The sequence below is a fragment of the Xenorhabdus aichiensis genome (assembly GCF_028598775.1).
GTDB classification, from domain to species: domain Bacteria; phylum Pseudomonadota; class Gammaproteobacteria; order Enterobacterales; family Enterobacteriaceae; genus Xenorhabdus; species Xenorhabdus bovienii.
Window position 1 is genome coordinate 115,344 of sequence record NZ_JAQRFO010000001.1, and the last position, 57,671, is coordinate 173,014.

Here is a 57,671-nt window from a genome sequence, read left to right on the forward strand (position 1 = left end):
AGAAAGTAACACGATCGCCAGTAACAATATGAGTTCATCCCTTAATCCCAGACGTTTCACTATTCCGACGGACAAATTACCCAAACCAAGACCGATTCCGAATGTAGAAATTGAGATACCAATCGTTCCTGTTCTTAGCTCATAGTGTTGTCGTAACACCTCTCCAGCCAATATCAAAGCAGACACCGCCGTACCATTCCAAAATCCTTTTGCGATAAGAGGAATCATTAGATTTTTCTGGCACACCCACTGAAACATTGATTTAAATGTAACCACCTGGTGTTTTGTTCTCTCAACAGGCGCTTGAATTGGAATACATTTCCTACCTAAGACAAAAACCAGCAAACACCCAGCAGCATTGACCAAAAATGGCGCCCGCCAATCAAATAATTCTGTTAAAACCCCCGCAAATATTGGGCCACCAGCAATACCCGCTGTCATGCCAAGCATAACCAGACCCATGGCTGACGCTTGCTTTTGGCGTGGAAAAAATTCTGCAATCAAAGCAAACGTTGTTGGGATTAATGCCGCTGAAGCTATGCCACCAAAAATACGCAATCCAACAGCAGTACTCAAATTTGGGGCAAATGTTAACGCCAACCCATCAAACATAAGAAACAACAGGGATGTCAGTAACAATCTGCGTCGATTTACCCGATCAGAAAGCCAGCCGAAAAAAGGGGCTGCAAGAGCATAGGAAAGAGCATAACCGGATACAAGCCAAGCAACATTATCAAGCGTCGTTCTAAATGCACTGGTCAATGGTTTGAGCATGGGAGACAACATAAATTCCGTCGTACCAATGAAAAATACAACGAGTGCCAATACAGGCAGAATAAAACGTGGCGGCATATTCTGGCCTCCTTTTATGAGAATAGGGATAAAATTTCTAGCCTTGGTGAAATAAATCTGGTGGCTACCACTGTGTTAGATAGCTGGGCAGGGGATGGATATCACGAGTTAACAGAAGAAATGATTTTTATTGTTAGGAACATATAAAGTTAAGTAAAAATGCAAAACATTGTCAAATGCACACACAAAAATCTAATTGATTGGTTGAATTTACGAAAGGTACTATGGCCAAAAAGTTCGGAGACAAAACATCTTAAAGAAATCTCTGAAATTATCGCATCACACATCACGCTGCTTTTATGTTTAAAGTAAGAGAAGGAGAACAGGGATGAATGTACTCAGGGATGAAAAAAAACTCACTGCTGGCAAGCTGGCAGTGAGTTTTTTTATTGAGAATATACGTAGGCAATTTTTACCGATCAGAATCGCCAATTAGCATTCAGGAACACGCCGTTATCTTTATGGCTGCCTGATAAAACGCCATTATATCCCAGTGCCAGTGTGGTATTTTTGCCGATATCTAATTCAGTACCTGCTTTAATCACTGCTGCATCACGCCCCGCTGAAACACTGTTGACGGTAAACATCGTATTACTATTACTGAAACCTAACTTAGTGCCACGATTGATGTTACCAAACCGATGTTGCCAGCCCAGTTCACCATATACACCCACATGCAATTCTCTTTGGGATTCGCGTTCGATTTTCCATTTTTGGTCGGCACGCAAACCCAGTGTAGAGAAGGTAGCATTCTGTGATTTTTTGTCGCCGTGCAGTGCAGCGGCTCCGCCTTGTTCATTAATGCTATTGTTGTGGAAGTTAACGTGAGCTAAGTTGGCAAATGGCTCCAAATTCAGCCAAGAGGTTTTGATACCGTAACCCGCTTCGGTAAATAATTGTCCAGTACGTGCACCGTATTTAGCCTTCAGCTCATCGGACTGATCACCAAAAGCGACTGAGCGCTCGGTGTCAAAACGATGCCAACTGTAGGCCACACCAGCACGTAATGCCAGAGCATCAATCTGTTTGCTGCCGTATAAAGCCAAGTGATAGTTATCACTGCGTGCTGATGCGCTATCGCCCCCATGCAGAGAAGAGCGAGTGTAGCCGGTAGCCACGCCAAGCCGCCAGTCGCTGGACAAGTCTTTATCTACACCCAACAATACGCCGTAGTTGGACATCCGATAACCGCTGACTTCATTGTTGCCGCTGGCACGCTGCCAGTTACCCATTATCTGTACCCAAGCACCATCTGTATCCGCTTTGATTTCCTGAGAAGTGGTTCCGCCATTAGCCTGACGCAAACGGGTATTCAGTGTATCGCGCAGATAGCGGCTGCTATTGATCTGTGCAGCAGCAATATCAGCATGAACCTGTCCTGAAAGTTGGCTGAATGCCTGACTAGCCTGTTCGGCTGAATTTACCATCAGAATACTTTCATGAACTGGATGGTCTGAATTCAGCATATCAGCCGCTTTGGCAACTGAACGCCCATTAGCCGTTGTGGCCAGACTGGCAAACTCGGTTGTGTTGCGTTTTATATCCAGCAACGCTCGATCAAATTGATAGTTGAGCGGGATATCAAGGAACAGATGCCCCTGTGATACGGTGTCAAACTGACCATAGATACCATTGCTCGCTTGCAAGATATTGTATTGCTGACCAAGCAGACTGCGTACCTTTTGCTGCGACAGCAAGTTACCCCGGTTTTCCAAAGTCATTTGCACTTCACCCCCTTCCAGCCCTGCCATACCATTACTCAAGATACGATCACTCTTACCATCCGGCGTTAATGTCACCTGATAGCGAGAGCCTGTTTTAAAAATGACTTCGCGATCAACATTCAGAGCAGCGTCAGTATTACCCGGTGCGATGTTAGCGCCGTTGTAAGCAGTGAGTGAGCCAATCGTGCCTTTTCCGCTCAAGGTTGCATCGCTTTGTACTGTCACGTCAGAGGTTATCGAACCGTTCACCAATAACAGCCCTTGATTCACCCAGGTTGGACCAGAATAAGTACTGGCTCCGGTAAGTAGGAGCGCACCACTGCCAGTTTTAGTCAGGCCACCATGACCACTGATATCATTGCTCCAATAGTCGTAGGCGCACTCAATACTGTTACACACTCGTTGTACGGTGGTGCCTGGCTCAACCAGACTGCCGATGCCGTCAATCTTGGCGATAAACTGTGTTTCAGTATACGACCCCTCAATGTAATATTTAGCAGGAATATCCTGCTTAGTAATAAACATTTTGGGGCCATTAATGGCATCTTTCAGGTTCAGTTTTCCCCAACCATATAAGTCATCAAGACCCGGCGTTCCTAAATCAGTCGCGGTGGTTTTGATAACATCGGCAATTTGCGCCGCAGTCATATAAGGGAAACGTTGCATCAGAACTGCAGCGGCTCCTGCCACATGCGGCGCAGCCATTGACGTACCTGTGTAAGAATCATAGGTGGGATCAATCTCCAGCTCGCCTTTCTTTAAAGCGTCCTCGTTAATTTCGCCACCATTTTTCGAGACAAAATCGCCAGTGCTACTGTAAACCTTGGTGCCTGGTGCAGCCAAGCACCAACTGGCGGTATATCCACAGCTAGTTGACGATGGTGCAATCACATCGTTTTCTTTTAGATTGGTGATACTAAGATAGTTTTTCAGTGCGTCCGGGAAGAAATAAGGCATCCCTGCGTGTAACCAAGTCACGTTATAATTATTCGCGTTACCCGCAGCGAAAACCATTAGTTTTCCTTGGCGAGCAGCACGTAACATGCCGGCATCACTGGCTAACGGATCCCCTACCACAGGGAGCGGGGAACGGCTTAACTCGTTTAGTCTTTCTTTAATTGGCGAGACATAATTAATTAGCTGTTCCAGTGTCACTTGCACGTAATCGACAGTCCCATCCGGCCGCCTAATCGGTCTACCGTCGCTACCAACATAATAACGCGGACGAACTCCCCAACTGTTATTAATGATGCGAGCATCGCTTTGAATCATAGCTTCTGTGCGGTTGTAATCATTTTGCAGAAACTTTGCGGTGACTAAACCAGCATCAAATGCTACTCCGTGCATTTCTTTGCCATCTCTGTTCGCCGCAATGGTTCCTGACACATGATTGCCATGGGCGCCAAAGCTGATCAGATCGCTGTAGGGGTCATAACTATAGTTCCAAATGTCGGATGGAGCGATTATCTTTAGTTTGTCAGCAAATTCAGGATGGTTGGTAACCGCCTCATCTAATACACCGACATTAATGCCCTTACCCGTATAACCTCTGGCATAGGCATAATGGGCACCGATAGAGGCCAACCCCCATTGATTCTTAAATTCATCTGACAACCAACTATCAGGTATACCTTTTTTACCCTGTTCGTGATATTCAGTGGCAGCAATTAACGAACCAGTAGGTAATAGCCCAAATAACAATGTCATCCCTAAAAAAATCGGCCGTGCCGGATTGTTTTTTTTCATAAAATTGAGTCCATTTTTCGAAAAGTAATGACTTTCAGTTAGCTGTCTTTCATACCGCTCCCCAGAAAGTCTTTATAAGAAAGGTGAGATAAATTTATAGAGCAGACGGTGCCAATTTCTCTTGCACTCTGTAAGGATCATTTTGACTAAGATGCCGCTGGCCATCCCCAGCAATATCTATCCTTCGTCCGCACTCGCTATAGCATAATAATTAGATCCGAAATGCAAGAAAGTGATTAACTTTTTTATAACAGTTTCGTTACAAAAATAACATAGTCATACTTTAGAATTTTATTTATAGTAGTAAGTGTGATAATTGCGTATCTTATTAATAATACTTGGGGTGAATTTATGAGTCAGTGGAAAGAAAAAGACATATTTAAATTATTTTCACAGTACGATAATATCCTTGAGGAGCAATATGGATTTACTGCTATTTCTAATTTCATTAAACAACATAATTCAATAAACAAAGTATTAGATCTCGGTTGTGGTTCAGGCGAATTAATTCCTTTTCTTACATCTATCTCTTCCCAGGTGGTTGGCGCTGATATTTCAGAACACGCTTTAGAAAATGCAAGAGAAAAGCATAAAAATAGCGGGGCTACGTTTATTTACGCAAGCGAACTACCTAATTATATTAATAATAATAGTAAGTTCGATGCTGTCATAAGTTCTTTTTTGCTTTGTACTCTAAATACCGAATATTCAATTAAATTACTGTTACGCCAAGTCAATGATGCTCTTATTGAACATGGTTACTATATCGTTCTTAATTTTAACTTGAATGCGATGGGAGTAGATTTCGGGACATTCAAAACAGGAGAAGAGGGTAAAATTTACCATGATGGAGAGGCACTACCTATCAGCATGCGAACAAAATATGGGGAACAGTTTATTTTTAATGATACATTTTGGTCTTTTGGAAAATTAATGACTCTTTCAGAAGAAATGGGATTTTCCCTTTACCAACAATCAACTCTAACCATCCCACAATTTACTATTTCTCCTTTTACGATATTTGTTTTAAAAAAACAAAATGGAGTTTAAATAAAAGTTAATTTTATTATTATTTATAGAAATAATTTTAAAAAATTTATTTTATGGTACCGTTCAGAATATTCGGTAATTCTGTACCTTACATATCACTATGGATGCTATTTTTTTCTAGGTGAGGGGGAGTCCCCCTCAGATTTCTGCATAAACAATTAAACACAGATGCTTTTCTAAATCAATAACCATTGACGTATATTCAAAAGAAATGTTTTCCCCATTTACATTCAGTTGCCGCACTCCATTACAGGGTTCATAAATTTCATGCTTATTCCACATATCATAAAAATCGGGTGATGTTTTAAGTAGTTTATTAACGAGATTTTGAATATAGCCGTCTTCAGCTGCAAGGGCATAATCACGTCTGAAACTGGCTAACAACCGATAAGCATCCTGATTCCAATGGCACAATAATTCACGATAATAATCATTAGTGAACAATAACCATAAAAGGTTACGTTGTTCGCCTTTAACCTGACTGAAATGAAAATATTCATCTGCTGGCTGATTAAAGGCCAAAACATCCCAGTGTAAATTCAACACATAAGTTAAGTGGGGAGATAAATCATTCATAATCCGTTTGATTAGAGGGGAAACAACGCACCACGTTTGCCCAGTTTCGACAGGTTCACGCATATGAGCCAATAGATATAAATGCCTCCGTTCAGCCGCATTAGTTTAGGATGTTTATTGGTCTTGTTTGTGTATTCCACTGCTAGCTCATTTTTTCTTGTTTTTGCGTTATTTTTACAAAACGGACTCGGTTTTACTCCACTTGATTCCGGACTCATCTTTGCTCCAGCAAGCGTAGGGTTTGTTTTATCTTCATTAAATGCGTTTTACTGGGTTAAGCGTTTTGGTAGTCAAGCTATCGTTATGGGCGCTTTACTTTATTCTGTTTCTTTTATTGCGCTGATTGTTGCGGTTGCTACGCTCCCCGTTGCAACCAATTTATTACTGATCGTGCCAATCCTGATACTTCTGGGGTATGGTCAGGGTTTTGTGATGACACCTTTACTCAATATCGTTTTGGCTTTTATTCATGTGCGATTTGCTGGTATGGCCGCAGGTATCATTGCTACTTTGCAGCAAATCGGTGCAGCTTTGGGAGTCGCAATCGTCAGCGTATTAGTTCAATGGCAATTGAATAATACGGATGCGCTCTCTTTTATCACATACCGAAATGCCTTCGTCAGCAGTATGCTCTACAATGTAGTAGCCACTTTTATTGCATTTTATTTGTTGAAAAAATTACATCAAAAATAAGCAAACCCGAAATAACTCAGTAAGAGGAATGTTAAGGGGTAGCAAAAGCCAGCATCTATTTAAATGCTGGCTTTTTGATATTTATGGCTATTTTTAAATCCAATTGGGTCTGATTTTTGAACAAAAATGCCAAAAATACGATACACTATGTTTTTATACAGTCATCATGTTTTTCGGCATCAAAAACATGAAGGAAGAGAGACAAATGTCATGGTATACGGATGAACTTTTGATGTCAGCAACATCAAAAACTCTAAAATACATCAAAGCGGATGCCCAGTTACGGCAATTTGCTTATTTAATTCCTCATCTCAATGATTATGCTTGGTATGCTCCAAATCATCAGCACAATTTACCGTCTGGAGGCCTAATCGTTATTCGTCCAGTATGTGGTAAAAGAAATTTTAACCAATATCGGCAAGCGTTTTTAAATTACGATGAACTGACTGTTCTTGAATCAAAAGCTTCGTTTTTAACGGAAACAGAATGGCGGGTTGTTCCAGAAGCACCAGAAATTAAAAAATCATTTCGCGAATTTTTGGTTGCTTTATCTCAAGAGATTGATACTCCTGTCCTTTATTACACTGCTTCCAGTTGGGGTGGAACATTCGATTACGAATTAAGCTTCTTATATCAACCAGAAGAAATCCTATATACGTCACCTACACATTTTGAAGATGTTAAATCCGATGAAAAACAGAATGCGTTAGTAAAAGGGTTGGCAGGTATTGGAGTGACTACTCTTGGCTTTTTTGTGCCTCATGCCCGTGAATTTGAATGGGATAAATATAAAGTGGATTAATCGAGCAATCTTTCAATTCAGTCTTATTCTCGGCTCAGAGGGTTGAGCCGAGGCTTGTCCATCAGTGCAGATTGTTGTTTCTATCTGTTTTACATGCCATAAGGGTAATTTTTGCTTTCTTCTCCAACAACTTCGCGTACTTGCTTCAAGGCTTCAGCATAAGCCTTCAATAGTTTCAGCGTGTATTTCGCACGTGCTTCAAATTCAACATTACTACAAGCCAAATCTGTTGAAATCAAACCTTCACTTTGGCGGAAAATTAAATGATCAGGCAGAAAACAAACGTGATTGTTCTTAAAACCTGTCATGCGTAATTCACTAAGAGGATAAACACCGTTCATGCTGGCGGAGACACTGGCCAATAGCGCAGGTTTATGACCCAATTCTGTCACTGAGCAATACAACAGGAAATTTTTCAGTGCCGGCGTTGCCATACCGTGCCATTCTGGAGTAATAAAAATAAATGCGTCACTCTCTCTCAGATTCGGAGCGAGAGCCTGCCAAGGGTGCGATTCTGCTGATATGTCCGTTGTGTAACCATCGTGAAATGGAAGTTCTACATTAGACAGTTCAAGGAGATGTATATCAGTAAATCCATATTCACGACTTAATTCTTGCAAGTACAATGCAACACGTTGACTACGGGAATCTGGACGTTGACTGCCAGAGATAAGAGTAAGTTTCATTGATGTTTCTTTCATCCTTTTTACTATTTTATTAGATTGTAGAGTTATTGGATTTTTGTGTCTGATTCCGAGGAATGGAAAGCCAGACAGAAACAATGATGGTGCAGGCTCCGAAAAATTGTAGCAAGGAAAATGTTTGTTTCAGAAAAACAAACCCCAGAACACAGGCTGATACCGCACTCAGAAATCCCAAGAATGAGATACTTACAACGGGAAGTTTTTCAATGCCACGAAACCAAATGATGAATGAGAAAACAGAACCAATCAGACACAAATAACCATAACCGAGTATATTAGTTGGCGTGAGCTGTTGTGGCATACCTTCTGTGTAAAGTGCGATTGGCAGTAACATCAATCCACCCAGTGTTAACTGCCAGCCCGTAAAACTCAGTAATGATAGATTGGCAGGGCGGTTCCAATACTTGGTCAGAACAACCCCCAATGCCATGCAGCTACAACCAGCAAACCCTGCGATAACTCCTTGCCAGTTCAGGCTGGTAGCTGAGTTCATCACTAGTAATGCAATCCCAGTAATACCCAGCATCGCCGAAAAAAAATGTTTTCTTGTCAGCGATGTTCTTAACAAATAAGCACTTAAGAATATAACAATCACGGGCTGACAAGACATGATTAGCGACGCCGTACCTCCGGGAAGATACCCCGCTGCAACGAAAAGGAAATAGAAAAAAGCACCAATGTTAAGTAGCCCCAGCACGGTGAGACGTAGCCACCACACTCCTTTTGGTACTGTGCGGCAAATTAACAATAATAATATGCCAGCAGGCAAAGCCCTGACGGTAGATGCCAGCAAAGGCATGTTGGGCGGCAATATTTCAGTGGCGACAATATAGGTGCTGCCCCATACGATGGGCGCTAATGCGGTAAGCAAAATATTACTGAGTATTCTCGTTTCCTGCATAATGATTTCCTTTGCTGAGGATTTTAACTCAATATAAAGTATCTTTATTTAAAGATAAATTAAAATAATAGCCTAAACGATTTTTATCAAGTATCTTTTTGTTGAAATAAATGAATAGGAAAAAAGAATGAAGTACGATCACGTTGACCGTTTGCTAATACAGTGGGAACAGCAGCGTCCAGACCTCGATCCTTCCCCGATGGGTGTGATTGGAAGGTTAGTCCGTGTAAACAAAATCATTGAGCAACGTCTGCAACATGTCTTTAAAGCACATGGACTGAGTGCCATTGAGTTTGATATTCTCGCTACACTTCGCCGTTATAACACACCAATTACACCAACCGAAATGTATCAGTCAGTTATGCTGACTTCCGGTGCAATGAGTACCCGCATTGAGCATATGGTACAGCGAGGGTTAATTGAGCGTATCGCCAATGAAGAAGACCGACGTAGCTGCAAAGTCTTTCTGACTCCTGAAGGAAAAACACTTATAGACAATGTTGTCGAGAGCCATTTGGAGAACGAAAGAGCTATTCTCCAGCCATTGACGGAAGAACAACAGGAACAAATTGCCATACTGTTACGCCATTGGCTGCTCACCAATGAATCTGCTACTTGAAATGTTTTCGAGAAATAAAGAGAGGAAAAAGTATCTTATTTTAAAGATATAAAAATAGATTCAATAAAACATATCTTTAATGAAAGACACTTAATAAAGACGGAAAATTCGCCCTGACACATTAGTCAGGGCGAAAAGTAGGTTTAGAATTTAACGTTCACTCTAGCCCAATAAGTACGGCCCGGCTCGTTTACTGGCGTATTGCCTGAATAACCAAAACTGTTACTTCCGGCTAAGTTAAGGTGCTCGCTGTAAGTTCTGTCAAAAATGTTGTCAATACCGGCGCTAACCTGAACATTTTTAGTCACTTTATAGGCGGTGTTTGCAGACAGGATAGCAAATCCAGCACTGCGATCAAAATCCTTACCGACAACGTTACCTTCATTGATTGACACTCGGTTTTGACTGCTAACGACACGAAGCAAACCACCACTTGTCCAGTCGCCATATTCCCAAGTCAGTCCAAATCGCGCTTCTAATGGTGGAGTTTGTGGCAATGGACGATGATCGGAAGTATTCTTCGCCCAAGAATAAGCCAGACTTGCATCAGTTTTCCAATGGTCACTCAACTGATAGCTGGCGCCCATTTCTCCACCCATAATAGTGGCATCGACATTATTCGCCTGACTTTTTGTTCTGTCAGTTGGGGAATAGCGGAACAGGATAAAGTCATTAACCTTACCTACGTAAGCAGATACCCAACCACTAAAATATTGACCGTTATATTGCGCCCCGATATCCAACTGAGTGGTTTTCTCGGTTTTCAAATCTCTGAAGGCTTTACTCTCTGGTTTGGACGAGATCAGTTCCCAATAATCAAACAGTTCCCAGTAATCAGGAAAACGTTCGGTATAACCCACGCCAGCATAAAACATCAACGGTACTTCCGTCAGATTATGTTCGAGCCGAATGAAGCCAGAAGGTAGAGTCGCTGTCCGTTCTGCTGCCTTAATGTAATTATCTACGAGTACTCTATCCAGACGAGCACCACCGATAACTTTACTCTGTTCAGTGGCGTCCCAAGTTAACTCACTGAAAATACCATAATTACGGTAACGAGCATCTTTCACCCAAACAGTGTCATATTTGTTTCGATGGGTATTGGACTGAGTATCTACACCGCTCTGTAACTTGAAATCTTCCCAAATCCAAGTCCCCATCATACGGCCGCCCATAGTACGGCGATCCAGTTCCATGGCACCCATCCCATGTCCACCATGTTTTCCGCCACCATGACCGCCATGTCCTCCCATACTCATTGGGATAGGAGTACGCAGAGAATAGTTGTCCATAATATGGTTGGTGTAATTGTAATAAAAATTGGTTTCAAATTTGTCGAACACGTCACTGATGTTGGACTTTTCAAAACGCACACCAAAACTTTCTCGTTTGAACTTGGAGCCATCCATACTACGTCCAGCGTAACGTGCTTTACCATCACCCTGGCCAGCCGTTAATTCCAGCAAAGTATCATTATCCGGCGTCCAGCCGATTGCGATGTCGGTATTCCATTTATCCCAGCGAGAAGGTACGCGATTACCATCACCATCTTTATAATCGTTAGAGCGTGATTTATTGCCGCTCAAACGCACATAGCCGAGTTCATTACCAAAACTAAGGTCAGCATTACCATCCCAACGCCCATTGGAAGCCACTACCGTACTGATATTACCTTGAGCACTCAGTTTGTCGAACTGAGGACGGGTACGTTCAAAGCGAACCGTTCCTGCTGAGTTTCCTGCACCCCAAAGTACAGTTTGAGGCCCTTTAACCAGACTCAGAACATCATAACTTTCAGGTGAAATGTAGGAGCTTGGGGCATCCATACGTGACGGACAAGAACCCAATATTTCACCATCATCAATCAACATACGCAGGCGTGAGCCAAACATGCCACGAAATACTGGGTCACCATTAGTACCACCGTTACGAATTTGGGAAAAGCCGGGAATAGTTTTCAAGTAATCCGAGCCATCGCTAGCGGGTACAGGCTGACGAGGTGTTTTGGGTGAGGTAACTATAGTGAGTGGTGAAATCGCCGGAGCGGTCACAATTATCACAGATTCTCTATCATTAACTGTCTGTGTGTCTTTTATCTCTTTGTCGTTGTTATTTTCACCTGTTGCAGCCAAGCTACTGGCAGGCATAAAGAGAATGACAGCTAAAGCGGCTGTCAGAGGTGATACACGAAATAATTGTGTAGTAGACATAAAAAATATCCCTTAATTAAAAACAAATTCTGTTTTTAAATTTGCTTGAAAAAATATTGACTTGCCTTACAAACAGCGTATAGCAAGAAAAATAAATGAATTATTTCAATTAAATAGATTAATTAAGGGGTGGGGCGCGCGGTTGCGATTCGCCATAAAATAGCTGAATGGCAGAACCCAAAAAAATCCGGACTGGTGGGGTGCGGGAGATAGTCAGTGACAGCCAGATAAAAGGAACAAACACCCACGTCAACAATGGCAGGTTAATCAGAAGCTGACAATAACCACAGGCAATATCATCCATCAACCCCGTATGGATATGGGAAGCGCCATGATGCATGTCATGACCATGTGCCGGTGATGTGTAATGATGATTATTGCTATTTTGCATGCCAGACATTGGCATGTTGTGGTGGGCTTCGCTTTTTATGCTGTCACGCCGATGCTCCAGGGTTTTTGATACCACTGGTCCAACGAACAACATCAAAATCGCCAGTGAGGCGATCAAGGCAGGTATTCGGCGTTGTGATAGACGAAAAAGCGATAACAAGCTAATGATCCAGATCAATTCCCACGATTTGGCGCCAATCTTACTGCATTTCTTCTGGTTTTGTTAAAACATTTTTATAGGTTAGTGGTGTTGTGTGAACTGGATACGCATTGGTTGGTGGTTAACGGTCTTATTCAGTAACATTTGGCTTTACGTAAGTAAACTCATAACTAATGATTCGATAATTGAGATTTAACTTGAATGTTGTTCTATTGCAAACTCTTTGTTACAACTTAATATGAGGAGTGTAAAAATGTCAGATCTCAATTCTTTTCAATCACTGAACCTGAATGCGCATTGGATGCCGCTCAGTGCCAATCGTCATTTTCAACAAGATCCACGTTTAATTGTCTCCGCAGATGGAAACTGGCTGGTCGATAATCAGGGTCGTCGAATTTACGACAGTTTGTCGGGATTATGGACTTGTGGAGCGGGTCATTCACGAACCGAAATCCGTCAGGCTGTTTCTGAACAACTGGGAACATTGGATTATTCCCCTGGTTTCCAATATGGCCACCCTTGGTCATTCAAATTGGCAGACAAGATTGCCAATCTTATGCCTGGTGATTTAAACCATGTGTTTTTTACTGGTTCTGGTTCGGAAACTGCTGATACCGCAGTAAAAATGGCACGTGCTTACTGGCGCATTAAAGGAAAATCTACCAAAACTAAATTTATCGGACGTGCACGTGGCTATCATGGCGTCAATATCGCCGGTACAAGTCTCGGTGGTATTGGTGGTAATCGTAAGATGTTTGGTCAGTTTATGGATGTGGATCACTTGTCACATACCTTGCAACCCGGCATGGCCTTTACTAAAGGAATGCCAACTGCTGGTGGCCCTGAACTTGCTGATGAACTTCTGAAACTGATTGAGTTACATGATGCAAGTAATATTGCCGCTGTTATTGTGGAACCCGTTTGTGGCTCGGCCGGCGCCATTGTTCCACCACAAGGCTACTTACAACGTTTGCGGGAAATCTGTACCCAGCACGATATTTTATTGATCTTTGACGAAGTGATTACAGGTTTTGGGCGTTTGGGACGTTGGACAGGGGCTGATTATTTCGGTGTCACACCCGATATTCTCAATTTTGCCAAACAAATTACCAACGGTGCTATTCCTCTGGGCGGGGTGGTGGCATCCAGCGAGATCTATAATGCATTTATGGCACAGCCGCTGCCTGAGCATATGATTGAATTTAGCCACGGTTACACCTATTCAGCCCATCCCGTTGCCTGTGCTGCTGGCTTGGCAACACTCGAATTGTTGGAAAAAGAAAATCTGATCGAACAATCTGCTGAATTAGCTCAGTATTTCGAACAAGCATTACATGGGCTTAACCACTGTCCGAATGTCGTTGACATTCGTAACTGCGGGCTGGTGGGCGCAATTCAAATTGCACCACGCGATGGAGACGAAGCTGTCCGTCCTTTCGAGGCGGGTATTGCATTATGGAAAGCTGGATTTTATGTGCGGTTTAGTGGCGATACTCTGCAATTTGGCCCGATGTTCAATGCTAAAACAGACGATCTTGATCGCGTTTTCAATGCGGTTGGCGATATTCTGTACCAGATTGAATAAATGAAATAAGCGTCATGAATTCCTTGACTGAGCGGTGTTTTTTACCGCTCATATTTTTCTCTACTTAGAATAAGGGGGAAGATCATAGATTTGGTTAGAAGTGATGGTTAACAGCAGTATTGTCATGTTAATAAATTGGGTTATTCACGAACCCATAATGCTCAATAGATAATATGAAAATTCATGAACTCATGGAAATAATTGAAAATAAATATCCTGCTGCTGAAAGTTGGGTATTTGGTGACTCAATTGAAATGTATGACAAACTTTCAGCATTAGTTGCCGAAGGCACTAAAACAGCAACAAGTTGTTCATATCATGCTTATAAACAGGTTGATGAAGAGATCGAAATTGGCAATGAGTATATTGTCTTAAATGGTAAAAACCTTCCGGTTTGTGTTGTTAGAGTAACTGCTGTTCATTTAACCCAATTTTCAGCAATGACAACCGAACTGGCTTGGAAGGAAGGCGAGGGTGATAGAAGTTTACATCGTTGGCGGATGGAGCATAAGTGTTTTTTTGAGCGAGAAGGAACGTTTTCTCCAGATATGGAAATTGTTGTTATCGAGTTTGAGGTAATTGAGGTGCTATAACTGATGGAAATAACCGTGTTTTGCCCTGAACATATTGAGGCACTGAGAATTCTTTACTTGGAATCGAGAAAAGCCACTTTTACTTGGCTGAACACGGATAACTATCAACTTACCGATTTCGATAAAGATACTGAAGGTGAGATGATTTATATCGCTGTAGAAAACGGTATGGTTCTAGGTTTTGTCTCTGTTTGGGCACCGAATCATTTTATCCATCATCTTTATGTTTCTACCGAATCTCATCGGTGTGGCATAGGCACTCAACTACTGGATTTCGTCAAATCCAAATACCCACACCAATTAAGTCTAAAATGTTTGGTTAAAAACCATAAAGCGGTTAATTTCTACGAATTCAACGGTTTTATCAAAAAAGCTAAACACGCAGATGAGCTAGCAGGGGATTACTATCTCATGGTTTTTTCTGATCAAAAGAGTTAGAAAGAAGAGTCAAAACATCCACAGCTAGATGGAGCAAACGTTTGGAAGATGAGCGATTCGACCATGCAATTCGTCGCTGAATTCGAAATGTGTCATATTTGGGTTGTCATATACACACAGCGGTACGGAAAGGTTGCGGGTTACGGTTTCATATAGACCAAATACTTCATCAGCAGATAGCCTTTGGTACGATATCGGAGCTAACAGCACTGCGCTCGCTCCTGCTGTCTGTGCACCTTCGGCTAAGTCCAATACATCCCGTGTACGCAAAGCGCCGATTCCAATAATCACCGGAGTGTTCCCGGCATGTTGCACCGCCAGCTGTGTGACTCGCAAACGTTCAGCAAGTGTGAAATAAGCATAGTTACCAGTCGAACCGAGGGCTCCAATAGAGTCGACATTAAATGCAGTAAGAAGCGGGAATCCAACAACGACGCCCATAGCGACGATCGCCAAAGAAACAAGTTGCCCACGCATAGGGCGTTTCTCTTTAAAGGCTAATAGCATAACGAATGCTAATAAACCAGCAATAGAAGCACGGGCTACAGTCAGAAAAACGGGCTCAAAATCCATGACGGCTACTTTTGTTGCCGGTAATGAACCGCTGAAGATTAATACACCAATAAAACCGTTAAACCACCCACTCGCTGTATTATTTTTAATTTTTGGCTGCACAGTTATTACTCCTAAATTGGTGTATTTACTTTATTAGGGAAATCGAATTGTCCAATTATTGATCTATTGCTAATAGGCATAATATGGCTCAAAATCATGACAATCAAATTATTGTCATGGATACATTTTCATATGACTCGCTTACGATACAAAACCTTGGTTGATAAATTCGCTGCTGATATACGTGCTGGCCACCTCTCTCCAGGTACACGGCTGCCAACTCACCGACAATTAGCATCGGATGCTGGTATGTCATTAGTGACGGCTACCCGGGTTTATGCTGAACTTGAAGCGATGGGGTTAGTGAGTGGAGAAGCTGGGCGCGGAACATTTGTACGTGAAATTTCTCTGCCTCCAAATCTAGGTATAGAACAGTATGCCGCAGCCGATATGGTCGACCTTAACTTCAATTACCCATCATTTTCGTCTCAAACAGAACTGCTGAGAAGTGCTCTTCGTCAGTTAGCAACCTCCGGTGAACTGGAAGCTTTATTACGCTACCAGCCACATGGGGGACGTCAGCATGAACGTGTCATAGTGGCACAACATCTCAAGGAGAGAGGATTAAATGTAAATGCAGACAACGTACTGATCGTCAGTGGTGCTCAACATGGTTTAGCCACAACCGTCATGGCTTTGCTAAAACCTGGAGATGTAGTCGCAGTAGATGCCTTAACCTATCCGGGGTTTAAAATTCTAGCGGAAACATATCACCTTGAGCTGGTGGCAATTCCTGCGGCTGGCGAAGGCCCTGATCTGGCGGTTCTTGAGAAACGGTGCAAACAGCGTCGTATCCGTGCTTTGTATACGATGCCAACATTACATAACCCATTAGGCTGGGTGATGAGTGAACATCAGCGAAAGAACCTGATTGAACTTGCTCGCAAATATGGGCTATTCATCATTGAGGATGCAGCCTATGCTTTCCTCGCAAAAAATTCACCCCCACCACTGGCGATGATGGCGCCTGAAATAACAATCTATGTTTCAGGTTTTTCCAAAAGTATAGCCACCGGACTACGTGTTGGGTTTATTGCGGCTCCGGTAGAAAAGATCCCAGCACTTGAACGGGCAATCAGAGCGACAACCTGGAATACACCGACTGTAATGACTGCCATCACCTGTGAATGGATTGCGGACGGTACAATCTCCCGATTGGAGGAGGAAAAGCGACAAGATGCACAAACGCGTCAGTTAATAGCAAAGGAAGTATTCGCAGGAATGCGATATGTGAGTCATCCATCATCTTACTTTCTCTGGCTTCCTTTGACAGAGGAGGCTAGGGCAGACCAAGTTGCGATGGCGCTTATGCGGGAACAAATTTCGGTATCAACCTCCGAATCATTTGCAACGTCTGTGCACGTACCTCATGCGATTCGTCTGGCTCTCGGGTCGATAGAACTGACACTTCTGCGGACAGCGCTGGAAAAAGTGAGATACATTGTTGAAATGTACTCGTGTTTGTAGACTGACAGCAATTCAAATGAAAGTTAGCCCGAACATCGGAACGATAACTGGGCTAACTGACAACTTTTTTTCTACAAACAGTAGACAAAAGTAGGCTTCTCTTTTGAAATCAATTTTGTCATCATCTGCGAACTCTCTTACTGCATAAGACATTATTTTTAATTCTTTATTAGTACGGATCTTATTGTAGATAATATTTCATTAATCACGACAGTTTTTCTATCGTGCGGATACGATCATGACAAATAAATCATTTTTCTTATTAATGACTTTAACGATTGCCGTTTTTGGAGTTATTACAACGGAAGTTTCTGTTATAGGGTTACTTCCACAATTAGAGATTCAGTTAAATATAACCCCCACTCAAGTCGGTTATTTAGTGAGTGTATATGCGATTATCGTTGCTATTGCCGGGCCTGTTATTACTTTATTCTTATTAAAATACAATAGAAAGTATATTTTATTATGCATTCTATTTATCTTCATTGCATCTAATATTATTTATGCCACGGCAAATATATTTAATATAATGCTGGTTTTTCGGATCTTACCTGCATTAACTCATGCCCTATTTTTTGCAATAGCGCTGGTTATAGCAGCAAATTCAGTACCTAAAGAGAAGAGTGCTGATGCAGTAGCGACTGTGTTTTCCGGGGTTGCACTTGGGATGGTACTAGGAATGCCTTTAAGTTCTTTTATTGCTGAATATGTTTCACTCAGTGCGGCCTTTTATTTTGGTTCTTTGACATGTTTAATTGCATTTATAGGTGTTGTTTATTTTATTCCGTCATTACCTGTTAGCCAAAAAATCAATATATTGGAACAAGTAATTGTATTGAAAAAACCAAATTTATGGTTAAGCATTGCAACTGTTACTTTGATTTTTTCAGCTATGTTTTCTAGTTTTAGCTATATTTCTGATTATCTTACAAAAATAACCCATCTCAGTAATAATATGATTGCCATTTTTCTTATTTTATTTGGTGCTAGTGGTTATATGGGTAATTTTATCTTTAGCCGTCTATTACAAAAAAACACAGTTAGAACCACTTATGCTTATACATTTTTATTTATTTTGGTCTATTGCTTAGTGTGGCTATTGGGTTTTTCACCTTTTGTAATGGTGCTATTAATTATATTTTTGGGTATATTTCATTCATCGGGGTTAATCGTCAGTCAAACATGGTTAATGCATGAAGCAAGTGAAGCGCCTGAGTTTGCCAACAGCCTATATATCGCTTTTTCTAATTTAGGAATAACCCTAGGCGCAATGGCTGGTGGATTTGTTATATCACACTACGGAGTACATTCGATTGTACTGATGGGAATTCTGTTTTTAATACTTTCTTTCTTTAGTATTTACATAAAAAATCGCGCTACGGTAGCCAATCAAACCTCAGATAAAACGATTATTTAACAATTCATTGTTACTCATCCAATAAACCGTTTTCTGCTGCTGCAACAAGGATATCGACAACATAACGTATCTTCGGCAGCAGTTGACGACTTTTGGGCCAAAGGGCGCTAATTGGTACTTCAAACCCCGAATATTCAGGTAAAACTGTTTTTAATTCGCCACTTTTCAGGTATCGATTCACCATCCATAATGGCAATTGTGCCAATCCGCAACCCGCTAACACCGCAGCAAGCATTGCATCACCATCCGCCAATTCGTAAGTAGGTGGAGGCGTGATAATTTTGTTGTTACCATTCGTTGTTCTTAAACACCAATGGAAGGGCTGATGACGCCGAAATCCGACAATACAATGATGTTGATTTAGTTCATCAGAACTTGTAGGTATTCCTCGACGTTGTAAATAGCCTGGAGCAGCGCAAATTACTAATTTTTGAGTCGTGAGGCGTCTAGCAACCAAACCACTACTATCTGCTAACTCACCAATACGGATCACTAAATCGATACCGTCCTCAATCACATCAACAAACCGCTCACTAAAAGAGACTGATAACGTGAGTTCAGGATATTCCTTAGTGATATTTAACAAGATAGGAAGAATGCGTTGGCGTCCAAAAGCAGCAGGGAGATCAATACGTAATCGACCTATTGGTGAAGTGATATGAGAAGCTATCCCCGCTTCGGCTTGTTCTAAAATCGCTATCGCATTTTGGCAACTTTGCAGAAAAGCATCACCTTCAGGGGTTAAACTCAAGCTTCTTGTCGAACGCTGAAAAAGCTTAAGCCCCAACCGTTCTTCAAGGCGATTTACACTTTTTCCAACTGCAGATTTCGTCAGCCCGAGTCGTTCAGCCGCAGCAGTAAAACTGCCTAATTGTGCTGTCGCCACAAAGGCAACAATTCCACTAAAATGATCGCTTTTACGCATATTTCAGTAAATCCAGTCATCAGCTCAGGTTTGAGCTCGTACATTTAATGAGGAGGAAACTATCCTTATTCATCTGTGGTATATTCCCTATCGCAGACTTTAACATTTTTTTAGGATTTTTCGTAATGCCATGGACATTTTCACATCCAGCAGCCGTTTTTCCTTTGAAGAATCTTTCGGGGGGGAGGTTGTTGAATTTGCCTGCTCTAATTACTGGTAGTTTATCCCCTGATTTTTTTTACTCTATTGGGTTATATGATGTTGCAACGACTGCGCATCACTTACTCGGATGGTTTTATACCGCGTTTCCTTTATGTCTATTGATATTTTTGATTGTACGTCTATTGTCATATCCTTTATCCGTCCTTTTCCCAATATCCTTTGCTCGTTATGAAAAACCAGACTATAAGGACAGAGTTGTTTTTGTGTTGTCGTTATTTATAGGAGCTGTAACCCATATTGGCTGGGATGCATTCACACACGATAACGGTTTTTTTGTCGAGCTAATTCCTCTACTACAGTCCCGCGTTTTTCATTCCATTACCAACGGGCAGGGGATAAGTATATATAAAATTCTACAGCATCTCAGTTCATTGTCAGGATTATTGTACCTCACCATGAAGTACTGGCAATATCAGAAAAAATTGGATCCTATTATTCAAAAAACGAACAAAAGAAAACTTTACCATCTGATTGTTATTGGGTTTATTTCAGGTTTTTTGACATGTCCTGTAGCATTGTTTTTATCCTGGGAGGTCTCAGGGATAAATATAAGCAGGTTTATTTTTAAGGAACTTACTCTATCGGTACCAGTTTTTTGTATTATCTTGGTATTTATTGCATTACGGATAAGGTATTACTCTTCAAAGACTAAACCTATTCAATTAAAATCTATTGGCATTCAGATAGACAACACATAGTAATTGATTATGTACAGTCTCAATATTACCGAACTACAGATGATCAGTAAAATGGTCATCTGTAGTGGATATGAAATACCACTAGTAAATACTATAGGATTCGTTCGGTAGTTGCTGTGTCGTACCAATCTTTAAAATCTTTCAATAACAGGTCGTATAGTTTATCTTCTTTCACGGTTGCAAAATTGTCGATAGCGAAAAAATGGGTGTTATCCAGACGACGATCGGTAAAGTTATCGAGATCTTCCAATACGCCGTAATTCGAACCTCCCAAGCCAACAAATTTCCAAAAAATAGGATAATTTGCTGAACGTCGAATGGCATCCTTAATCTGACGAGTTTTACTGATGCCACCGTCGGTGATAAACACGACATAGACAGGTAGGTTACTGTCTTTAAAGAAATCGATAACCTCTTCCATGACTGGTGGTTCATTATTTGTACCGCCGAGACCTGGGAATATTTCCCACATAGAACGTTTTATGGCGCTCTGTATTGCATGAATATAGCCATCAAGATTATCAAGGGCTACATCCTGATATTTTTTGTGTTTTGAGGCAAAGCCCCAGACATCCATTGAGCCGTCATCGTCAAATTGCACGGCCAGTACCGCAATACGATCCAGAACAGCCTGCACATGTCCTTTCTTGAATTGAGCGTTCATCGATCCTGATGCATCAAGAACAAATGCGACCCGAGCCTTTATCGATTGCAGTTTGTGTTTATTCAGGCTGACAATTGCATTCTTGGCAAGGCTTACGAGGCGGGGCGCTTTATCCTGTAGCTTTTTCTCAAGACTGATGGTTGGTGGTGGATTTGAAGGTGCAGGTTGCTCCACATCCACACCAAAATTTACAGCCAGAGGTTCCAGCCCACCATTGAAGCCTTGTCCGAGTGCGCGGAGTTTCCAGTTGCCTGAATGCCGATAAATCTCAGCAACAATCATTGCTTTTTCAGTTCTGTTCTCCGTTGAGATAGTGAAAGTAGCAACATCTTGGGCTTCAAATTTCAGTTGTTGAAGGTTGGCAACTGAATCCGGGCCATCTATCACCAGCGTGATAGCAATTTTGCTCACATCGGCATCTATTTTTTTCAGATCCACAGTGATAATGCTGTTTTGATGAAACGTTTCCAAAACCAGGCTGTTATCTGTGGCGGCGGGATTGTTGAAAAAGTAGAAATCACTATCTCCCTTGACTTTCCCACTGGAGTTTAACAAAAAAATTGAAGCATCCACTTCACTGCAAAAAGAAGAAGTTGCTGGGTAAGATAGTATTAGTCGAAGAGAAGTCGTAGATAAAACGATATTCTGTCCTGCTTGAAGTTCCATACATGATGTCCTTGTAAGTACTTAGTGATCCTTACCATGTTAATGATTTTTGTTTCGTTTATGAAATTTACTTATCGATGATATTAAAAATCGCCCTGTACCATCGCAACAATAAACGAACGTATCAGGGGAATACTCATCTATTACATCATTTTAGCTAGGAAATTGATTGGCTGTATATCCGGCTCCTGCAAGGGTAAACATAGCAAGGGCATGAAAAAAATAACCAACCAACATAACGTACTGCAACAAGAAGATAGGGAACAGAGTAAGTGTATGATTGTTCGTGATCTGCGGAGGCTTATGAACTGAGTGGTCGATAAACCTAATTTAACATAATATAGATTGTGCGAATCGATGTTGTAGCGCCACTAACCATTAATTTTTTTAAATTCAATAAATTGCTCACTTTCTATGGCTTTTGATCACAATAAATTTTCTTTTCATCGTGTCGCTCTACTCATTTCTTTTTGCTTCGATTGTCAAACTTGGTTCCCAATCCACCTCATAAATTTTTCGCTTTGCAATCAGTTCAATTGGAGTCTCAATACATCTTACATCTGTCAGTTCCCATGCTAACCAACCTGATTCAAAATAAGATGCACATGCAGCCTCAATATCTTGTTCTTCAAATGGCCGAATGTTTCTGATTTTAACGATCGCAACGGATGTTCCTATTTCTTCGTCTCCGTCTTTTAACAGATAATGCTGATTTTCGATGATCAACAAATCTTCATTATCTGAGAGATCTGGATACCATTTTCTGATTTCTAATGTTTTCTTGCCAGATGCAATGTTTTGTCCTGCTGGTGCAACTATTGAAATCGCTTTCATAAATTTAATTTTCCATACTCGGATTAAACAAGTCACTTCTTTACATCGGGCTTGTATTGTACAGATTATACGCTAACCTATCTTGAAAAAGTGACACTTCTATTTTGGAGGACTAGGTGACATTTTAATAGTTGTAATGTCCGCTCTGGGCTAAGTTAAGATGTCCGTCACGTAGACTTACTCTAGTAGTATTTACTTATAAAAGGATTATCTTATCTATGTTTAAATACCAAAAAGCTATATCTACTGAAGAGGAATCTTTTCAAGTTCTTTTTCAAAAACAAAATATAAAAAGTTTTGTGATGGCTGTTATATATACAAAAAAAGATGATCGAATACCTACTGAAGGTTATGCAAGCCACAAAGAAGACGAATATCAGTATGTTGCAGATGGTAATATAGATTTTTATTTTAAAAATGGAGAGAAAGTCTGTGCTAGTGAAGGTGACAGTATTGTTATTCCAGCAGAAGAACCTCATTATACTATAACTTTATCTGACGAATGCCGTCTTATTGGCGTTTTGATAGGTACAGATGAGAAGTAATATTTTTTATTATTAGGGCTTATTGAATATCATAGCCCAAAAATAGTGAGTGTTAAAATTTAACCCCCAACAAAATTTAAAACAACTTGCTATGATACAATGCCATCTGATGAGCTTTGGTAGAATCTAAAGCTCATTTTCCTTGATAATTAGGAATCTATAGTCACTCTTTTTTTGTATTTCTAACCGACCTACGTCACTACTGAAACGAGGCTCGATATAATGATGTTGTTGCCGTAATATACAACTGGTCACCATTAATGCCGCCAAAAGTACAATTGAATGTTCGTTCAGGCACTGCAATTTTATGTATTTTCTTGCCAAATTTGTTAAAAATTAAAATTCCATCTAAACAACTGCAATAGATATTGCCAAATTTATCAACACAAAATCCGTCTGGAAATCCAGGAGATACAGTAACAAAATGTTTGCCTGCTCCTAATGTTTTACCTTGTACTGGATAGATGCGAAGCTCATGTCTTCCATGCGAAGGGAAATCAGCAATAGACATGTCTGCAACGTATAACCATTTTTCATCTGGAGAAAATGCCAGCCCATTTGGGCGCTGAACATCACTGGTTGCGATGGAGATTTTGTTATCATTTGGATCGTAGCAATATACATAGCATCCAATAACCTGGCTTTCTGATTTATACCCTTCCTCATCACTAATAATTCCATAAGGGGGATCGGTAAACCAAATCGTTCCATCAGAACGCACAACGACATCATTGGGGGAATTGAATCTTTTGCCATCTATTTTATCAACCAGCATGATGACGCTGCCATCTTTTTCTGTCCGAGAAATCCCCCGCCTACCATGCTCGCAACTAACCACCCTTTCTTCATTGTCCAGCGCATTCCCATTAACATATTTTATTCGTTGCTGCTAAATAGTCCATCTCGGGTTCTAACGACCCCCCCAAAAAAAAGTAACGATTCTGAAGAAAAAGCTATTGACCTTTACCTCGGTTGCAAACAATTCTCTTCTTTCCAGCCATATAACCATTCCAAAGCTTTGTAATAATCTTGCTGGGTCTTATCTTTCCACAGTAAATTGCGAACTTCGCGTTCAACCCCTTTTGCATGATAAAGACGTCCCATTTCCCGAGTAGACCACACAATACGAGCAGTACGCGGAATGCGTACTGCTTGGTACAGCTTAAACGCCTCAATCGCATTACCATTACACGCTTTCACCGCTTCCCCTAATGTTACGGCATCTTCTAACGCCATACATGCTCCCTGAGCCATATATTGTGCGACTGGATGTGCAGCATCACCTAATAAGGTGACTCGCCCCGTTCCCCATGACTCGACAGGTTCACGATCGGCTGTCGCCCAGCGACGCCATGATGTTGGCTTATCTAACATTTGCCGAGGCCGTGGATGAATAGTGTCAAAGTAGGACATCACTTCCTCTTTACTACCATCAGTTACCCCCCACTCCTCTTGCTGCCGGCTATGGAAAGTGACTACCAAATTATATTCTGACCCCCCACGTAGTGGGTAATGTACTAAATGGCAATGCGGGCCTCCCCATAAAACGGGGGCATTAATTCGTAAATCTTCCGGCATATCTTCTCGTTCAATAACCGCACGATACACAACATGACCTGTAACCCTTGGTTTATCATTCAATGTAGAGTCACGAATAATCGATTTCCCTCCATCACAACCAATCAATACATCTGCTTTATAGCTATTACCTTTCTCATCAATAACTTCTACATCATTTTGAGTGATATTCACTTCCACCACTTTTGTTGCGGTTCGATAACTCACTAATGAATTCTTTAAAGCGGCTTGCCAAACCGTGTCATGGATATCAGCTCGATGAATAACCGCATATGGACCGCCAAAATAGTCACGAAACACTTGCCCTGTATCAACTCGTACCACTTCCTTAGCATCCATCGCATCCATCATGGCAATGTAATCCGTAAATACCGCTCGCTCACGCGCAATTTCGCCAATCCCCAAACTATCTAAAGCAGAAAAGGCATTAGGACCAAGTTGGATTCCCGCACCGATTTCACCTATCTCGTTGGCTTGTTCCAATAATAAAACCTTAATGCCGACTTTTGCCAGTGATAATGCAGCAGCGGCACCACCGATACCGCCCCCCACAATGATCGCACTCTGAGTTTTACTCATCATCCGCTCCATTTTTATAATGATTTATTTATCGTAAACAGCCTTATCTATTAAGGTGCTATAAACCCTGGCTGATTCTCTGGTGCTGCCACAATAAATTCAGGTAAGGCACTACAGTGCTGATAAACCTTCTGGCAACGTGGATAGTAAGACAATTCACACTCCATCCGTAACGCGTTAGCCCATTGAGGGATCAAAAAACAATCCGCCAATGTCACTTGATCACCAACACAATAATTTCCAGAATTATTCTTCTCTAACAAATGCTCCACTGCGCCTAGCCCTACTTTGATCCAGTGGGCATACCAATTTTTTTTCTGGCTATCGCTAATCTGCAACTCATCCGTTAAATAGCGTAAAACTCGCATATTATTCACAGGGTGAATATCGCAAGCGATAATAGAGGCAATCTCTAATACTTGAGTACGTATTTGTGCACCTTGTGGTAAGAGTTGGGGCACAGGGAAACACCGCTCTAAATAATCAATAATAGCCAATGACTGACCAATTGAGTTGCCTTCATCATCAATTAGCGTTGGTACGACGCCAACGGGATTAAGCTGCAAATATTTCGTATCATACTGTTCACCAAGGCGAATATTAACTGGCTCTGTTTGGTACTCAATGCCTTTTAACGCTAAAGCGATACGTACCCGATAAGAGGCTGAACTATTGAAAAAACTAAATAGTTTCATTCTTTCATCTCCTTATGAATCTAAATGATCGCCACAGTTAAATCTGTTAATCCTTCTACGCCACAGATAATTGTATCCCCTTTCACGACTGCACCGACGCCTTCAGGTGTTCCTGTATAAATAAGATCGCCCGGCTGTAGTTCAAAGAAGGTCGATAGATAACTAATTGTCTCTGCAACAGACCAAATCAGAAAATCAATACTGCTACTCTGATATTCTGTACCGTTGACATGTAACCATATCGCCGCCTTATTCATATCTGGACAGCTCACCGATGGATGAATCGGTGAAATAGGCGCAGAAAGATCAAATGCTTTACCGATTTCCCACGGACGCCCCATTTTACGCATCTCGATCTGGCGATCTCTGCGTGTCATATCGAGCCCCGTTGCATAACCATAAACATGGTTCAAAGCTTCTTCGACAGGGATATTTTTGCCGCCTTTCCCAATCGCCGCGACCAACTCAATTTCATAGTGGTAATTCTCGGTTTGCTCAGGATACGCTAATTCTAAAATCTCACCCGCCTTCACAGGCACAACCGCATCTGCTGGTTTACAGAAGAAAAAAGGCGGTTCACGCTCAGGATCAAATCCCATTTCACGAGCGTGGGCCGCGTAATTACGCCCTACACAATAAACACGGTGAACAGGAAAAAATTCATCTGTCCCAACAACAGGAACGGCAACTTGAGGTGCTGGTGAAAAAACAAACTTACTCATAACAAATTTCCTTAATCAAATATCAACGAGTTCCTAATATGAAAGCGTCTACCAGAGTGGCGCAGCTATCTTTAACCACGAGCTTCCCGAAATAGACCTAATACCTCTTGTACTGGGCGATCCGAAAAGCTGAATAACACGGTATCCGACTGAGTTTCAAAACTGACGGGAAGCCAAGATGGCACTACAAAAATATCTTTTGGACCAAACATAAAGTCCTCTCCCTCGATAGTGACCTGACCTTGCCCCTCAACGACATGGTAAATAGTACTGTCTGTGGAACGACTGTTTTCCCCTTTAAACCCTTTTGGTAATAACTGCAAAAATGTTGCCATGGTTGGCATTGTGTGCCCACCATTTGCTGGGTTGACATAACGCAGTTTGAACCCTTCATATTTATCTGGGTCACTATTGCGGCTTAGCTGTTCTAACGCTTCTCGGCTGCGATCATATCGATAATTAAAAATCGGTGAAGAATTACCTGATTGATAACGTACAGGCAGCATATTGGCAGCATAGCGTGGCAAGTAGTCGTCATTTGGACGCAACACGGGTTGCTGTTCTTCTGGGTAATCCCCCGCAAATCCACATCCCAGATAGTTCACTAAAGGCAAATCCAAGCCATCAAGCCAGATAACAGGCTCTGTTCCTGGGTTGCCATGGTCATGCCATTGCCACTGCGGAGTTAGAATAAAGTCACCCGCCTCCATCATCGTCCGCTCACCATTAACGGCTGTAAACGCCCCACTTCCTTCAACGATAAAACGTAAAGCCGATTGAGAATGCCGATGGCTCGGTGCAACTTCTCCAGGCATGATTAATTGCAATCCGGCATATAATGATGACGTAATAGATGACTTACCAATTAACGCTGGGTTTTCTAATACCAGTACGCGGCGAATCGCTTCGCGAGCCCCAATTAACTCCCCGCTTTCCATCAAAAAAGGGCGAATATCCTGATAACGCCATAGCGCAGCAGAAATAGAGGAATGGGGTACATCTGGCACTAATCTATGTAACTCTTCCCAAAGAGGCGAAAGGTTTAATTTCGCAATGTCTTGATAGAAACTCTTTCTGCGATCTAATTGGCTTGTGTTAATTTTTTGCATGTTTGACGCCTTTATATGATTTATTTTTCTTGTATGGTCATGTGCGAGACGACAATACGTGCCGTTCATGTTGTGTACGTAACATAACCATTGCTAAAGCAGCAACGACAGCAGGTAAAGCGATAACAATAAACATCGTGCTAAAAGAGATATTCCAAGACAGCATCAAACCACCACTGAGGGATCCAACAATCGCACCACAACGGCCAACGGCATTTGCCCAGCTCACTCCTGTTGCACGACATTGAGTAGGATAGAGTGCGGCGGACAATGCATTGAGGCCTACCTGAGAGCCACTAATTCCCACACCTGTACCCAAAACAACCAGTGCCATCGTCCATAAAGAGCCTTCTGAGAAGCTGATTAATACAATGAATACTGCCCCTAGGGCATAACTTACCGCTAATGTCCAATAAGGATTTAAGCGATCCATCACAACCCCTATCAAAATAGCGCCTGCCGTTCCACCCACCTGAAAGGCTGTCGTCACCCAAGATGCATGCTGTAAATCGATCCCACTATTGTTCAGTAATGTCGGTAACCAACTTGAAAGTGAGTAAATAATCATCAAACTCATAAAGAACACACACCATAACAACAGTGTTGTAGGTAAGATTTCACGGCTAAATAATGCTGAGACAGAGCTTTTTTCTGCAGGTTTTTCGTCCAAGTAAAAAGTGACATCGTCATAATTTTTACCCGTGATTTTATTCAAGACATCAGGAATTTTTTCAGGTTGATACTGTTTTAATACCCGATAACGAGGTGATTCAGGCAAGATTTTCCATAGCAAGACACTCAATGCTAATGGCATGACGCCACCGAGGATCAAAATCCCTTCCCAGCCAATGGAAGGTACCCATTGAGCACTTATAATCCCTCCTAGGGCTGAACCTAACGTAAAACCACAAAACATAAGCGTTACCAAACCAGCTCGCCGCCTTGCAGGCATGAATTCCGATGTTAATGTGATTGCATTCGGCATTGCTCCACCAAGACCTAGCCCCGTCAAAAAGCGTAATATCGTTAGTGTTGTCATATCTGTAGCAAATGCCGACAACAAACACATTAGGCCAAAAAGTGCCACACTGAATTGCATAATATTTTTACGGCCAAAACGGTCCGCCATTGGCCCAAATATCAAAGCACCTAATGTCAGCCCAAAAAGACCTGAGGCAAACAAAGGTGCTAGATGCGCTGCATCCAACTGCCATTGTTGGCGAATAGCGGGAGCAATAAACCCGATTGACGCAGTATCAAAACCGTCAAACGTTACGATTAGAAAACAACAAATCAACACTTGCCATTGGTAGCGGGATACAGGGGCTGCATCAATCACCTCCTGAACAGTCATACTGCGCTTTAGTGCCATTTCATAACCTCATGATTATCGGTATTTTTATCATTTTTTTAATACTTGTTGCTATTTTGTTAAGAGAGTATTACTACTAGGTGTGAAAATATAATGGTATTTCAGCCTCATCCATAACCTAGGAGTTATACCTATGAGTAACTGGACACAAAAATTAAAAATTCAGCATCTAAGGCTGCTAATCTGTATTGGCGAGCAAGGGAATTTAAGTAAAGTTGCAGAGATTATGGGGATTACTCAGCCCGCACTATCAAAATGGTTAGGGGGATTAGAGGAAGATATTGGGATCACACTCTTTGAACGGCACAGTAAAGGATTGCGTCCATCGGAAGGTGGCCGTCCAGCGTATACTTAATGATTTAGAACGGTCTCAAGAAGATATTGAACAATTTAAAATGGGTATCAAAGGTAGTCTGATTATTGGCAGTTCACCTGTCGCCACGGACTGTGTTTCTCTTGCCCTCCTTTCACTTGTTAATGATTACCCAAGTATTCATGTCAAAGTCGTTGAAAATGTCATGACTTCACTATTGCAAAGCCTAATTTCCGGCAAAATTGATGTTGTGGTTGGCCGAGTCGGTGGAAAAGCATTGCAATTACCCCTCAATTACCAAACATTATATACAGAGCCGGTCTGTTTTGTGGGTCGTTGTAACCACCCATTAGCCAATCGAGAGAGTATTAATTGGCAAGATCTCTTAGAATACAACTGGATTGTCTGGCCAACAGGTACTCCCATTCGTACTAGCATTGATAATGCCATCGTCGATCAAGGTGTAATGTTACCCAACAATTATCTAGAATCGTCATCAATGAATGTAACTATTAATATGGTCCAAGCAAGCGATATTGTCTCGATTTTATCGTGGCGTTTAGCACATCGTTATGTAGAAAAAGGTCAACTAGCAATATTGCCTTTGCCCCGTATCGAGCAAAAAGGCAGCGTTGGGGTATTTTGGCGTAAAGATACTACCCCATCTGATGCATTGCAGTGCTTCTTATCGCATTTAACGAAGACATCGGCAGAGTCAGAGGCAGCAATGAGACTGTATTAGATAGATTATCTGAAGGTCTGACGGTTTAATTAGAACAGTTCATCTAACAGTTCGTAATATTCCCGTTTAGTAGGATTATCAGGTTGTTTTAGTGAAGTAATAAAATCAGTTGCCACTGCGTCCGAAACTTCTTCACGTAAGTCACGGTGGATGAAAGCAATATCCATCCAGCGGTCAGCGAGTCCTCCACGACCAAAATCAATGAAATATAGCTCGTCGTGACTATCGACAAATATATTACTATCACCAAGATCACCATGAGTGAATACGAGTTCTTCAGTAGGTTTGGTCGCATGTAAGTGCGCTAACACATCTTCCGGCAAGATTAGTCTTGGCCATCGTTTTAGATCATAATCATCTGCGGTCAAATTGTTTACTAACAGATACTTTAGCTCCTGTAAACGAAAGGAAATACTTGCATCAAAAGGACACCCGCTAATGGGAACCGTCTGTACTGTTGCGGAGTTTCAGGATTTTTGTCATTGTCAATCTGATACTTATATTAATGAGTGAAAAGTAATATTTAAAGAACAGAATGTTAATTCTGGATAAGAATTTCACTCTTGACTAATGATGAAGAACTTTTTCTACTGATATGAAGTTAATGATAATTACTGGTAACTAAGAGGACGATTATGATTGTTTTTGTGACAGGGGCAACTTCCGGCTTTGGTGAAGCCATAGCACGGAAATTCATTAAACACGGTTCCGTAGTGATTGCGACGGGGCGCAGGAAGGAGCGGTTGGACAGGTTAAAAACCGAATTAGGCGAAAACTTCCACCCCATTCAACTTGATGTGAGAGATCGCAATGCAATAGAGAAAGTGGTGCAAGAATTGCCTGATACACTTCGAGATGTTGATGTATTAGTTAATAATGCTGGATTAGCATTGGGACTAGAGCCTGCTCATCAAGCAAATCCAGATGATTGGGAAATAATGATTGATACCAATACGAAAGGGTTAGTGAATATGACACACGCCCTATTACCTAATATGGTACAAATCAATCGTGGGCACGTTATCAATATTGGTTCTACGGCAGCGAACTGGCCATATGCCGGCGGCAATGTATACGGTGCGACTAAAGCATTTGTTAAACAGTTCAGCTTAGGATTACGGGCTGATTTACAAGGCAAAAATATTAGAGTGACAGATATTGAACCAGGTCTTGTTGGCGGAACAGAGTTTTCTCAAGTACGCTTTAAAGGCAATGATGAAAAAGTCAGCAAAACTTACGACGGTGCTGAAGCTCTCACTCCCGATGATATCGCAGAAGCCGTGTTTTGGGTTGCGACCCTGCCTTCTCGCGTTAATATCAATACATTGGAAATGATGCCAGTTTGCCAGTCATTTGCAGGATTAAGTGTACATAGAAATCCGTAATTGCTTTTTGATGAACTGTTAACTTTATAAGTGTTATTTTTACCTCAAATAAAAGTCGTGCTCAAAAACACGCTATTATTCTGGGGTAACTTCAATTGATATTTTTGTGAAAGAGGTTTAAATATGAATATCCATAATTCTTTGATAGCTAAGACTGTTTCTGCGATTGCTCTGTTGTTGCCATTATTGTGGCAAACTCCAGCATTTTCTGCGCCTTGTACATCGAGTAGTACTTGCGTAACCATCAATGGTGGCGGTGAGAATTCAATGAGCAAAGAAATGGCTCGTCAACAAAAAGAAGAATGGAATGAACAGGAAAACCTTCGCAAGAAAATTAACAAACGTGAAGAAAAACAGTTTGATAAGTATGAGGTGGACGTTGATAATCGAGATGCCTGTTTGAAAAGCACCAACGTAAATGCTTATTGGGAACCAAATACAAAACGCTGTCTGGATCTCAATACAGGTCTTCCGATCAAACCCTGATAGACCAAACACCGACATCAATAAATAAGGAGATGATGGTGAAAAAAATCCTACTGACTGGTGCCTTGTTTTTTGCGCTTGCTCCCTTTGCAGTACAAGCCTCACAAAAGACAACCTGTGAAAGCCTGAAAGAAACAATTTCGCAAAAAATCATTGATAGCCATGTTTCTAAAGAGGATTTTAGGCTTGAAGCTGTCCCTAATGATCAAGTTGTAGAAGGCACTGGAAAAGTTGTCGGTAGCTGTGATTATGGAAAACAGAAAATTGTCTATATCCGTCTTTCTCACACTACTAGCGATGCAAAAGAAACTCAAAAATAAGAACTTATTAAAATTAGACTGGGGAGCACATCTAGCTCCCCTTTTCTAATGATTAGCTATCAAATTTGGATATTGCTGCAACATCCAAATAGCAAGATAGATCTCGTTCTTCAGGCCTTAAAAGATAAGGAATTTCACCAAGTTGTGGTGCTGGTATATGATACCGTAACCTATCCAACGTTTTGGTATAGTGCGCCAACCCAGGGTTAATACGGTTAGCTACCCAACCAATCAGTGGTACACCATCATTGATAATGGATTGAGCGGTCAGGATGGCATGATTGACACATCCCGCCTGAATTCCTACCACTAAAATAACGGGCAGCTTTTCTTGCACCACCCAGTCTGAGTAAAATAAGTCATTTTGTAGCAATACACGCCAGCCACCATTACCTTCGATAATCACTCGATCGGCTTTTTGGCTTAAATTTTTCAGGCTCTTTGTCATTTGAATAAAATTAATCTGGTTTCCTTCCTCATAATTACTTTCCCAAAGAATAGGATTAATTTCTTCATAAGTGACTTGAACCGGTGAAGATTTATGTATAACTAAGGCATCATGATTACGTATTCCCTCCGGTGTTTCTCGTTTCTCTGTCGCGATAGGCTTATATCCCACTGCGGTTGTTCCTTCACGATTAAAGACTTGCAGTAATGCGCGGGTAACAACTGTTTTACCGATGTTGGTATCCGTGCCTGTAACAAATAAGCGCGTTAACATAAATTCATTTTTCCATAGTGACAGATAGACCGGTTACTCTTTATAGCGAGCAGGCTTAAAGTGTAAGAGATATGTTTGAGATAGGGATTGCGTTAGCGCAATGTTTTGCCTAATGTGCTCTATCCTTGCATGAGTTCGATCAGCAACTCACCACTATATAGGGATTGTTTAATCAATGATGCCGCTGGCAGTGTCCCGGTATTGTCAAATCGGGTGGCAACAATATTAACCTGTTGGCTATAGCCAGGGAGAGAAAGTTGGGCTATCTGCTGTTGAATAGCAGGATATAGAATGCTCTGTGCGCCATTCAGTGGGGAACCGATCAAGATTTTCTCTGGGTTGAATATATTAACCATAATTGCCATGATACGCCCAATTCGTTCTCCGACATCATGGATGATGTTTGTTGCCAGAAGATCGCCTTGATTTGCAGCCTGGCAAAGTGAATCAAGTGTCAATGGTGATGTTGAATAAAGTAGAGAGTCAGGATGGCCTTCTGCTAGGTGACGAGCTTTCACCAAGATGTTTTTTATTCCGACAACGGTTTCCAGACAACCTGTATTACCACAATAACAACGTTCACCATCAGGATCGACTTGAGTATGCCCTATTTCCACGACGCTATGGTTTCCGGCATGAAGCATCTGTCCCGCTGTCATAACCCCTGCTCCTACATTATCGTCAATGACAATCTGGATAATGTTCTGACAGTTTTCCCCCGCGCCATATAAAGATTCCGCCATTGTCCATGCTGTTATGCCGTGTTGCAGAAACGTTGGTAACCCAGTACGCTGATGCAAGAATGTGCCAAGTGGAATATCTTGAATATCATAATATGGCGAACTGTGAATAATCCCATTGTTGGGATCGATAATCGCATTGGTGGTAATACTAATGGCCGTCAGGCGTTCAAGACAAGATCGATGCCGAAAGAAGAAATCATCAATTTCATTGACGATACAATCCAGAAAAGATTGATTCAGGGAAAATGAGAACGGCAGCTCTTCTTCGACCCTTAAGTTATTACTTAAATCACGAAGACCAAAGACAATACTTCCTTTGTTAATGCGTATGCACAGGAATTGCCACCCTTTACTATCGATTTTCAACCCTACAGCGGGACGCCCTCGAAAACTCAGATCGGGAAATTCTGCTTCTTTCACCAGATGGGCATCAATCAGTTCCCGTGTGATCTTTGTAATACTTGCGGGAGCCAGTTGGGATTTTTTGGAAAGTGCGATACGTGAGATTGGCCCATATTGATCAATTAACCGATAAACCAGACCGATATTGGTCTGTTTAATCTGGTCAACGTGACTTGGCTGAATATCGACACTCACTTCGCCTCCCGTTATTTAATTTGTGCCTCTAAATAATGAGTAACGATTATGTCCTTGTTTAAATTAGAAGATATCCGTTTACAGTGGAAATGTGATCGTTCACACGAACTTATCGTGATTATTACGTGTAATTAACAACTTTCATCAACAATATTTGAAATTAAGAGATTGGTTAATCGGTCTACTGCCGCGCTATTCTGTCGATTCTTGTGATTGACCAACCAGACTTCGGAGCAGGCAGGAGCATTTGCTAAATGGAGATATTGAACACCATCGATTTTCATCCGGGTAAATGATTCCGTTATTATACTGATCCCTAACCCCGCAGCGACTAATCCAAGTATTGTCATCGCTTCCCCCGCTTCCTGTGAAATCATAGGGGTGACTCCTGCATTAGCCAGCAGAGAGATAATTTCATCATACAAGGCTGTTCCTACATCACGCTCAAAAAATACGAGTGGATAGCCAGATAACATTTCCAAGCTGATACCTTCGTTAGCATAATTCAGCAGGGGATGCCCATCATATACCGCTAGCATAAAGCGTTCGCGGAAAAGTAATCGATGCTCTAAGTTATCAGGCAATAACGTATTACGCATGACCCCGATATCAATTCTACCTGTCTGCAAAGGTGCTATTTGCTGCTTGGTGTTCATTTGATGCATATGAATGGCCACGTCAGGATAACGTTCACGGAATTGACGTAAACTGAGAGTGACCTTACGCATGAAAGGTGTGGTGGATGTAAAACCAATGGATATCTCTCCCAGTTCACCCTGCTGCATTCTAGCGGCTTTAGTTGCTGCAGCATCCACTTGGCCAAGTATCTGGTATGCCTCCTTAAGAAACATATTTCCGGCGGGAGTAAGACTGACATTGCGGTTATTACGCGCCAGTAACTGTGCCTTGATGCTTGTTTCAAGAGCCTGAATTTGTTGGCTTAATGGCGGTTGTGAGATGTTCAATCGTTCCGCTGCACGCCCGAAATGCAATTCTTCTGCAACAGCAATAAAGTAACGTAAGTGCCTTAACTCGATGTTTATACCCATCACTCATCACCATATTAATATTTTAAACATATCATTCATTACGATTAATATATTAGACAAAATATTCATGAATTCCTATTCTTAATCGAAATTAAGTCGTTAGCATTTTTTACATAAGTTAAGGAAGTCACGTGAATACAGCCCCAAGCGTCAGTGAAAAATCAGCAGTTCCTGACGTTGAGAGTGATGTTGAAATCAATCGACGACATGAAAATGAGCAGCGCTATATTCAACGAGACGATGCTGTATATCTTCGTGTTACCCTATCTTTCTTTGCCGTAGGACTAGCAACTTTTGCGTTACTTTACTTTGTTCAGCCTATATTGCCCATCTTATCAGAGGAATTTAATGTCTCCCCAGCAAGCAGCAGCTTGGCACTATCTCTATCCACCGGTATGTTATCTCTTGGCTTATTGATAACAGGTCCTTTATCAGATGCTCTTGGCCGTAAAAATGTCATGGTAATATCACTGGCTGCTGCTGCCATTTTTACCCTCTTGAGTACAGTAGTGACGAGCTGGAACGGGCTTTTGGTTGTCCGCGCGCTGATTGGGTTGTCATTAAGTGGTGTTGCCGCTGTTGCAATGACCTATTTAAGCGAAGAAATCCATCCTAGTTATGTTGCGTTGTCTATCGGGCTTTACGTCAGTGGAAATTCATTGGGAGGAATGAGTGGGCGTTTGATTACAGGTGTGATTGCGGATCATTTTCCTTGGCGGTTTGCTATCATTTTACTGGGTTCATTTGCACTAATTGCAGCTATCGCATTTTGGAAAATGTTACCACCTTCCAAAAATTTTAAACCAAATTCATTAAAACCTAATACCTTGTTTATCAACCTGAAACTGCATTTTCGTGACCAAGGCCTGCCTTTATTGTTTGCTGAAGCTTTCTTATTAATGGGCTGTTTTGTCACTATGTTTAACTATATTGGTTATCGACTATTGGATGCGCCTTACTATTTTAACCAGACCATTATTGGATTATTGTCGATAGTTTATTTAACAGGAACTTACAGTGCGACAAAAGCAGGTGCTTTGACAAATAAACATGGGCGTGGAAAGGTGCTACTGGTTGCGATCAGCATGATGTTGATTGGCGGTTTCATTACAATATGTTCTTCCATCTGGGCAGTTATGCTTGGCATGATGGTACTAACTACGGGATTTTTCGCTGCTCATTCGGTTGCTAGTGGGTGGGTCGGATGGCGAGCTAAACGAGCCAAAGCGCAAGCCTCATCCCTTTATTTATTCTGCTATTACGCAGGCTCCAGCGTTGCTGGAACATTAGGTGGCGTATTCTGGCTGCATTTTCAATGGAATGGTGTAGCTATATTCATTTCATTATTAATAATAATCGCATTTTATTTAGGCTTAAAACTTAACAAACTTGAAAAGTAATAAAATTAAATTGCCGGTATTCATAAACATATTCCGGCAATTTTTTACCAAATAAAGTTTAACATCATTAAATTGTTTGTTTTTCACCCTTTCACTTTAATAATAAGAATGCATTGGTAATGAATTAATTTTTACTAAATGCCCATCAATTATTTCAATATAATTTTCTCTTTTCAACGACGATAATACACGTTGTATACAGCTGCGTGAAAGAGTACATCTTTGTTCTATGTATTTGATGACAGATGTATTTTCGTGAAATTCAGTAGGCAGAGTTATAAGTCGGGATAATAGACTGCACACAACTTCTTTGGCTCCAGGACGAAAAATACTGACATCTCTTGCATACAAAAAAGCCATCTTATATGAAATTATCCTCATCCATTCTCTATAAAGATCATGTTTTTTTATAGCATTCAAAGCATTAATACGAGGGAGTTGATATAGTCTGCAATGAGGGCCAAGTTCAATGGAATAATAGACATCAGAGCCAGAATAGAAAGATAACCCTATAATATAAGGTGAAAAAACCGTTGCAATGATTAAACCGTCATCTACTCTTCGTATATTTACATACCCCCGCTGCAATAAAAAAAATTTAGCGAACTCATTTTCAACTCTAAGCAATTTACCTTGTGTCGGTAAATCAGAAGCAATTAATTCAGAATACGGTAATAGCGTATCAACTACCTTTTCAAAGGAATTCACTGGCTTGACTAATTTTTTCATCTTAAACAACCTTGGTGCTGTGTTTGGCTCCACTCTATCAACGATATAAAGTGAACAGTTTTTCTTATACTTATTACATGAATACTTATTGAAACTTGTTAGATAATCAGTAATTCCTTTTTTGATTTTTATCACAACAGTGAAATGTTTCGCAACAGACGTTTTTCTTTTTGTTGTTTATTAGGCTTTTTTTGTATTTTGTTGAAGATTTACTCCTTTTATTGTTATACTAATAAGTATGTTGTAACTAAATATAAATGAAAAAGCCACATCATTTATCGCTGAGAGTCCTTATGAATAAATACTTTTCAATAGAATCACTTACGTCCAGCTTCAAAAAACAGGAAGAAAAATTGGCTGAACTCGTTGGATTATTGATGGACTACCCGCTCATTAATGCGCGGGTGTTTGAATTGCCTCAAATTGAAAAAGGCGAAGAACATGAGCAGATTACTGAAATTGCAGTCAACCCATTACAGGGAAATGACGCTCTCAACTTAGGGCTACATTTCTACCAAAAGCTATTCATACACCATAACCACCCCAATATCAGCAGCAAAGCTGCAAGTCGGTTACCTGGTGCGTTATGTTTTGCTGTTAGCCACCAGCAATATAAAACAGCGATGAACGTTATCAATGAAGTTAACCAGCTTAAGGCCGAACTGGAAAATATCGTCACCAAAGAGTCAGGCGTCAGCAAAGAACAAAGATTTGAATTTGTCCATGACCATCTACGCGGTCTAATTACCCTGAATGCCTACCGCACTATCACTCCCCTAGTGAATCCAGACTCTATCAATTTTGGTTGGGCGAATAAAAACATCATTAATAAAGTCACCAAACAACAAGTTCTTGAACAGTTGGAAAAAAGTTATAATTCAGGACGAGCGGTTCCTCCCTACTCTAGCGATCAATGGGCTGCATTGGTTGCATTAGAAATCACGGATATTAAGAAATTACCTGATGATGCGATATTGAAAATCAAAAGGCCTGTCAAAGTTCAGCCTATTACCCGCGTTTGGTATTCAGAACTGCAAAAACAGGTGCAATATGCCTGTCCATTGCCAATTATTGCTTTTTATACAGACGATTGCGAAATGAAACCGAAGATAGGTACATTATCAAATTATAATGCCAATGCCATCAAGCACCGATATAAACCCAAAGCCAAACCACTTGAATTAGTTATCCCACGCTTACATCTTTATCGGGAAATATAAAGCAAAAAACCGGGGGATTTCTCCTCCGGTTTATATCGTCAATGACTTAATTTTGTCACTGGGTAGTCAGAATTACTTCATGCTACCAACCATATCTTCTGGACGAACCCATGCGTCAAATTCAGCATCGGTCAAATAACCCAGTTGCATCGCTGACTGCTTCAGCGTCAGACCATCTTTATGTGCTTTTTTAGCAATCTCTGCGGCCTTATCATAACCAATATGGGTATTCAAAGCCGTTACCAGCATCAGAGATTCGTTCAGCAATTGAGTAATACGATCACGGTTAGGTTCAATACCAACAGCACAATGCTCATTGAAGCTACGCATACCATCCGCTAACAAGCGAATTGATTGAAGGAAGTTATCGATCACCATCGGACGGAATACGTTCAGCTCAAAGTTACCAGATGCTCCGCCAATGTTAATTGCCACATCGTTACCCATCACTTGTGCACACAGCATTGTCATGGCTTCGCACTGAGTCGGATTCACTTTACCCGGCATAATTGAGCTACCTGGCTCATTTTCAGGAATGGAAATTTCACCAATACCACAACGAGGGCCAGAAGCTAACCAGCGAACATCATTAGCAATTTTCATCAGAGATGCAGCCAGACCTTTCAATGCTCCATGTGAATGAACTAATGCATCACAAGTTGCCAGTGCTTCAAATTTATTTGGGGAAGTAACGAAAGGTTGGCCAGATAATTCAGCGATTTTCTTCGCAACACGAACGGCATATTCAGGGTGCGTATTCAGGCCAGTGCCTACCGCTGTACCGCCCAGTGCCAATTCACATACGTGAGGAATGCTATCTTCAATATGTTTCAGGTTATGAGTCAGCATTGCTGCCCAACCAGAAATTTCCTGACCCAGAGTCAGAGGAGTCGCATCTTGCAGGTGAGTACGACCAATTTTTACGATGTCTTTAAATGCTGCCGCTTTATCTGCCAGGGTTTTTTGTAATGCTTTCAACTCAGGCAATAGCTGCTCACTCAATCCAATAACTGCTGCAACATGCATGGCTGTTGGAAAAACGTCATTGGAACTTTGGCTTTTGTTAACATCATCATTGGGATGAATCAGACGTTCATTACCCCTCTGACCGCCAAGGATCTCACTACCACGGTTCGCCAACACTTCATTCATATTCATGTTGCTTTGAGTTCCCGAACCAGTCTGCCAGATAGCAAGAGGGAACTCTGTTGGGTGTTTGCCTTCCAACACCTCTTTCGCCGCAGCAATAATTGCATCACTACGTTCTTTAGGCAAAAGGCCCAGATCCATATTGACACTGGCCGCAGCCTGTTTAGTCAATGCAAGAGCATGAATCAGCGCAACAGGCATTTTTTCCTGAGAAATGCGGAAATGCTCCAGTGAGCGCTGAGTTTGCGCTCCCCATAATTGGTCAGCAGGTACTTCAATAGGTCCCATTGAGTCTTTTTCAATGCGAGTGGCTGCCATTACTATCTCCTTAGCACACAGAATAATTGAATACGCCGGATCAAAATTTGCAGATAAATTAGTCGGCATTCTATTATCATGCCATAAATTTATTATCCATAATGCGACCTGATCGTGTTTATTGTATTGTTGTCATATAAATAAGTTTATTTTTTTATTATAGGAAGTCTTGCCATGCTGAAAATGACCAACCAGATCCAACATTATGACTGGGGAAGTAAAACCGCCCTGACGGACATCTACGGTATTAAGAATCCAAATAATCAGCCAATGGCAGAACTATGGATGGGTGCACATCCGAAATGCAGTTCTCAGGTCACTGATCCCAAAACAGGTGAGACCATAGCGTTGAATGCACTGATAGCCCAAGAGCCAGAAAAATATCTGGGGAAAAAAGTGGTTGAACAATTCCAGCGGTTACCGTTCTTGTTCAAGGTATTATGCGCAGCCCAGCCACTTTCCATTCAAGTACATCCGGACAAGTCATCGGCAGAAACAGGATTTGCCAGAGAAGATGCAACTGGTATTCCTTTAAATTCTCCCCAGCGCAACTACAAAGACGATAATCATAAGCCTGAATTGGTGTATGCTGTGACTCCGTTTAAGGCAATGAATGCCTTTCGGCCTTTGTCAGACATTGCTCAATTACTTGGCCATGTTTCTGCCGCACATCCCGATATTCAGGCATTTATCCAGAACCCGACTGAATCGCATCTATCGTTTCTCTTTTCCCAGTTGTTGACTATGCAAGGCGAACAAAAACGTTTGGCGCTCGCCGTTTTAAAATCAGTGCTGAACAATCGAGAGGGAGAACCTTGGGATACCATCAGAAAAGTGACTGCCTTCTATCCCGATGATAATGGTTTATTCACCCCCCTGCTGCTGAATATCGTTGAACTGAAACCAGGCCAAGCTATGTTTCTCTATGCCCGTACACCTCACGCTTATCTCGAAGGTGTGGCCTTAGAAGTCATGGCCAATTCAGACAATGTCCTGCGCGCCGGCTTAACCAGCAAACATATTGATGTTGCCGAGTTGATGGCTAATCTGGATTTTGTTTCCAAACCCGCCGATACTCTACTGACTCTCCCAAAACAGGAAAAAGATGCTCTGAATTACCCTGTTCCTGTCAATGATTTTTACTTTTCTGTTTATGATGTTTCAGAACAGCCAATAACACTGAAAAATGATTCTGCTTCGGTTCTATTTTGCTTTGAAGGTCAAATAATTATCAGTTCGGATGAACAGCAACAGCAATTGAGATTATTCTCAGGTGAATCAGTTTTCTTATCTGCTATAGAAAAAAACTTGACTGTTCATGGTAATGGGAAAATTGCTAAAGTATCTAATTAATGAGTTTAGATCCATAGGGCTACACCTTTTCATTGGTTGTTAATGACTCTTTTATTGAAAATTGATTAAAAATTTTTTAGTTAAACTATACAATTAACAACCATTATCGACATTAAAGACAGAACGCATACTTCCGTAATGTTGTATGCATAAAAAGGATGGAATTTCCACATGAAAAAATCGTTAGTAGCTGTAGGTGTTATTGTTGCGTTAGGTGCAGCATGGACTGGCGCATCATGGTATACAGGGAAACAAATTGAAGGCCGCCTGAATAACATCATTAAGACTGTAAACACTCAACTTGCAAAATCATTTCCTGAAAGTGCTATTGAATTGCAAACGAAAGATTTTCAACGTGGCGTTTTCAGTTCTGATGTCCGCTTGATCCTCAAAATCAAAGATGGCGTGAAAAATACGGACATCAAACCAAATGAAGAAATTATCTTCAAATCCAGTATAGGACATGGCCCGTTACCCATTTCTGACCTGAAAAAACTTCATCTGGTTCCGAAAATGGCATCTATCCATTCAGAGCTAGAACAGAGCGAAGCAACAAAAGCCTTATTTGAAGCTACCAAAGGTAAATCCCTGCTCACCATGGAAACCAAAATAGGTTATAGCGGTGGCCTTTCTACTGATATTGACTTTATTCCTGTTGATTACACAGCGAAAAATGGCAATAAACTGGTTTTTTCAGGTGCCAAAATCGATGCTGAAATTGCCCGTGATTTAAGTAATTTCAAATTTGATGTGAAAAGCGATAAGCTGATTTTCAGCTCTCCTTCCAAACACGAAGAGCTGACTCTTAAAGGCATTGGCTTTAAGGGCGACAACAAGAAAGGTAAATTCGACCTGTATCTTGGCGATCAAAATTATAATATTGATGAAATCACCTTGAGTTCAACGAGTGATGACAGCTTCTCTCTCAAGGGAATGAAAATAACTTCTAAGGTAGGAGAAACTGACAAGAACCTGAATCTGAATGTCTCTTATGGCATTGATGGCCTCAAACTCAAGAACATGGATCTTGGCTCAGGTCAATTGGTTATCGGTATGAGTAATCTGGATGGTCAATCAGTCCGTAAATTTAGTCAGGCTTATAACGATGCCACGGCAAAAGCACTGACTTCAGAGGCTCTATCTACCGATTCAGTGTCTAATAAAGTTATCGAAAACGCACATCTGCTGTTTAATAATAACCCGCAATTCAGCCTTGAGCCGATGAAATGGAAAAACAGTAAAGGCGAAAGCTCGGTAAACTTCAAACTCGCATTGAAAAACATACCAGAAAATAAAGACTCGCTGATCCTCATGGGACCAGAAGAAATGATCCGTACCCTTCTTCAAGAACTATCTTTGGATGTTAAGATCCCCAAACCTATGTTGATAGAGTCTATCACTCAAGCCAAAATACTTGATGGAAAGACAAAAGAGGCTGCAGAAGCCGAGGCTACTCAAGAAGTACAGATGATAGCCAGCCAAGGTGTTTCGTTTAAGATCCTCACCGATGAGAATAACGTGATCGGCCTTAAGCTCCACTATGCCAATGATAAAGTTGAATTGAACAACAAAAAATCCGACTTGCATCAATTCTTGCTTGATAATCACTTAATCGGCTCCTAAGATGGCAGACAGACCCGTTTAATTATACGGGTCTGTCTATTACGGGTACCCAAATCTGAAGAAAGTCATCACAAGAAAGTACATGCTTAGGGTTAAAAAACCTACACAGCAAAAGCATCGCAAAAACTTCGATAGTACTTTCATTTTCTTGCCAGTCAATGTGTTGACTGGCTTTTTTGTATATATCTATTTGATAAGAAGGATAAAAAATGATTGATACACGGCTTCCCCTGACCGATTTACACCGTCACCTTGACGGCAACATTCGTCCTGAAACCATTCTGAAACTCGCCCGTCAGCATAATATCCCGTTACCAGCTTATGAGCTGGAAGCATTGCGTCCTCATGTCCAGATCACTGAAAACGAACCTAATCTTATCAGTTTCCTGCAAAAACTGGATTGGGGAGTAGCGGTACTGGCAGATTTAGATGCCTGCCGCCGTGTTGCCATTGAAAACGTTGAAGATGCGGTCAATGCTGGGCTTGATTATGCAGAACTGCGTTTTTCACCTTATTACATGGCAATGAAACATCAGCTCCCCGTTGAAGGTGTGGTTGAAGCGGTAATTGATGGTATTCACTCTGCCAGTCAGCAACTTGATGTTCAAATACGTTTGATTGGCATTCTGAGCAGAACGTTTGGCGAAAAGGCCTGTTCTCAGGAACTCGCTGGCCTTCTCGCTCATAAGCAACACATTACAGCGCTGGATTTGGCAGGTGATGAGCTTGGCTTCCCTGGTCATCTGTTTGAGCAGCATTTCATCCAAGCACGTGATGCAGGTTGGAACATTAGTGTGCATGCTGGAGAAGCCGCTGGTGCAGAAAGTATTTGGCACGCTATTCGTGATTTAGGAGCAACCCGGATCGGCCACGGCGTGAAAGCAATTACCGATCCCGTATTGATGGATTACCTGGCAAAACACGGCATCGGTATTGAATCTTGCCTGACATCGAACCTGCAAACCAGTACTATAAATTCCCTGTCAGCCCATCCGCTGAAACAATTCCTTGCGCATGGCATTCTGGCATCAATCAATACAGATGACCCAGCGGTTGAAGGGATCGAAATTCGCCACGAATATAACGTTGCTGCGCCTGCGGCTGGGTTATCACCCGAACAAATCCGACAAGCACAGATTAATGGATTGAAAACTGCATTCCTCAGTGAAGCAGAAAAACAAGCGCTGAAAGCCAAAGCTGCAAATCGCTAGAAGACTGCTAAAAAGCAGTCTTTATTGAGAAGGCAGAAAGTTAATCTGCCTTTTTTGGACGCCTTGCATAACGCTGGGCAAGTACTGCACAAACCATCAGTTGAATCTGATGGAAAATCATCAACGGTAGCAGCATCACACCTACCATTGAAGCCGGAAACAATACATTAGCCATCGGTACACCATTGGCGAGGCTTTTTTTGGAGCCACAGAAGACAATAGTAATTTCATCTTCTTTACTGAACCCAAACAAACGCGAGCTGTATACATTAATCATCAATACCATAGCCAATAAAACACAGCACACAACGCCTATCATCATAAGCGAATAAGCATCAATTTTATGCCAGATACCCTCCACCACCGCCTCACTGAATGCAACATACACCACCAGCAAAATAGAAGATCGATCAGTCGTGTTGACCAATTTTTTATGTTTTTCCACCCAACTGGCAATCAGTGGACGCGATAGGTGCCCAACAATAAATGGCACCATCAGTTGCAGGATAATATCTTTTATCGCTTTCCACGTATCAGTATGACCACCACCATCATTAGTCTGAATCAACAAGCCGACCAATAATGGAGAAATAAACACACCCAACAAACTGGAAGCCGAAGCACTGCATATGGCTGCTGAGACATTGCCCTTTGCTACGGAAGTAAAGGCGATAGCAGATTGTACGGTAGCAGGCAAAGCGCAAAGATAAAGAAATCCCATATAGACCGTTGGCGACAGCCATTCCGGTACAATAAAATACAGCCCCATTCCCAATATCGGGAACAAAACAAAGGTACTCAGAAAAATCACCAGATGCAGCCGCCAGTGCCCAATTCCCGCTAGAATCGCACCACGGGACAGCTTAGCTCCATGCATGAAAAACAGGAGTGCAATAGCCGCTGTCGTCAAATATTGAAACCACTTTTTCGATTCTCCTTCACAGGGGAAAAGCGTTGCTATGATCACTACTGTAATTAGTGTTACCAGAAAAGGGTCGATCCTTAACTTCTGCCACCAGCTCATCAATATTGCTCCCCTTGTTCTATCATTCTCAATCGATAAGGATCGTGCGTTGCTCTTTTGCTGATTTTTCACCGGCTTCAATCAGTTTCATAATCAAAATAGCCTCATTTGCAGTCACAGGGTTGGGTTTTCCAGCCACAATAGCATCACGGATAGCCGCATAATATGCGCCATAATTGCCCGGTAGAGTCGGAATAATTTGTGTTATTAAATCGTCTCCTTGTGACAACGTCACGCTTCCATCACGTACATCGTATCCCCAATCAGTCCGTGGTGGTCTTTCCCCTGCTTTCAAACGCTCTTCTTGTGTATCCAAACCATACTTCACATAACTACCTTCCATACCATGCAGTATATAAATCGGAGACTCTGCTGCTGCGACCGTTGTTGCATGTAATACAACTTTCAAATCTGGATAATTCAACTGAGCATGAAAATAGTCTACCGCCTCGACATTTGGACGAATCATACCTAAATCCACGGTGATAGCATGTGGCTTACCAAAGAGTTGAACCGCCTGATCCAATAAATGAGGTCCCAAATCGTACCAAATTCCTCCACCAGCTCCCGCAGCTTCCCGCCAGCGCTGACGAACCACCGGACGGTAACGGTCAAAGTGGGATTCATAATATTTCAATTTTCCCAATCGATTATCTTGAATCAATGACTTAACTGTTAAAAATCCGGCATCCCAACGGCGATTATGGAAGACAGACAGCAACAAATTAGCCTCTTCCGCCTGCTTTTTAAGTGCTTCAGCTTCTTCCACTGTAATGGTGAAAGGTTTATCAACTACAACATGTTTACCGGCTGCCAGAGCTTTCTGTGCCAATGGATAATGAGTATCATTGGGCGTTGGGATCACAATCAGATCAATATCTGGATTACTGAATAACGCTTCCGGCGAGGAAACTACAGTAACAGTCGGCCAATCTTTTCTGACTTTTTCTGTATCACTGCTGGAAATCGCAACTAATTCAACATTAGATGTACCTGCAATTAATGGCGCATGGAACGTTTTACTTGCATAACCATACCCTACTAGACCAACCTTTAAAAAATCACTCATAACCGCCTCTCAAAATTTTTGTAATACAGCTAACGGGTCTCAAGACGTCAGAAAATATCACCACCTTTCACCAATTAGCAAATAATCAAGGTTCCTGTGTTACTATCTTTTTCCTATATCAAAATACTCATCATGGAGTGAAGATTCTTTATGTATCAATCCAATGATTATTACCGTATTAACGGCTGGTTATTGGCTCCCGCCGCCTATCTGATTATGACACTTATTGCGGCCAGTTTAATGCTGTTGCTATATTTAATAACGCTCATCTACAGAAACGAAGCTGTCCACCAAATGGACGGAAACTTTACCTCTATGTGGTATATATCAGTATTAACCACGGCAATGATGTGGTGTTTTACTCTCTGGGTATTAAAGTTGCTTTTTATTCGTTCAAAACGATTCCCGCGTATCTTTATTATCTGGCTCATGGTCTCTGTTCTAATTGCCATAAAAACCTTCGCCTTTTCCCCCATTTCTGACGAGATGGCTATTCGTTCTCTGTTATGGCCGCTATTAGCTGCCGCTGTTTTCGTTCCTTATATCAAGCGTTCCCATCGGGTGAAAATGACTTTCACACAAGATCGATAACATCCCCTACAATCGATTGTTATCATTGCCCCGCTTGTTTCATCGCAAGGTGGGGCAATCTCTGTCATTTTCATTGACTATAAACAGTACTTTACTTTCAAATATATTATTTTCAGGTATAGCAATGACTGAATACCTTCTTTTATTTATTGGCACAGTGTTAGTTAATAATTTTGTTTTAGTAAAATTTTTGGGCTTATGTCCTTTTATGGGCGTTTCCAAAAAACTCGAAACAGCCATTGGCATGGGGCTGGCAACAACATTTGTTCTGACCTTCGCCTCCATCAGTTCATGGCTGATAAACACTTTTATTCTTGTACCATTGGATTTAGTTTATTTACGCACACTGAGTTTTATCCTTGTTATTGCCGTTGTCGTCCAATTCACCGAGTTGGTCGTCCGAAAAACCAGCCCGACGCTCTATCGGTTACTGGGGATTTTTCTGCCATTGATCACAACTAACTGCGCAGTTCTCGGTGTCGCGTTACTGAACGTCAATCAATCACATAACTTTCTGCAATCAGCTATATATGGTTTCAGCGCCGCAGTCGGTTTTTCCCTTGTGATGGTACTGTTCGCCGCTATTCGTGAACGTCTGGCAGTTGCCAACATTCCTGCCCCTTTTCGTGGTTCATCGATAGGGCTTATTACTGCAGGGTTGATGTCCCTTGCATTCATGGGCTTTAGTGGTTTGGTGAAATTCTAATGATGTCATTATGGATTGCTATCGGTGTGTTGAGCCTGCTGGGGTTAGCCTTTGGCTTAATTCTAGGTTTTGCTGCCCGTCGTTTTAAAGTAGAAGAAGATCCTATTGTTGAGAAAATCGATAACCTGTTGCCTCAGAGTCAATGTGGGCAATGTAGCTACCCGGGCTGTCGACCGTATGCAGAAGCGATTGCCAATAATGGAGAAATGATAAACAAATGTGCTCCAGGCGGAGAGCAGGTAATGCTCAAGATGTCAGAACTGCTAGGTGTTGACCCTCAGCCGCTGGATGGCGATGACAGTGTACAGAATCCGGCAAGAAAGGTGGCTTTCATTGATGAGGAGAACTGCATAGGCTGCACCAAATGCATTCAGGCATGTCCGGTCGATGCCATTATTGGCGCAAACCGTGCAATACACACTGTAGTTGAAGATCTCTGTACAGGCTGTGATCTGTGTGTCGCACCTTGTCCAACAGATTGCATCACAATGATCCCTGTCGCTACTACTACATCAAACTGGAAATGGGATTTGAATTCCATTCCGGTCAGAAATATTCCGATTAATCCAATCTTTGTTTCTCCTACTAAGCCTGTTGAGGTTAAAGCTAATGTTTAATCTGTTCAACTTGCTTAACAAAAATAAAATCTGGGATTTTGAGGGTGGTATCCATCCACCAGAAATGAAACTGCAATCCAGCCGTACCCCATTACGCCATGCGCCACTGCCGGATGAATTAATTATTCCTCTGCAACAACATTTAGGCCCAGAAGGTGAATTACTGGTTAAAGTTGGTGACAAGGTACTGAAAGGCCAACCTTTGACGGTTGGTACAGGCCGTACCGTACCAGTCCATGCATCTACGTCAGGGACTATCACGGCAATTGAACCCTGTGTCACTGCTCATCCTTCCGGACTGAAAGAATTATGTGTCCGCCTGTATTCAGATGGTGAGGATAAATGGTGTGAACGTATTCAAACCTCGGATTACACTTCCCTCAATACCCGCATTTTATTGCAACGCATTCAACAGGCAGGTATTGCCGGTCTGGGTGGCGCAGGCTTCCCTACCGCGTCAAAGCTACAAGGTAGTCGGCACGATCTAAAAACGTTGATCATCAATGCAGCAGAGTGTGAACCGTACATCACGGCAGATGATCGTCTGATGCAGGAACATGCCAACGAAGTTATTGAAGGTATACGCATTTTGATGCACTTACTCAATCCAGAGCGAGTGTTGATTGGCATTGAAGATAATAAGCCTGAAGCGATTGATGCGCTGAATACCGCTCTTAATGGTGACGACTCCATCGTTGTACGTGTTATCCCCACAAAATACCCGTCGGGTGGTGCAAAGCAACTTACCAAGATCCTGACAGGCAAAGAAGTACCATCTGGTGGGCGTTCCTCCGATATTGGTGTTCTCATGCAGAATGTCGGCACAGTCATGGCCATCAAACGAGCTATTATCGATGGAGAGCCGTTAATCGAACGTATCGTGACTCTGACTGGAGAAGCCGTTACTGCACCCGGAAATTTCTGGGCACGTCTGGGTACTCCCATTCAATTTCTACTGCAACAAGCAGGATTCAAAGCCAAGCCAGAACAAATGGTTATTATGGGAGGGCCATTAATGGGCTTTACCCTGCCAGATCTAAACGTACCTGTCGTCAAAATCAGTAACTGCATTCTTGCCCCTTCCATTCAGGAAATGGAACCGAAAACGGTTGAAGAGGCCTGTATCCGCTGTGGCTTATGTGTTGAAGCTTGCCCGGCTGGGCTATTACCTCAGCAGCTTTATTGGTTCAGTCGCGGACAGGAGCATAAAAAAGCCAAAAATCATCATCTGTTCGACTGTATTGAATGTGGTGCCTGCGCTTACGTATGTCCAAGCAATATTCCTTTGGTTCAATACTACCGTCAGGAAAAAGCAGAAATACGCGCCATAGATGCAGAAACACGCCGTTCGGCCGAAGCCAAAATCCGCTTTGAAGCCAAACAAACGCGTATGGAACAAGAAAAACTGGCTCGCGAGGAACGCCATAAGAAATCGGCTGTTCAAGTGGATAGCAAAGATCAAAGCGCTATACAGGCGGCCCTTAGCCGAGTGAAAGAAAAACAGAAAAATGCTGGTGAAGCTATCAATGTTCAAGCTGGGCAATTACCTGATAATGAAGCAGCCATTGCAGCACGTAAAGCCAGAAAAGAGCAATTGCGTACTCGTCAGGAAGAGAAACCAGCAGCAATAACCGTAAATACAGAACCCGCCACACCAACTGAAAGCGATGATCCTCGCAAAGCTGCACTTGCAGCCGCAATAGCCAGAGCAAAAGCGAAAAAGGCGACTCAAAGTGAAAAGGTGACAACGTCACAAGAAGATTCACAAAATAACGCGGATGACAAACAAGATCCACGTAAGGCAGCCGTTGCTGCGGCCATCGCTCGCGCTAAAGCTAAAAAAGCCACGCAAAATCAGTCCAAACCTACGCCACAGCAAGAAGAGGTTACCGCTGTACCGGAAGAAGCTGATCCTCGCAAAGCTGCTGTCGCTGCGGCCATCGCCCGTGCTAAAGCTAAAAAAGCCGCGCAAAATCAGTCCAAACCTACGCCACAGCAAGAAGAGGTTACTGCTGTATCGGAAGAGGCTGATCCACGTAAAGCTGCCGTCGCTGCGGCTATCGCCCGTGTGAAAGCCAAAAAAGCCACACAAAATCAGTCCGAACCAATACCACAGCAAAAAGAAGTTACCGCTGTACCGGAAGAGGCTGATCCTCGCAAAGCTGCTGTCGCTGCGGCTATCGCCCGCATGAAAGCCAAAAAAGCAGCGCTTGAAAAACAAAAAACTCCAACAGAATAGTGACATTTATCGATGAAATTCAGGCCAGTAAAAACTGACAATAACCAGCTAAAAGTCGCCAGTTCGCCTTTTACACACAATCAAAAAAGTACCAGCCAGATCATGCTGTGGGTAGTTTTAGCCGCCATACCCGGTATAGCGGTACAAACCTATCTATTTGGCTATGGAACCCTATTCCAGATATTGCTGGCAGTTATTACCGCCTTACTCGCTGAGTCTGTAGCCATTGCCATGAAAAAACAGGTGATAGCTCCATTCCTCAAAGACAACTCAGCGCTAGTGACAGGATTGCTGTTAGGAATCAGCCTGCCCCCTTTAGCACCGTGGTGGCTGATCGTACTTGGCACATTCTTTGCGATTATCATCGCCAAACACCTGTATGGTGGGCTTGGGCAAAACCCATTTAACCCTGCCATGGTGGGTTATGTCGTTTTGCTTATCTCATTTCCAGTACAGATGACAAGCTGGCTACCACCAGTGTCCTTCCAGGCACTCACGTTAACTCCTTGGGATTGCCTGATGGTGATCGTTACAGGGCATACGCCTGATGGTTCTACTTTGCTTCATCTACAACAAGGTATCGATGGGCTCAGTCAAGCCACACCTCTGGACAGCTTTAAAACCGGCAGATTGACCCACAATATTGATGAGGTATTACAGCAACCAATGTTACAAGGTACTTTGGTCGGTATTGGCTGGCAGTGGGTCAATGTCGCTTACCTGATTGGGGGGCTGATTATGCTGAACAGAAAAGTTATTAGCTGGCAGATCCCAACCGCATTTATTTTAGCGCTGTGCACCTGTGCTTTGCTTAGTTGGCTCATCGACCCAACCCGCTATTCACCCCCTTTACTCCAGATTTTTTCCGGTGCAACTATGTTGGGTGCATTTTTTATCGCAACCGATCCGGTTAGTGCATCAACCACATCGAAAGGCCGGCTAATTTACGGTGCTATTATCGGTATGTTGATTTGGATTATCCGTGTATATGGTGGTTATCCAGATGCCATAGCATTTGCCGTCTTATTGGCAAATATCTGCGTGCCACTGATCGACCATTACACTCAACCTCGTGCCTACGGCCATAAATAAGGGGATTCCATGTTAAAAACCATGCGACGCCACGGGATTACCCTCGCAATTTTTGCGGCCTGCACTACAGGGCTGACTGCCATCGTCTATTCTTTGACAAAAGATCGGATTGCCGAGCAAGCTGCACTACAACACAAGATACTGCTCGATCAAGTTGTCCCTCCCACACTGTATAACAATAATATGCAAGATGAATGCTATGTGGTGACGGCTGATGCATTGGGCAACAAACAACCCCATCGACTTTATCTCGCCCGTAAAAATGGCTCTCCCGTTGCGGCTGCGATAGAAAGTACCGCACCAGATGGCTATTCAGGTGCAATTCAATTATTGGTAGGTGCTGATTTTTCAGGCAATGTATTCGGCGTTCGTGTAACTGAACATCATGAAACACCGGGCTTAGGCGATAAAATCGACACACGTATTTCCAATTGGATCTATTCTCTTTCTGACAAAAAAGTCGTTTCAGACAACGATCCTCATTGGGCTGTTAAAAAAGACGGCGGGGAATTTGACCAATTTACAGGAGCAACCATCACGCCACGTGCCGTCATAAATGCAGCTAAATGGACAACCCTCTATTTGAAAACCATTCCCGCACAACTTTCTTCACTACCAACTTGTGGAGTTGAATAATGAGTGAAACCAAGAAACTATTTTCTCAGGGGTTATGGAAAAACAACTCCGCATTAGTCCAGCTATTGGGGCTTTGTCCTCTGCTGGCTGTCTCTTCTACTGCCACCAATGCTCTGGGGCTGGGGTTGGCGACAACGTTGGTTCTATTAAGTACCAACATTGCTGTGTCTGCTTTACGTCGCTGGGTTCCCCATGAAATCCGCATTCCTATTTATGTGATGATCATTGCCTCTGTCGTCAGTGCCGTCCAGATGTTAATCAATGCATTCGCCTTCGGATTATATGAATCATTGGGGATATTTATCCCTTTGATCGTGACTAACTGCATCGTCATTGGCCGTGCTGAAGCTTACGCATCAAAAAACTCGATCTACAATTCCACAATTGATGGCCTTGCAATGGGGCTCGGCGCAACCTTTTCCCTATTCGTACTGGGAGCCATACGAGAAATCTTAGGAAATGGCACCATTTTCGATGGCGCAGATCTGTTATTGGGAAGTTGGGCAAAATCATTACGCATTGAAATTATGCATATGGATTCTCCATTCCTGTTAGCCATCCTGCCACCGGGTGCATTTATCGGATTAGGCTTGATGCTGGCAGGAAAATACATCATTGATGAACGCATCAAAAATCGGGCTGATAATCAAGCACGTCGCTATGACAACGTAGAAAAAGGCTGTGGCAGCCATATCACGAAAAGCTGAGGACGTAATCAGGTATGAATCAACAAAAACGGATCGCAATTTTAACCCGCCTACAGAATAACAACCCACAGCCAACTACCGAGTTGGCTTTCAATTCTCCTTTTGAGTTGCTGATATCTGTATTACTGTCAGCACAGGCGACTGACGTCAGCGTCAATAAAGCGACCACAAAGTTGTATCCGGTTGCCAATACTCCACAGACGATCCTCGATCTGGGTGTTGACAGTCTGAAAGAGTATATAAAAACCATCGGGTTATATAACACCAAAGCCGAGAACGTGATTAAAACCTGCCGCATTTTGTTAGAAAAGCACCAGGGCGAAGTACCGGAAGATCGCGCGGCTCTGGAAGCACTGCCGGGAGTTGGCCGCAAGACTGCTAATGTCGTTTTAAATACGGCTTTTGGCTGGCCGACTATCGCCGTCGATACGCATATCTTTCGTGTCTGCAATCGTACCCAATTTGCTCCAGGGAAAAACGTTGATGAAGTCGAGAAAAAGTTACTGAAAGTTGTACCGGCTGAATTCAAGCTTGATTGCCATCATTGGTTGATTCTACACGGCCGCTATACCTGCATTGCCCGTAAACCTCGCTGTGGATCTTGTATTATTGAAGACCTATGTGAGTATGCTGATAAAACTGAGTGATAAAAATACCTAAATAGAATAGCGATATTAATAAGTTATCTATAAGTTCATATATTATTTAGGAAAGCCCTCGATCAACAATCTGGCCGAACCATTCTCCATCCCCCAGCCAACCGTCTATCGCACACTTGGCCATGAGTTGTAGGAAGGATCGGCCCACAACAAAATTTGATGACATTGACCAATCGCCTGAAGGGACCCGCTTTCAGCAGATATAAGCTGTATCATTATTGACCTTTTTAGTCAGTTTTGCGTGTTTTGATAAGATGTTACTTGCTCCATACCCCTGATTCGCGTAAAACTGTTATCCAAAATTATCGATAATAACTCCATATTCCCCAGATTATTATGTTTCAAGACAATCCGCTGCTTGCACAGCTAAAACAGCAACTCCACGCTCAGACCCTACGCGTAGAAGGTTTAGTTAAAGGAACTGAAAAAGGCTTTGGATTTTTGGAAGTCGATGGCCAGAAAAGTTATTTCATTCCACCACCACAGATGAAGAAAGTGATGCATGGCGATCGTATTACCGCCGCTATTCACACCGATAAAGAGAAAGAAATCGCTGAACCAGAAGCCTTGATTGAGCCATTTCTGACCCGTTTTGTAGGAAGAGTCCAAAAGAAAGAGAACGACAACCGACTGTGGATTATTCCGGATCATCCATTATTAAAAGATACAATCCTTTGCCGTCCTGCTAATCAAGTCACCCATAATTTTGAAAATGGCGATTGGGCAGTAGCTGAAATGCGCCGTCATCCACTGAAAGGTGATCGGGGATTTCAGGCTGAAATTACCGGTTACATTACCAAAGGTGATGATCACTACGCACCTTGGTGGGTAACTCTGACACGCCATAGTCTGCAACGTGAAGCTCCAACAATGCCCGATTGTCAGTTGGATGATGGTTCGCTGGAGCGTATCGATCTGACCGCTCTCGATTTTGTCACCATCGACAGTGCAACAACCGAGGACATGGACGATGCGCTGCATATCGTCAAGAATGATGATGGCAGCCTGAAATTGTCCATCGCCATTGCCGATCCAACTGCCTATATCAAAGCTGACAGTGAATTAGACAAAATTGCCTATCAGCGCAGCTTCACTAACTATCTGCCAGGCTTCAATATTCCTATGCTGCCTCGCGAACTCTCTGATGATTTATGTTCGCTGCGGCCAAACGCTCGCCGTCCTGCACTAGTTTGCCAGGTTTCCATTCTGGAAGATGGGCAATTGGGCGACGACATGCAATTTTTCGCTGCATGGGTAGAATCGAAATTTAAACTGGCTTACGACGATGTTTCTGACTGGCTGGAACACCAAGCCGGCTGGAAACCAGAATCAGAAGCAGTCACTACCCAAATCACTCTCTTACAAGAGATGTGCGAACGCCGCAATCAATGGCGTCATCAATATGCCCTGGTTTTCAAAGAGCGTCCAGATTATCGCTTTGTCCTTGATAAAGGTGGCAATGTTGTTGATATCGTTATTGATCAACGTCGTTCTGCCAACCGCATTGTTGAAGAAGCGATGATTACTGCGAACCTATGCGCAGCCAAGATCCTGCGTGACAAATTAGGTTTTGGCGTTTATAACGTTCATACTGGTTTCGAACCAACACAAATTGATCAAGTTGTGGACGTTTTAAAGGAAAATGGTATTGAAACTGAAGCAAATGCACTGCTAGAACTGGATGGTTTCTGCCAGTTACGCCGTGAATTGGATCAACAACCGACTCAATTCCTCGATAGCCGTATCCGTCGCTTCCAAACGTTTGCAGAAATCAAACCCGAACCAGGCCCACACTTTGGACTGGGTTTTGATGCCTATGCGACTTGGACATCTCCTATCCGTAAATACAGCGATATTATTAACCACCGTTTGTTGAAAGCTATCATTCAGCAAACCGAAGAAGAAAAGCCATCCGAAGAGGTCTGCCTGCAACTGACAGATCGTCGTCGCGCAAACCGCATGGCAGAACGTGACGTAGGCGACTGGCTCTATGCCCGTTTCCTACATCCTCATGCTGGCACAGATAAAACTTTCTCTGCTGAAATTGTGGATATTACCCGTGGTGGCCTGCGCATTCGTCTGGTTGACAATGGTGCTATCGCTTTCGTTCCAGGGCCATTCCTGCACGCCGTGCGTGATGAGCTTCAGTGCAGTCAAGAGACCGGTTCCGTTCTTATTAAGGGTGAAGCCGTTCATCGTTTGAATGACATTATTAATGTACGCATTGAAGAAGTCAGAATGGAAACCCGTAATATTGTGGCACGCCCTGTTGCCTGATATTACAAATAGTTTAAAGAAAACAGTAAATAAACTGCCGCCAATAACAAGCGGCAGTTTTACAATCAGCACGAGATAATTTGCTCAATCCAGCTTCCCGTTAACATTATTTCCATTACCTTAAGGAAATACCTGATATGCCATTTTCCTCATTAAGACTCACACGAATATCAGCAACGATTTTCCCTCTACTTGGTGCCCTGATAACGTTTCCAATCCATGCTACTACTCAACAAAATCAAATTACCAATCAGCTTTCGGCTCTGGAAAAAAATGCCAATGGCCGTCTTGGCGTTGTATTAATAGACACTGCAGACCATTCAACAATTACCTATCGTGCACACGAACGCTTTCCATTATGCAGCACCAGCAAAATGATGGCGGTGTCCGCTCTTCTGAAAAAAAGCGAAACCGATGAGGGTTTGTTAAATCAGCGCATCCACTACCAGCAATCTGACATTGTCGAATACAGCCCCATTACAGAAAAACACCTCAAAGATGGTATGACACTAGCAGAGCTAAGTGCCGCAACCATCCAATACAGCGACAATACAGCGATGAATCTGCTACTTGATCAATTAGGCGGTACGCATGATGTGACACGATTCGCCCGATCTATCGGTGACAGCGCATTCCGCCTTGATCGCAAAGAGCCTGAGTTAAATATGGTTACGCCAGGTGATGAGCGCGACACGACAACCCCACAGGCCATGGCTGACAGCCTGTATAAATTAGCATTGGGTAATACACTTGCTGCAACACAACGCACATACTTGGTTGAGTGGTTGAAAGGAAACACAACAGGCGGTATCAGCATTCGTGCCGGGGTGCCAGATAATTGGATTGTGGGAGATAAAACGGGTCGCTGCGACTATGGTTCTACAAATGATATTGCGGTGATTTGGCCTGATAAAGACAAAGCTCCCTTGATTCTGGTGACCTATTTTACCCAACCCAGTGATAAAGACGCCAAAGCGCATAATGATGTTCTTGCTGCGGCTGCACGTATTATGACGCAAGAAAGATAAAAAACACAAAACGTTCATTTACTACATATTACTTAACAGGCTATACAATCCAGTTATGCATAGCCTGTTAAAAGACAGAAACGAATCAACCACCAGCCAGTTTAACTGTCATGCCCTTAGCTTCCAGCAGCTGCTTCAGCAAATCACGCTTATCGCCCTGAATTTCGATTTCACCTTCTTTAACTGAGCCACCACAGCCACATTTTTTCTTCAATTCTGCGGCCAGCTTGGCAAGCGTTTGGTCATCAGCATCAATGCCAGTGATTATACAAACACCCTTGCCTTTACGCCCACTGGTCTGGCGTTGGATGCGCACGATACCATCGCCTTTAGGGCGAGAAGGCTCGACTTTTTCCTCTTGGACGCGACCGATATCCGTCGAATAAACCAAGCGAGAATTATTATCCATGAACGATCCCAATAGAGTGATTAATCTGCTGTAATGCCAATGCTGGA

53 protein-coding genes and 4 pseudogenes (2 of these 57 cut by a window edge) are annotated in these 57,671 nt (G+C 42.3%); 30 read left to right on the plus strand and 27 right to left on the minus strand.

Annotation, left to right across the window (positions count from 1 at the left end):
• Together PSI22_RS00580 and PSI22_RS00585 are read right to left on the minus strand one after the other, a co-directional pair.
• On the minus strand, window positions 1-852 hold the 5' portion of the coding sequence (locus PSI22_RS00580; RefSeq protein ID WP_273577830.1) for an MFS transporter. Its footprint begins 321 nt before the window's first position; only the first 852 of its 1,173 coding nucleotides appear in the window; it begins with the start codon at window positions 850-852; its stop codon lies off the left edge, out of view.
• Window positions 853-1,271: 419 nt separating this feature from the next.
• Window positions 1,272-4,322: an autotransporter domain-containing protein gene (locus PSI22_RS00585; protein WP_273577831.1), complete on the minus strand. Its 3,051-nt coding sequence runs from the start codon at window positions 4,320-4,322 to the stop codon at window positions 1,272-1,274.
• A gap of 351 nt (window positions 4,323-4,673) precedes the next feature.
• Here PSI22_RS00585 and PSI22_RS00590 point away from each other — a divergent pair, with 351 nt between their 5' ends.
• Window positions 4,674-5,372, plus strand: a complete 699-nt coding sequence (locus PSI22_RS00590; RefSeq protein ID WP_273577832.1) for a class I SAM-dependent methyltransferase — start codon at window positions 4,674-4,676, stop codon at window positions 5,370-5,372.
• Window positions 5,373-5,510: 138 nt separating this feature from the next.
• Here the strand turns inward: PSI22_RS00590 and PSI22_RS00595 are convergent, their stop codons facing one another.
• A complete protein-coding gene (locus PSI22_RS00595) occupies window positions 5,511-6,011 on the minus strand; it encodes an MmyB family transcriptional regulator (protein WP_273578004.1) in 501 nt (166 codons plus the stop codon).
• A gap of 54 nt (window positions 6,012-6,065) precedes the next feature.
• Here PSI22_RS00595 and PSI22_RS00600 point away from each other — a divergent pair, with 54 nt between their 5' ends.
• Both PSI22_RS00600 and PSI22_RS00605 read left to right on the plus strand, forming a co-directional pair.
• Window positions 6,066-6,641, plus strand: coding sequence for an MFS transporter (locus PSI22_RS00600; protein ID WP_273577833.1), 576 nt, complete (start codon window positions 6,066-6,068; stop codon window positions 6,639-6,641).
• A gap of 205 nt (window positions 6,642-6,846) precedes the next feature.
• On the plus strand, window positions 6,847-7,443 hold the full coding sequence (locus tag PSI22_RS00605) for a hypothetical protein (RefSeq protein WP_273577834.1): 597 nt from the start codon (window positions 6,847-6,849) through the stop codon (window positions 7,441-7,443).
• An 89-nt stretch (window positions 7,444-7,532) separates the two neighbouring features.
• Here the strand turns inward: PSI22_RS00605 and PSI22_RS00610 are convergent, their stop codons facing one another.
• Window positions 7,533-8,129, minus strand: coding sequence for an NADPH-dependent FMN reductase (locus PSI22_RS00610; RefSeq protein WP_273577835.1), 597 nt, complete (start codon window positions 8,127-8,129; stop codon window positions 7,533-7,535).
• A 31-nt stretch (window positions 8,130-8,160) separates the two neighbouring features.
• The gene (locus PSI22_RS00615; protein ID WP_273577836.1) at window positions 8,161-9,048 is read right to left on the minus strand and encodes an EamA family transporter; all 888 of its coding nucleotides are present in this window, start codon (window positions 9,046-9,048) and stop codon (window positions 8,161-8,163) included.
• A 127-nt stretch (window positions 9,049-9,175) separates the two neighbouring features.
• Here PSI22_RS00615 and PSI22_RS00620 point away from each other — a divergent pair, with 127 nt between their 5' ends.
• Complete coding sequence (locus tag PSI22_RS00620) at window positions 9,176-9,667, plus strand: MarR family winged helix-turn-helix transcriptional regulator (protein WP_273577837.1); 492 nt, start codon at window positions 9,176-9,178, stop codon at window positions 9,665-9,667.
• Between the two features lie 143 nt (window positions 9,668-9,810).
• On the opposite strand, the gene PSI22_RS00625 is transcribed toward PSI22_RS00620, so the two are convergent.
• Window positions 9,811-11,877 carry a TonB-dependent copper receptor gene (locus tag PSI22_RS00625; protein ID WP_273577838.1) on the minus strand — a complete coding sequence of 689 codons (2,067 nt, stop codon included), beginning with the start codon at window positions 11,875-11,877 and terminating at the stop codon, window positions 9,811-9,813.
• A gap of 118 nt (window positions 11,878-11,995) precedes the next feature.
• On the minus strand, window positions 11,996-12,427 hold the full coding sequence (locus tag PSI22_RS00630) for a DUF2946 domain-containing protein (protein WP_273577839.1): 432 nt from the start codon (window positions 12,425-12,427) through the stop codon (window positions 11,996-11,998).
• A gap of 253 nt (window positions 12,428-12,680) precedes the next feature.
• Here PSI22_RS00630 and aptA point away from each other — a divergent pair, with 253 nt between their 5' ends.
• From aptA to PSI22_RS00645, 3 genes are all read left to right on the plus strand, one after another.
• Entirely contained in the window at window positions 12,681-14,012 is a 1,332-nt protein-coding gene (gene aptA, locus PSI22_RS00635; RefSeq protein ID WP_273577840.1) for an omega-aminotransferase AptA, read from the plus strand.
• Between the two features lie 173 nt (window positions 14,013-14,185).
• Window positions 14,186-14,605 (plus strand): ASCH domain-containing protein, encoded by a 420-nt coding sequence (locus tag PSI22_RS00640; protein ID WP_273577841.1) that lies wholly within the window; start codon window positions 14,186-14,188, stop codon window positions 14,603-14,605.
• 3 nt (window positions 14,606-14,608) lie between these two features.
• Window positions 14,609-15,043, plus strand: coding sequence for a GNAT family N-acetyltransferase (locus PSI22_RS00645; RefSeq protein WP_273577842.1), 435 nt, complete (start codon window positions 14,609-14,611; stop codon window positions 15,041-15,043).
• Window positions 15,044-15,070: 27 nt separating this feature from the next.
• Here PSI22_RS00645 and PSI22_RS00650 read toward each other — a convergent pair.
• Window positions 15,071-15,484 (minus strand): annotated as a pseudogene (locus PSI22_RS00650) (dihydrodipicolinate synthase family protein); the annotation flags it as partial.
• Window positions 15,485-15,850: 366 nt separating this feature from the next.
• Between PSI22_RS00650 and PSI22_RS00655 the strand changes: the two are divergent.
• Both PSI22_RS00655 and PSI22_RS00660 read left to right on the plus strand, forming a co-directional pair.
• Window positions 15,851-17,185, plus strand: a complete 1,335-nt coding sequence (locus PSI22_RS00655) for an aminotransferase-like domain-containing protein (RefSeq protein WP_273577843.1) — start codon at window positions 15,851-15,853, stop codon at window positions 17,183-17,185.
• A 238-nt stretch (window positions 17,186-17,423) separates the two neighbouring features.
• Window positions 17,424-18,602: an MFS transporter gene (locus PSI22_RS00660; protein WP_273577844.1), complete on the plus strand. Its 1,179-nt coding sequence runs from the start codon at window positions 17,424-17,426 to the stop codon at window positions 18,600-18,602.
• 10 nt (window positions 18,603-18,612) lie between these two features.
• Here the strand turns inward: PSI22_RS00660 and PSI22_RS00665 are convergent, their stop codons facing one another.
• A complete protein-coding gene (locus tag PSI22_RS00665) occupies window positions 18,613-19,527 on the minus strand; it encodes a LysR family transcriptional regulator (protein WP_273577845.1) in 915 nt (304 codons plus the stop codon).
• Between the two features lie 125 nt (window positions 19,528-19,652).
• Between PSI22_RS00665 and PSI22_RS00670 the strand changes: the two genes are divergently transcribed.
• Window positions 19,653-20,447 carry a DUF4184 family protein gene (locus tag PSI22_RS00670; RefSeq protein WP_273577846.1) on the plus strand — a complete coding sequence of 265 codons (795 nt, stop codon included), beginning with the start codon at window positions 19,653-19,655 and terminating at the stop codon, window positions 20,445-20,447.
• Window positions 20,448-20,538: 91 nt separating this feature from the next.
• Here PSI22_RS00670 and PSI22_RS00675 read toward each other — a convergent pair whose 3' ends face one another.
• The gene (locus tag PSI22_RS00675; RefSeq protein WP_273577847.1) at window positions 20,539-21,777 is read right to left on the minus strand and encodes a VWA domain-containing protein; all 1,239 of its coding nucleotides are present in this window, start codon (window positions 21,775-21,777) and stop codon (window positions 20,539-20,541) included.
• Window positions 21,778-22,233: 456 nt separating this feature from the next.
• A complete protein-coding gene (locus PSI22_RS00680) occupies window positions 22,234-22,611 on the minus strand; it encodes an ASCH domain-containing protein (protein ID WP_273577848.1) in 378 nt (125 codons plus the stop codon).
• 218 nt (window positions 22,612-22,829) lie between these two features.
• On the opposite strand from PSI22_RS00680, the gene PSI22_RS00685 reads away from it, so the two are divergent.
• On the plus strand, window positions 22,830-23,156 hold the full coding sequence (locus PSI22_RS00685) for a cupin domain-containing protein (RefSeq protein WP_273577849.1): 327 nt from the start codon (window positions 22,830-22,832) through the stop codon (window positions 23,154-23,156).
• Window positions 23,157-23,355: 199 nt separating this feature from the next.
• On the opposite strand, the pseudogene PSI22_RS00690 reads toward PSI22_RS00685, so the two are convergent.
• From PSI22_RS00690 to PSI22_RS00715, 6 genes and pseudogenes are all read right to left on the minus strand, one after another.
• Window positions 23,356-24,030: pseudogene (locus PSI22_RS00690) on the minus strand (SMP-30/gluconolactonase/LRE family protein); the annotation flags it as partial.
• An 89-nt stretch (window positions 24,031-24,119) separates the two neighbouring features.
• A complete protein-coding gene (locus PSI22_RS00695; protein WP_273577850.1) occupies window positions 24,120-25,313 on the minus strand; it encodes a 3-hydroxybenzoate 6-monooxygenase in 1,194 nt (397 codons plus the stop codon).
• Window positions 25,314-25,363: 50 nt separating this feature from the next.
• Window positions 25,364-26,008 carry a maleylacetoacetate isomerase gene (maiA, locus tag PSI22_RS00700; protein WP_273577851.1) on the minus strand — a complete coding sequence of 215 codons (645 nt, stop codon included), beginning with the start codon at window positions 26,006-26,008 and terminating at the stop codon, window positions 25,364-25,366.
• A gap of 20 nt (window positions 26,009-26,028) precedes the next feature.
• On the minus strand, window positions 26,029-26,730 hold the full coding sequence (locus tag PSI22_RS00705; protein ID WP_273577852.1) for a fumarylacetoacetate hydrolase family protein: 702 nt from the start codon (window positions 26,728-26,730) through the stop codon (window positions 26,029-26,031).
• A 71-nt stretch (window positions 26,731-26,801) separates the two neighbouring features.
• Window positions 26,802-27,839: a gentisate 1,2-dioxygenase gene (gene gtdA / locus PSI22_RS00710; RefSeq protein WP_273577853.1), complete on the minus strand. Its 1,038-nt coding sequence runs from the start codon at window positions 27,837-27,839 to the stop codon at window positions 26,802-26,804.
• A gap of 37 nt (window positions 27,840-27,876) precedes the next feature.
• The gene (locus tag PSI22_RS00715; RefSeq protein ID WP_273577854.1) at window positions 27,877-29,211 is read right to left on the minus strand and encodes an MFS transporter; all 1,335 of its coding nucleotides are present in this window, start codon (window positions 29,209-29,211) and stop codon (window positions 27,877-27,879) included.
• Between the two features lie 133 nt (window positions 29,212-29,344).
• Here PSI22_RS00715 and PSI22_RS00720 point away from each other — a divergent pair.
• A pseudogene (locus tag PSI22_RS00720) lies at window positions 29,345-30,266 on the plus strand (LysR family transcriptional regulator).
• Between the two features lie 29 nt (window positions 30,267-30,295).
• Here the strand turns inward: PSI22_RS00720 and PSI22_RS00725 are convergent.
• A pseudogene (locus PSI22_RS00725) lies at window positions 30,296-30,712 on the minus strand (phosphotransferase); the annotation flags it as partial.
• A 189-nt stretch (window positions 30,713-30,901) separates the two neighbouring features.
• On the opposite strand from PSI22_RS00725, the gene ydfG reads away from it, so the two are divergent.
• The 3 genes from ydfG (at window position 30,902) to PSI22_RS00740 (ending at window position 32,457) form a co-directional block, all read left to right on the plus strand.
• Window positions 30,902-31,651: a bifunctional NADP-dependent 3-hydroxy acid dehydrogenase/3-hydroxypropionate dehydrogenase YdfG gene (gene ydfG / locus PSI22_RS00730; RefSeq protein WP_273577855.1), complete on the plus strand. Its 750-nt coding sequence runs from the start codon at window positions 30,902-30,904 to the stop codon at window positions 31,649-31,651.
• Window positions 31,652-31,774: 123 nt separating this feature from the next.
• Window positions 31,775-32,137 carry a DUF1283 family protein gene (locus PSI22_RS00735; RefSeq protein WP_273577856.1) on the plus strand — a complete coding sequence of 121 codons (363 nt, stop codon included), beginning with the start codon at window positions 31,775-31,777 and terminating at the stop codon, window positions 32,135-32,137.
• 35 nt (window positions 32,138-32,172) lie between these two features.
• Window positions 32,173-32,457, plus strand: a complete 285-nt coding sequence (locus PSI22_RS00740; protein ID WP_273577857.1) for a DUF1161 domain-containing protein — start codon at window positions 32,173-32,175, stop codon at window positions 32,455-32,457.
• A gap of 52 nt (window positions 32,458-32,509) precedes the next feature.
• Here PSI22_RS00740 and bioD read toward each other — a convergent pair whose 3' ends face one another.
• The 3 genes from bioD to PSI22_RS00755 all read right to left on the minus strand — a co-directional run bounded on the left by bioD (window position 32,510) and on the right by PSI22_RS00755 (window position 35,561).
• Window positions 32,510-33,178: a dethiobiotin synthase gene (gene bioD, locus PSI22_RS00745; RefSeq protein ID WP_273577858.1), complete on the minus strand. Its 669-nt coding sequence runs from the start codon at window positions 33,176-33,178 to the stop codon at window positions 32,510-32,512.
• 119 nt (window positions 33,179-33,297) lie between these two features.
• Window positions 33,298-34,518, minus strand: coding sequence for a sugar metabolism global transcriptional regulator Mlc (gene mlc, locus PSI22_RS00750; RefSeq protein WP_273577859.1), 1,221 nt, complete (start codon window positions 34,516-34,518; stop codon window positions 33,298-33,300).
• A 131-nt stretch (window positions 34,519-34,649) separates the two neighbouring features.
• Window positions 34,650-35,561 (minus strand): LysR family transcriptional regulator, encoded by a 912-nt coding sequence (locus PSI22_RS00755; RefSeq protein ID WP_273578006.1) that lies wholly within the window; start codon window positions 35,559-35,561, stop codon window positions 34,650-34,652.
• A 137-nt stretch (window positions 35,562-35,698) separates the two neighbouring features.
• Here PSI22_RS00755 and PSI22_RS00760 point away from each other — a divergent pair, with 137 nt between their 5' ends.
• Window positions 35,699-36,967 carry an MFS transporter gene (locus PSI22_RS00760; RefSeq protein ID WP_370688961.1) on the plus strand — a complete coding sequence of 423 codons (1,269 nt, stop codon included), beginning with the start codon at window positions 35,699-35,701 and terminating at the stop codon, window positions 36,965-36,967.
• Window positions 36,968-37,063: 96 nt separating this feature from the next.
• Here the strand turns inward: PSI22_RS00760 and PSI22_RS00765 are convergent, their stop codons facing one another.
• Entirely contained in the window at window positions 37,064-37,696 is a 633-nt protein-coding gene (locus tag PSI22_RS00765; RefSeq protein WP_273577860.1) for a helix-turn-helix domain-containing protein, read from the minus strand.
• A 293-nt stretch (window positions 37,697-37,989) separates the two neighbouring features.
• Here PSI22_RS00765 and tus point away from each other — a divergent pair, with 293 nt between their 5' ends.
• Complete coding sequence (tus, locus tag PSI22_RS00770) at window positions 37,990-38,916, plus strand: DNA replication terminus site-binding protein (RefSeq protein WP_273577861.1); 927 nt, start codon at window positions 37,990-37,992, stop codon at window positions 38,914-38,916.
• A gap of 72 nt (window positions 38,917-38,988) precedes the next feature.
• Here the strand turns inward: tus and fumC are convergent, their stop codons facing one another.
• Window positions 38,989-40,383, minus strand: a complete 1,395-nt coding sequence (fumC, locus tag PSI22_RS00775) for a class II fumarate hydratase (RefSeq protein WP_238099384.1) — start codon at window positions 40,381-40,383, stop codon at window positions 38,989-38,991.
• 174 nt (window positions 40,384-40,557) lie between these two features.
• Between fumC and manA the strand changes: the two genes are divergently transcribed.
• From manA to add, 3 genes are all read left to right on the plus strand, one after another.
• Window positions 40,558-41,736, plus strand: a complete 1,179-nt coding sequence (gene manA / locus PSI22_RS00780) for a mannose-6-phosphate isomerase (RefSeq protein ID WP_273577862.1) — start codon at window positions 40,558-40,560, stop codon at window positions 41,734-41,736.
• 171 nt (window positions 41,737-41,907) lie between these two features.
• Window positions 41,908-43,359 (plus strand): YdgA family protein, encoded by a 1,452-nt coding sequence (locus PSI22_RS00785; RefSeq protein ID WP_273577863.1) that lies wholly within the window; start codon window positions 41,908-41,910, stop codon window positions 43,357-43,359.
• Between the two features lie 209 nt (window positions 43,360-43,568).
• Window positions 43,569-44,570, plus strand: coding sequence for an adenosine deaminase (add, locus tag PSI22_RS00790; RefSeq protein ID WP_273577864.1), 1,002 nt, complete (start codon window positions 43,569-43,571; stop codon window positions 44,568-44,570).
• Between the two features lie 40 nt (window positions 44,571-44,610).
• Here the strand turns inward: add and PSI22_RS00795 are convergent, their stop codons facing one another.
• Window positions 44,611-45,594, minus strand: coding sequence for a bile acid:sodium symporter family protein (locus PSI22_RS00795; RefSeq protein WP_273577865.1), 984 nt, complete (start codon window positions 45,592-45,594; stop codon window positions 44,611-44,613).
• Window positions 45,595-45,622: 28 nt separating this feature from the next.
• Complete coding sequence (locus PSI22_RS00800; RefSeq protein ID WP_273577866.1) at window positions 45,623-46,663, minus strand: oxidoreductase; 1,041 nt, start codon at window positions 46,661-46,663, stop codon at window positions 45,623-45,625.
• Window positions 46,664-46,813: 150 nt separating this feature from the next.
• On the opposite strand from PSI22_RS00800, the gene PSI22_RS00805 reads away from it, so the two are divergent.
• The 10 genes from PSI22_RS00805 (at window position 46,814) to bla (ending at window position 57,215) form a co-directional block, all read left to right on the plus strand.
• Window positions 46,814-47,254, plus strand: a complete 441-nt coding sequence (locus tag PSI22_RS00805; protein ID WP_273577867.1) for a DUF2569 domain-containing protein — start codon at window positions 46,814-46,816, stop codon at window positions 47,252-47,254.
• Window positions 47,255-47,378: 124 nt separating this feature from the next.
• Window positions 47,379-47,960, plus strand: a complete 582-nt coding sequence (gene rsxA / locus PSI22_RS00810) for an electron transport complex subunit RsxA (protein ID WP_273577868.1) — start codon at window positions 47,379-47,381, stop codon at window positions 47,958-47,960.
• A complete protein-coding gene (rsxB, locus tag PSI22_RS00815) occupies window positions 47,960-48,577 on the plus strand; it encodes an electron transport complex subunit RsxB (protein ID WP_038192111.1) in 618 nt (205 codons plus the stop codon). The genes rsxA and rsxB overlap by 1 nt, the downstream gene beginning before the upstream one ends.
• A complete protein-coding gene (gene rsxC, locus PSI22_RS00820) occupies window positions 48,570-50,816 on the plus strand; it encodes an electron transport complex subunit RsxC (RefSeq protein ID WP_273577869.1) in 2,247 nt (748 codons plus the stop codon). Before rsxB ends, rsxC begins: the two co-directional genes overlap by 8 nt.
• 12 nt (window positions 50,817-50,828) lie before the next feature.
• Window positions 50,829-51,908, plus strand: a complete 1,080-nt coding sequence (gene rsxD, locus PSI22_RS00825) for an electron transport complex subunit RsxD (RefSeq protein WP_273577870.1) — start codon at window positions 50,829-50,831, stop codon at window positions 51,906-51,908.
• Between the two features lie 9 nt (window positions 51,909-51,917).
• Window positions 51,918-52,544: an electron transport complex subunit RsxG gene (gene rsxG, locus PSI22_RS00830; protein WP_273577871.1), complete on the plus strand. Its 627-nt coding sequence runs from the start codon at window positions 51,918-51,920 to the stop codon at window positions 52,542-52,544.
• Complete coding sequence (locus PSI22_RS00835; RefSeq protein WP_273577872.1) at window positions 52,544-53,251, plus strand: electron transport complex subunit E; 708 nt, start codon at window positions 52,544-52,546, stop codon at window positions 53,249-53,251. Before rsxG ends, PSI22_RS00835 begins: the two co-directional genes overlap by 1 nt.
• Window positions 53,252-53,265: 14 nt before the next feature.
• Window positions 53,266-53,898, plus strand: a complete 633-nt coding sequence (nth, locus tag PSI22_RS00840; protein WP_273577873.1) for an endonuclease III — start codon at window positions 53,266-53,268, stop codon at window positions 53,896-53,898.
• Between the two features lie 348 nt (window positions 53,899-54,246).
• The gene (locus PSI22_RS00845; RefSeq protein ID WP_273577874.1) at window positions 54,247-56,187 is read left to right on the plus strand and encodes an exoribonuclease II; all 1,941 of its coding nucleotides are present in this window, start codon (window positions 54,247-54,249) and stop codon (window positions 56,185-56,187) included.
• A gap of 137 nt (window positions 56,188-56,324) precedes the next feature.
• Entirely contained in the window at window positions 56,325-57,215 is an 891-nt protein-coding gene (bla, locus tag PSI22_RS00850; RefSeq protein ID WP_273577875.1) for a class A beta-lactamase, read from the plus strand.
• Window positions 57,216-57,300: 85 nt separating this feature from the next.
• Here the strand turns inward: bla and yciH are convergent, their stop codons facing one another.
• Together yciH and pyrF are read right to left on the minus strand one after the other, a co-directional pair.
• Window positions 57,301-57,624, minus strand: coding sequence for a stress response translation initiation inhibitor YciH (gene yciH, locus PSI22_RS00855; protein WP_273577876.1), 324 nt, complete (start codon window positions 57,622-57,624; stop codon window positions 57,301-57,303).
• A protein-coding gene (gene pyrF / locus PSI22_RS00860; protein ID WP_273577877.1) for an orotidine-5'-phosphate decarboxylase crosses the window boundary here: on the minus strand, window positions 57,617-57,671 show its 3' portion. The gene runs 686 nt beyond the window's last position; only the last 55 of its 741 coding nucleotides appear in the window; the start codon falls outside the window, past its right edge — the gene reads right to left on this strand; it ends in the stop codon at window positions 57,617-57,619. Before pyrF ends, yciH begins: the two co-directional genes overlap by 8 nt.

Coding starts and splice junctions, on each gene's coding strand:
- rsxC (WP_273577869.1), top strand. CDS start 48,570: ATGTTTAATCTGTTCAACTTGCTTAACAAAAATAAAATCTGGGATTTT.
- manA (WP_273577862.1), top strand. CDS start 40,558: ATGCTGAAAATGACCAACCAGATCCAACATTATGACTGGGGAAGTAAA.
- PSI22_RS00670 (WP_273577846.1), top strand. CDS start 19,653: ATGCCATGGACATTTTCACATCCAGCAGCCGTTTTTCCTTTGAAGAAT.
- PSI22_RS00660 (WP_273577844.1), top strand. CDS start 17,424: ATGACAAATAAATCATTTTTCTTATTAATGACTTTAACGATTGCCGTT.
- PSI22_RS00665 (WP_273577845.1), bottom strand. CDS start 19,527: ATGCGTAAAAGCGATCATTTTAGTGGAATTGTTGCCTTTGTGGCGACA.
- PSI22_RS00740 (WP_273577857.1), top strand. CDS start 32,173: ATGGTGAAAAAAATCCTACTGACTGGTGCCTTGTTTTTTGCGCTTGCT.
- PSI22_RS00680 (WP_273577848.1), bottom strand. CDS start 22,611: ATGAAAGCGATTTCAATAGTTGCACCAGCAGGACAAAACATTGCATCT.
- yciH (WP_273577876.1), bottom strand. CDS start 57,624: ATGGATAATAATTCTCGCTTGGTTTATTCGACGGATATCGGTCGCGTC.
- PSI22_RS00675 (WP_273577847.1), bottom strand. CDS start 21,777: ATGGAACTTCAAGCAGGACAGAATATCGTTTTATCTACGACTTCTCTT.
- tus (WP_273577861.1), top strand. CDS start 37,990: ATGAATAAATACTTTTCAATAGAATCACTTACGTCCAGCTTCAAAAAA.
- PSI22_RS00705 (WP_273577852.1), bottom strand. CDS start 26,730: ATGAGTAAGTTTGTTTTTTCACCAGCACCTCAAGTTGCCGTTCCTGTT.
- PSI22_RS00715 (WP_273577854.1), bottom strand. CDS start 29,211: ATGGCACTAAAGCGCAGTATGACTGTTCAGGAGGTGATTGATGCAGCC.
- maiA (WP_273577851.1), bottom strand. CDS start 26,008: ATGAAACTATTTAGTTTTTTCAATAGTTCAGCCTCTTATCGGGTACGT.
- rsxD (WP_273577870.1), top strand. CDS start 50,829: ATGAAATTCAGGCCAGTAAAAACTGACAATAACCAGCTAAAAGTCGCC.
- nth (WP_273577873.1), top strand. CDS start 53,266: ATGAATCAACAAAAACGGATCGCAATTTTAACCCGCCTACAGAATAAC.
- PSI22_RS00645 (WP_273577842.1), top strand. CDS start 14,609: ATGGAAATAACCGTGTTTTGCCCTGAACATATTGAGGCACTGAGAATT.
- PSI22_RS00685 (WP_273577849.1), top strand. CDS start 22,830: ATGTTTAAATACCAAAAAGCTATATCTACTGAAGAGGAATCTTTTCAA.
- bioD (WP_273577858.1), bottom strand. CDS start 33,178: ATGTTAACGCGCTTATTTGTTACAGGCACGGATACCAACATCGGTAAA.
- PSI22_RS00610 (WP_273577835.1), bottom strand. CDS start 8,129: ATGAAACTTACTCTTATCTCTGGCAGTCAACGTCCAGATTCCCGTAGT.
- PSI22_RS00765 (WP_273577860.1), bottom strand. CDS start 37,696: ATGAAAAAATTAGTCAAGCCAGTGAATTCCTTTGAAAAGGTAGTTGAT.
- PSI22_RS00640 (WP_273577841.1), top strand. CDS start 14,186: ATGAAAATTCATGAACTCATGGAAATAATTGAAAATAAATATCCTGCT.
- PSI22_RS00735 (WP_273577856.1), top strand. CDS start 31,775: ATGAATATCCATAATTCTTTGATAGCTAAGACTGTTTCTGCGATTGCT.
- gtdA (WP_273577853.1), bottom strand. CDS start 27,839: ATGCAAAAAATTAACACAAGCCAATTAGATCGCAGAAAGAGTTTCTAT.
- PSI22_RS00605 (WP_273577834.1), top strand. CDS start 6,847: ATGTCATGGTATACGGATGAACTTTTGATGTCAGCAACATCAAAAACT.
- PSI22_RS00835 (WP_273577872.1), top strand. CDS start 52,544: ATGAGTGAAACCAAGAAACTATTTTCTCAGGGGTTATGGAAAAACAAC.
- ydfG (WP_273577855.1), top strand. CDS start 30,902: ATGATTGTTTTTGTGACAGGGGCAACTTCCGGCTTTGGTGAAGCCATA.
- PSI22_RS00845 (WP_273577874.1), top strand. CDS start 54,247: ATGTTTCAAGACAATCCGCTGCTTGCACAGCTAAAACAGCAACTCCAC.
- add (WP_273577864.1), top strand. CDS start 43,569: ATGATTGATACACGGCTTCCCCTGACCGATTTACACCGTCACCTTGAC.
- PSI22_RS00585 (WP_273577831.1), bottom strand. CDS start 4,322: ATGAAAAAAAACAATCCGGCACGGCCGATTTTTTTAGGGATGACATTG.
- PSI22_RS00655 (WP_273577843.1), top strand. CDS start 15,851: ATGACTCGCTTACGATACAAAACCTTGGTTGATAAATTCGCTGCTGAT.
- PSI22_RS00620 (WP_273577837.1), top strand. CDS start 9,176: ATGAAGTACGATCACGTTGACCGTTTGCTAATACAGTGGGAACAGCAG.
- PSI22_RS00795 (WP_273577865.1), bottom strand. CDS start 45,594: ATGAGCTGGTGGCAGAAGTTAAGGATCGACCCTTTTCTGGTAACACTA.
- rsxB (WP_038192111.1), top strand. CDS start 47,960: ATGATGTCATTATGGATTGCTATCGGTGTGTTGAGCCTGCTGGGGTTA.
- rsxG (WP_273577871.1), top strand. CDS start 51,918: ATGTTAAAAACCATGCGACGCCACGGGATTACCCTCGCAATTTTTGCG.
- PSI22_RS00590 (WP_273577832.1), top strand. CDS start 4,674: ATGAGTCAGTGGAAAGAAAAAGACATATTTAAATTATTTTCACAGTAC.
- PSI22_RS00625 (WP_273577838.1), bottom strand. CDS start 11,877: ATGTCTACTACACAATTATTTCGTGTATCACCTCTGACAGCCGCTTTA.
- PSI22_RS00805 (WP_273577867.1), top strand. CDS start 46,814: ATGTATCAATCCAATGATTATTACCGTATTAACGGCTGGTTATTGGCT.
- rsxA (WP_273577868.1), top strand. CDS start 47,379: ATGACTGAATACCTTCTTTTATTTATTGGCACAGTGTTAGTTAATAAT.
- PSI22_RS00615 (WP_273577836.1), bottom strand. CDS start 9,048: ATGCAGGAAACGAGAATACTCAGTAATATTTTGCTTACCGCATTAGCG.
- bla (WP_273577875.1), top strand. CDS start 56,325: ATGCCATTTTCCTCATTAAGACTCACACGAATATCAGCAACGATTTTC.
- aptA (WP_273577840.1), top strand. CDS start 12,681: ATGTCAGATCTCAATTCTTTTCAATCACTGAACCTGAATGCGCATTGG.
- fumC (WP_238099384.1), bottom strand. CDS start 40,383: ATGGCAGCCACTCGCATTGAAAAAGACTCAATGGGACCTATTGAAGTA.
- PSI22_RS00785 (WP_273577863.1), top strand. CDS start 41,908: ATGAAAAAATCGTTAGTAGCTGTAGGTGTTATTGTTGCGTTAGGTGCA.
- PSI22_RS00695 (WP_273577850.1), bottom strand. CDS start 25,313: ATGAGTAAAACTCAGAGTGCGATCATTGTGGGGGGCGGTATCGGTGGT.
- PSI22_RS00800 (WP_273577866.1), bottom strand. CDS start 46,663: ATGAGTGATTTTTTAAAGGTTGGTCTAGTAGGGTATGGTTATGCAAGT.
- PSI22_RS00595 (WP_273578004.1), bottom strand. CDS start 6,011: ATGCGTGAACCTGTCGAAACTGGGCAAACGTGGTGCGTTGTTTCCCCT.